We start from the raw sequence: 57,671 nt of genomic DNA on the forward strand, positions 1-57,671 counted from the left end.
CATCCCGGCCACGGCAAAGCGCGGTCTGGATGAAATAGGTATGACCCGCCGAGACTGAGGCTGGAACAGCGTCCAGGTGCTAGCGGGCTAAACGGTGTTTGAGAAGCCGCAGTCGTTTAAACTTCGGCGTCAGTTGCGCTGAAGTTCTTCAACCACAGCGGCACAAGCACGGAAGGTGTCCAACGTCCATTCTGGATTGATAAAGTCAGGCCAACTGGAAAGTTTTACGATCGCCACTTCAGCAGCCGGATCCCAATAGATACTCTGACCAAATACTCCGCGCGCCGAGTAGGTGCCCTGTTCACTGTCCAATACCCAGCACTGATTGCTGTAAGCCGCAGTCGGAAAGCTCTTGGTGTAGTAGCCGTAGAGGACTTCGAAAGCGGGTGTGGAACCACGTCCGCATGCACGCACAAACGTCTCTGGGACGATCTGCTGGCAATTGAAATGTCCACCCTGCAAATACATCTGGGCAAAACGCCCGAGATCACGCAGCGTGGCGCTCATCCCGCCATCGGCCAATGCAGTTCCAACACAATCGAGGGTGATATTCGCGTCTTGCTCTGCCCCCAGTCTTGACCAGATCTCCCGACTCAATAAAACGGGGAGCCGCTCGCCGCAGGCCCGCTCACAGACCCAGGCCAACATGTCGGTGTCCACCGAGCGATACTCAAAGAACTGACCATGCTCACGGTCTTTACTCAGCGACTTCAACAAACCATAAATGCTGTCAGGAGACTCTCGCTCTCCCCGTTCACGCCAACCCGAGGCGATATCCAACTGGATGAATTCAGCATCCGGATCGGTGTAGTCCTCCCTGAATCTCACGCCCGTGCGCATATCCAGCAGATCCTGTACCCGGGCATCGCCATAGCCGCTTGCCGAAAGCTCGGGCACATAGTGGCTGACGTGCGCTTGGGGATCGATTCTGCCCTGGCCTATCAACCTGCCGACCAGGCTGCCGACGATGGTCTTGGATACCGATTGCAACAGATGCAACGTGTGCGGCTGCATACCATTGAAATACTGCTCGGAAACCACCTTGCCCTGATGAAGCACCAAGAAACCATCGGTGTAGCTATCGGTCAGGAAGGTCGCCAGATCGGTTTGCCTGCCGTCGATCCGCTGGAAATGTACGTCGTCCAGTGAACGCTCGTTGCGCTTGAGTTCGCTGACCGGCCCGGGACCACGATGAATAGCAGCCACCGGAAACAGCTGGCTCATGTGCTGGAACGACCAGCGGTTATAGGGTGGACTGTCCCAGTTGTGCTGACGGACTTGCTTTTCCCGGGGCGGCGGATAGCCCTGCATCAGCCTTAAATCCTGATAACCAATGCCAGGAGCGGTCATGTCATTTTTATTGTACATAGGGGTTCAGCTCTCATCGTTCAGAGGGTGGTGGCAAGAAAAACGGTGGCCATGATCCTGGGTCTCGGCTGGCACCTCTCGGCGACAACGCTCACTGACCCTCGGGCAACGGGGCGCGAAGTGGCACCCGGTAGGCCGGTTCAAGGGGCTGGGGATCTCGCCGCTGAGGATTTGCAACTGATCACGACGATCAGGATCGATGGAGGGCACTGAATTGAGCAGCGCACGGGTGTAGGGATGGCGCGGTCGACCGAACACCTGCCCCACAGTCCCGGCCTCGACGATGCGCCCCAAATACATCACCAGCACCTGCTGCGCCAGGTATTCGACCGTCGCAAGATCGTGGCTGATGAACAGGTAGCTCAGGCCATTATCGGTCTGCAGCGTCTTGAGCAATTGCAGCACTTGGGCCTGGACCGACACGTCGAGCGCCGCCGTAGGCTCATCGAGGATCAGCAGTCTTGACTCGAGCGCCAGGGCCCGGGCAATAGCGATACGCTGCAACTGGCCACCGGAGAATTCATGGGGATAGCGCTCCATGTGTTCCTCGCCCATCCCCACATTTCCCAACAGCGAGAGGATGCGCGCGCGCAAGGCGCTACCGCGCAAACCAAAGGCAACCTTCAGCGGCTCGGCAACAATCGCCTTGATTGTCATTTTCGGATTCAGCGAAGCGTAGGGATTCTGGAACACCATGCTCAAGCTTCTGCCCCGCGCCCTGGCATCAGTAGGCAGCGGCCGACCTTCGACCAGAATTTGCCCACTGTCAGCTGGCAGCAGACCGAGCAAGGTCGCGGCAACCGTACTTTTGCCACAACCGGACTCCCCCACCAGCGCGACCGTCTCACCGGCCTGCACCTCCAGGTTGATGTGGTCGATGGCGGTCACCAGGCCGTCGCGGCTGGCGTAGGTCTTGTGCAACTGAGTGACGCTCAGCAGTGCGGGCTGTTTGTTGTTATTCATAGCCGTTTACCTTTCAAAGAAGCCTCACACCTTGACCAACGTGTTGTGGCAAGCCGCCCAGTGTTCCTCGCCGATCTCCACCCTCGGCGCAGCCTGGACGCATCGCCCGGTGGCGCGCTCACAACGCGGGTTGAAGGCACACCCAGGCGGGGGAGCCGCCATGTTCGGCACCTGCCCAGGGATGAAGCCCAGGGGCTGAGCCCCCTGCCCCAACTTTGGCACGGTGCCCATCAGTTTCAGGGTGTAGGGGTGTGCTGGTCGCTTGAACACTTGGCCCACCGGACCGCTCTCCACCACTTCGCCGGCGTACATCACCGCTACTCGATCACAGAGCGAAGCCACTACCCCAAGGTTGTGGGTGATAAACAGAATCGCCAGGTCCTGCTCCTTCGCCAGCTTGCGCAGCAAGGCGATGATCTGCGCCTGCACCGTGACGTCCAGCGCGGTGGTCGGCTCATCAGCGATCAGCAGTTTCGGTCGACAGGCCAACGCCATGGCAATCACCACTCGCTGCAACTGGCCGCCAGACATCTGGTGCGGATACTTGGCTAGCGCCAGAAAAGGATCGGGCATGCTCACCGCTTCCAGCGAGCTCAGCGCCTCGGCGCGGATTTGCGTCTTGCTCAGTTGCCGATGGCAGCCGATGACATCGAACATCTGCCGGCCGACCGTGAAGAACGGGTTCAGCGCCTTCATCGGATTCTGGAAGATCATCGCCGCGCCACCGCCGCGCAAATCCGCTAACTGCGATGCCGACGCACCGTTGACCTGCTGTCCGGCGACCTTGACACTGCCGCCCAGCCGAGCGGCCTCAGGCATCAATCCAAGGCAGGACATGGCCGTCATGGACTTGCCCGAGCCCGACTCCCCGACCAATCCAAGTATCTCGCCGCGCCTCACCTTGAGGTCGATGCCCCGTACGGCCTTTACGGTCTTGAACAAACCTGGGAAGGACACCGTCAGCCCTTCCACTTCCAGCACCAACTCTTGAGCTGTGTCGTTATTCGAAGCGGCGAGATGTTCGGGAGTAGACGGTTGCAAGGATTCGTTGATCATCAGCGCGTCCCCTTCTTTGGATCGAGCACATCGCGCAGCCCGTCACCCACCAGGTTGACGGCCAGTACCAGGACAAAAATCGCGACGCCGGGGAACAGCACCGTCCAGGGATTCTCGAGCAATTGCGAGCGCGAAGCCGCGGCCATCAGCCCCCATTCGACCATGGGCGGCTTGGCCCCCAGCCCGATAAAGCTCAGCGAGGCAGCGGCCAGAATGGTGTAACCAAAGTCCATGGAGCCCTGCACGATCACAGGTGTGGTGGCATTGGGCAGTACATGGCGAAGCAAGATACGGAAATGACTGACACCCATGGAGCGAGCGGCATGGATATAGGTTTCTGAACGAACCCGTACTACCGCACCGCGCATGATCCTCGCGTACCAAGGGAACCAGGAGACGGCGAGCGCTAACATGGCGTTGGCCAATCCCGACCCCAGCGCAGCGGTGATAGCGATCGGCAACAACAGCGGTGGAAAGGCCAGGAACACGTCCGAGACACGCATCAGCAGCGTATCAATTCGACCACCGAAGTAACCGGAAACAAGCCCAATCGGAATTCCGATCAGCATCGCGATCAGCGTCACGCTCACTCCGATGATCAGCGAGGTGCGTGCGCCATAAAGCACCCGTGAAAGAATGTCGCGACCAAACTCGTCGGTGCCCATCCAGTGTGCCCAGTTGGGTGCCATTAATTTTTGGGAAAAGACAATTTTGTTGGGTTCATAAGGCGCAAGCCAGGGGGCGAAGATGGCCGCCAGGATGATCAGCAGCAATAACAGCGCGCCAAATACAAACAACTTGTTATCGCAGGCAAAAGCCAGGGCCTTGATGCGCCATGATGGGGCTCGCGAGGGCATGGACAGGGATACGTCTTGGATACTCATTGGACTCGCAGCCTCGGATCAACAAGGTGATACAAGAGATCAACAATCAGGTTGATCGACAGATACGTCGTGGCCAGCACCAGGGTGGCCCCCATCACAGCGGGGAAATCATTCTGGGCAATCGAAAACACCACGAAGCCGCCCAGGCCGGGCCAATCGAAAACGAACTCAACGACTACCGCACCGCCGAGCAAATAACCGAAGGTCAGGCCCACCACTGTCAGGAGCGGAATCATTGTCGCCTTCAGGGCATAGGCGTAATGGATACGCCACTTGGGTACACCGTAAGAAACCGCCGTACGGATGTACTCCTCGGAGAGCACCTCGACCATCATGTTGCGGGTGATCCGGGTGACAGTGGCCAAGGTCACGACCACCAGGGTGAGCACGGGCAGCGTCAGGTGTTTGATGGCGCTCCACAGTGCTACGAAATTGCCGGCCAGCAGCGTGTCGATCAGGTAAAAACCGGTCACTCGCTCAAAGGGGCTATCGAGAAGAATGGAAGCATCGATACGTCCTTGCAGGGGCAACCAATTGAGCTTGCCGTAGAACAGCAACTGCAACCCCATGGCCAAGATGAAAACGGGAAATGCCGTCCCGGCGATGGACCCCGCTCGTGCCACGTTGTCGACCACTGAGTTCTGCCGGGCCGCCGAGATGACGCCGATTGGCACCCCGAGCAGCACCACCCAGAACATTGCAAGGAATGTAAGTTCAAACGTCGCGCCTACCCGCCTGATGACCTCCTCCGCCACCGGCCGCCCGGTGCGCAAACTGGTGCCAAAATCACCCTGGAGAAGATCGCCGATGTAATTGAAGTATTGGATCGGCAGAGGTTTATCCAACCCCAGTTTTTCTCGCGCGACGGCAATCTGCTCCGCCGTGGGGTGGTTCCCCAGCATCATCTCTACCGGGGATCCGGGAAGAGCTCGGCTCAGAACGAAGGTGATGGTCAACACGCCCAGAAGAATGAAGAACATCACTATCAATCGCTGGGCTATATACTTCGCCATTTATACTACCTTTTGTGGCTAATAAACTTGGCCCTGACTTCTTACGCCCAGCACAAAGCCCTCAAAAGAAAATTAGCTCTTGAGGAGTAACCGGGCGAATCAACCGACTGTCGGTCTACAAGGTAAATCAGGCCTACACCTACAACTTCATCACAAATAACTCAGCATTCAGCGATTCAAGTTGTAGTAGAGAATTGCCTCATAAGCGGGATTCAGGCTCTTTTCCATGCCCTTGATGTCTTTGCGGGAAACACGTATCTGCTGCACGTCCGCGTACCAGATCGCAGGAGCGTCCTTGGCCAGTAGCTGCTGGGCCTGCTGGTACTTTTCAGTGGACTGAGCCCGATCACTGCCTTCTAACGCCACCGCCTCCTCGATCAACTGGTCGAAGCCTGGGTTGCTGTAATGAGACAGATTGAATAGCGTGGTTTTCTCTGAATGGAACTCGCTGAAAAGCCAATCGCTGGGTGTCGGATATGTGGGCCACCAAGCCATGGATTGCAGGTTGGGAGCGGTGTCCAGCTTCTTGGCCTTATCCCAGATCACACCCCACTCGCCGGGACGTAACTCCACTTCTACGCCAACCTGAGACGCCGTCGCCTGGAACAGCTCAGCGGCGTTTGCATAGATGCCACTGATGTACTGCATCGAGACCTTCCAGTCCTGTTTGGGTACGCCAGAGGCTTCCAATAATTGGCGGGCTTTATCCAGATTGTAAGAAGCCATAGGCACGCTGGCATGCCCCCAGATACTGGTGGGTAAAGGCCCCTTGGACACACTGCCGTAGCCGTGCAAAATATCGTTGGTGACACCTTCATAGTCCCAAAGGTATTGCAGCGCCTGACGAAATGCCAAGTTATCCGTAGGGTACTTCTGGGTATTGATCAAGAACTGGAAGTTCTTCCACGAAGGCGCGGTACTGACCTTGATGGAAGGGTTCTCTCCCAATACCTTGAGCTGATCAAGGGGGATATCCCAGGCAACGCCAGCCTCGCCATTTTTTATCATCTGGGTGCGGGTGGACGCTTCGGACACGACCTTCACGATGACGCGATCAAATTGCCCTTCTTTCCAGCCTCCCCAGTAGCCATCGAAACGTTCGAGCACCACTTGCTGGCCCTGTTCGACCTGCCCAAGCTTATAGGGACCGGTACCGATAGCGTTGGGAGCCATCATCCAGTCATGCCCCTTATCCACCGCCGCCGGGGCAATGATATAAGCAGCGTATTGACCTGCCGCGATCAGATTGGCCGGAGTGGGATTCTGGAACTTGAGCACTACCGTGTCGTCAGCTACGATCTCGACGGAATCCAGGGCTTTCCATACATACGCAGCGCCTTGTTTTAGCGCTTTGACGTAGTCGATGGATTTTTTGACCGCTGCGGCGTTGAACGCCGAACCGTCATGAAACTTAACGCCGTGCCGCAGCTTGAAGGTCCAAGTCTTGCCGTTGTCGCTGCTTTCCCAGGACGTGGCGAGCCCAGGGGAAAACTCCTCGGCACTGCCCGGAGCGTTATAGACCAGAAGCGTCTCGTAGATATTGCCCAGCACCCGCACCTCTTCCGAAAACGCCGAGGCTGGATCCCAATCCTTGAAAGAGGCTCGATCAGCGACAACCAAGGTATTGTTTGCCGCACACACCAAGCCACTGGTCAACGGCGCAGTAATGGAAAGCGCCATCAACCCTGCCATCAAGGTTCTTTTGAAGTTCATCGATGTTCCTCTTATTTTTATGATGGGCGCAGCGGGTCACTTGCACGAGCAGGCGTTAATCCAGCTGGAATGAACGACGTGTTTGGCCGTTCTTGAAACTGCCTATTGAGCGGTGTGGCTCATTATTGATCTGCCGCACCGCCAGCTCAATTTCGCGAGCGCTAAGAAAAAAACGCCAGATGACGCTTGAAAGCGTCACCTGGCGTCTATTTTTAAAGCGGGGTTAGAACAACGGCGGAACGAGGTTGAACTCACCCTCGGATGGGCGAATCAGCAGCCGCGCCCTCACCTCGCTGGGTATCTCAGGGGCATCAATCGGGAAGCAGCTGCAACTGGAAAGCGCGTTACGCAGATCGATCGATTCACCGAGGTACTCAAACACAATCTGCGCACCAAAAGGACGTCGAAAATTGTCGCCCGACACGCCGAGCACCAAGCCGTTGAGAAAGCGGAAGCGACTGCGATAGGAGGGGTAAAGCGCCGACCAGATGTAGCCCCGAGACGATAGGTATTCGTGCTCGACGATGTAAATCAGATCGGATGAGGCAAAGCAGAACCCACGATATTTATTGATGCCGAAACTCTTCAGTTGGTCATCACCCAGTCTCACTCGCTCGTACGTTTTGCTCAGGATTTTGTTGCCGGAACGGGTCAAGCGGGTAATCGACTTGATCACCTCCCCTGATCCGGAGGGCGACATCAAATAGACAAAGTAGTAACCCTGGTACTTCGACAGTTCCTGCGCGGAGCTTGGAAAAAAATCGGTTGGTACAGCACTGTCCGGCTCTCGCGCCGTGCGCTGCCTGTTGAGCAAAGCGCGGAACGACTCATGGTCGGAGAATATTTCATCCTCATCCACCCCGAAAAAAGCGCATATCTTGCGAAGGGTGAACAGTGAGGGAGTCGCCTGCGCCCCCAAGTATTTGTTGAACTGCTGGCGATTGATATCGAGGGAGCGGCAGACCATCGCCACCGACTTGTAGTACCCGCAGAGAAGGCGCAAGTTTTGACTGAAGTCTTGCGCCGACCGAGGTGAATTGGAACTCAGCATTTAACAGTATTCCTAACGCCACCATTGACAACACGCTGGACTAAACGTCGCTTGGATCACGGTTTTCAGAAGCTTGGCTTCGCCGCCTCGTGATCGACGTGAGCATTAAGCCCGACCATAGCGCCTGGGTGGGGGAATGTTCAACAATACTCACGCATGCAGTGTTTCCTGGCGCTCCAGAAAATTACGTCGGTAGCAAATTTTTGGTTCGATATTCGAGAGTGCACGATAGACGAGAGACGGCTCACGCCTCAGCACATAAACTTCAGGCAAAAAAAAGCCACTCATCTGAGTGGCTTTTTTCTGAATCTTGGAGTGGGAAACGAGACTCGCATCTGGTGCCCGACTCGTTGAAATCCAAGGGGTTTCTTTTTCTTGGCGAGTTACAGAACAGTAACCAATCATGCCTTAGATCCGCGCCCCGCCTGACACTCATCCCAAACACCACGCATCAGTTCCTTCAGCATCAGCGCCTCGCCCCAGCGATCCGTTATATCGCGCCCATCACTCCCTGTGATCGCATAGGGTGGCGGGCCAAGCTCGCAGGTGAAGGACAGGCTCGCGGGTGTGTTCGGTCGCGCCAGCCAATCCTTGATTCCGTAGCGCCACCAGCCCAGGAACCGGTCCAACCAGGGACGATGCTGGGCGAAGGTCAAGGGCACCTGGACCTGCTCACTATTAGCGACCCGCCCATGAAAACCCCAACTGTGTCGTAGGATGGTGTGAATCTGTTCGTCGTCTTCGGCCGCGGCCGACTCAGGCAATTCGCGGCCCACGACGTAATGGGACAAGTCAGCCAACAACTTGAGGTCTGGCATCTGCGCGAGCAAATCGAGGGTGAACAACAGGTCACTGGTGAGACGATAGCGGTGGGTTTCCAGCAGGATCGGAAAGTCCACCTGCTCGGCCAGACGCTGCCAGCCTTCGATCAGTATGATCGCCTGTGCCAGCGTGCGCGGCCGGACGTCGGCTTGCAACGTGAGGTGGTGGCAGCCGTAGCGGGAGGCAACCTCAAGCGCTTGCGCCAAGTCACTCACGGTGCGGGGAAACAGTTGACCTTCGATTTGCAGGCCTTGCGCCTTGGCAGCGGCATGCAGGCGCTCGGCCTGTGGCGCGATCCAGAAATGGTCGGTGATCCCATCGAAGCCAGCAGCGGCAATCTTCTCCACCTGCGCCTCAAGGGAAAGATCGCATTGACCACGGTGATCTTGCATGGCCCACAGGGACTGAAATACCAGGAATTCATGCATGTCAGGGCCTTAGCAGATGTTTGAGCGACACATCGGCGTCGGCCAATGCGTCCACAGGGAGTGGGGTCAAGTTGGCAATCAGCCGTTCACACAACTTGATGTCCTTGGCAACGCTGTTGCCCTGCCCCCAACCGCAGGCGCCTTGCAAACGTTGCTCGGTGTCCAGGTAGAACAGCAGCAGACCACCGCCTGCCAGGGTGCGAACGGCCGAAGGTGGCGTCGTTGAGATCACGCCCACTGTCTGCAAGCCCCAGTCGTACTGATCAGACCAGAAGCCGGGAACACCCTCGAACGGCAACTCGCCGCCCAACAGATTCAATGCCGCGTGGCGGCCCTGGGTCTCGGCATTGCGCCAGGTTTCCTGGCGCTGGAATAACGCGTCGGCGTGCAGGCGAAACTCACACACATCGCCGGCAGCAAAGATGTCTGGCGCGCTGGTGCGCAACTGGGCATCGACTCGAATACCCTGGCCCACTTCAAGCCCCGCCGCCGCGGCCAATTCGATGTTGGGTTGCATGCCGATACCGACCACCACCCAGTCACAGGGCAGCACCTGGCCGTCCACCAGTTGCATCGCCTCAGCGCGTTCGATGCCTTGTACCCTTTCAAGCGCTACGTTCAGCCGCACATCAACGCCCTGTTGCCGATGCAATTCCAACAAGGCCTGGGACACAGCTTCAGGCAATACTCGCCCGGCCAGTCGTGGCCCGGCTTCCAGCAACGTCACCTGACAGCCCAGGGTCCGGGCCGTTGCCGCGACTTCGAGGCCGATAAAGCCACCGCCGATGATCACCAGGCGCGTGCCGGGCATCAATGCGCTGCGCAGGGCCAGGGCTTCGTCATGGGTGCGCAGGTAAAGCACGTTGGCCAGAGGTTCAGGCACCAGGGACAAGCGACGCGCTCTGCCCCCGGTCGCCAACAGTAATCGGCTGTAGGGCAACCAACGTCCGTCGGTCAATTGCAGGCGGTGGTGCTGCGGATCCAGGCTTTTTACCGGGTTGCCCGCCAGGTGCTCGATGTTCAGTCCAGTGAGCCGGCTATCCCTCCACAGACTGCAATCGTCCAGGTCCATCGTGCCCTGCAGCAAGCCCTTGGACAGCGGAGGACGCTCGTACGGCAAATGGAGTTCATCGCCGATCAGGATCAGCCGACCGGTATAACCCTGCTCGCGCAAGGTCAGCGCGGCACGGCCACCGGCATGGCCGGCGCCGACGATAATCAGTGGAGCATTCATGGCGTGCACTCCTGGCGGTCAAGCCGAAATGGCGAGCAGAACCCGTCCCGCGTCGACCCGTACCGGATAGGTCTTGAGATTGACGCACACTGGCGCCCCCAAGGCTTTGCCGGTGCGATAGTCAAAGCGCCCGTTGTGCTTGGGGCACTCGATGACATGGTCCATCACCAGGCCGTCAGCCAGGTGGATCGACTCGTGAGTACACAGGCCAGCAGTGGCAAAAAACTCGTTGTCAGCAGAGCGGTAGATGGCATAGGTATGCGGACCGTGGTCGAAGCGAATGACGTCTTCTTCATTGATTTCGCCCACGGCGCATACATCGATCCATTGATCGTTCATGGCGTTTTCTCTTGTTCGGGATACAGCCGGAAGGTGTCAGCCCAGGGTGGCTTCAGCCTGTGGATGAGCGTCGGTGGCAGGCCTTGAGCTACCGACGGGGCGTCGCACGAAATACGTCGAGTCCTTGCGCTGCTTCAAGAGGGTCGGAATGATTTCCTTGAAGGCCTCGCCTATGTTGGCGTAAGGCGGCGGGCAGTCGTGGCGGATCTCTTCATGGAGTTGCGCCAGGGCGTGGTACGGCACCATCGGGTACATGTGGTGCTCAAGGTGATAATTCATGTTCATGTACAGAAAGCGCAGTACCCGGTTCATATAGATGGTGCGGCAATTGCTACGGTGGTCCAGCACATCTTCCGCCAGGCCCACATGTTGGGTGAGGCCTAACAGGTAGGACAACCAGCCGCCATACAGGATGGGCAGGCCGATATACATCAGCGGCAACCAGCTGTGCAGGTAAAGCGCCGCGCTAAAGACAACGGCGTAAATCACCAGCCAGATACGGGCCGCCAGGAACACCTTGGACCATTCGGACTCAGGGATAAACGTCTGTTCCTCGGCACCCATTTTGCCAACCGCGTGCCGGCACACGCCTCCCATCGTCTTCAGCAGCAACGGGATCTGGAACAGGCTCAGCAGCATCATGAACAAGCTCGGTGGACGCGGTTCGACGATTTCCGGATCGCGGCCGACGACGATGGTGTCGGTATGGTGCCGGGCATGGCTCCAGCGCCACACATGGGGCTCGAACATGCACATGAAGCTCGCCACCTGGTAGAGCGCATCATTCATCCAGCGGGTCTTGAAGGCGGTGCCGTGAACGGTTTCATGCCAGCGCGGGTTGGAGGCGGTGGCGTACAGAACGCCATACGCAAGGAAAAACGGCACACAAGCCCAAGTCCCCCAGAACCAGTAGCCGCCGAGGCCGGTGATCACCAGGGTTAGCAGCCAGATTGCGGTGTCGAGCAAGGCCGGGCCGTCGCGGCGCTGCATCAGTTGCTTCATGCGTTGACGGGAGATGGGCGACTGGTACCAACGGGCCGATACAAGGCCTTTTTCAGCCGCGCGGGCGGCTTCAGGGCCGGTCAGGCGATAGTCCCGAGTAGAGGCGGTGTTGTCTTGAGACATTGTTATTGTTCTCCGCAAGCGTGAGATGTCAGGTGCTTTGCGAAAGAAAATATAGAGAGCGCGGAGGGCCCCCTCAAGGTCTTGAATACATTCCCTATCAAGCTATCATCCAGCTCCTGCGGGGCTTGATAGTTTTCTATCAAGACGCTTTGAAGGTTCATCATGAATAACAATAAACGCCCCACCATCGCCACGGTCGCCGAACACGCAGGCTTAAGTGTCGCCACCGTCGACCGTGTGCTCAACGCTCGCGCCCCGGTTAATCCAGCCACTGCCGAACAGGTGCTTCAGGCCGCCGAAGCCGTGGGCTATTTTGCCGCGCGGCTGATCGGCCAACGCATTCTCGAACGCCGCCCCACGTACCGTTTCGGCATCCTGCTGCTGGGCACCGCGCAGGCGTTCTACGCCAATCTGGCCCAAGCCATCACCGAGGCCGCGCAGCGCCACGCCGGGGCCAACCTGACCTGCCAATTCGAATACGTTTTTGATCGCACCCCCAGCGCCATCATCGCCCAGATCGAACAGTTGGCGGTGCAGTGCGACGGCCTGGCGGTGGTCAGCTTCGCCCACCCGCTGATCAACGCCGCCCTTGCCCAGATTCGCGAAGCCGGAGTGCCCGTGGTGGCATTGCTGTCGGGCATTCATGAGGCGGCGGCCGAGCCCTATGTCGGCCAGGACAATCAGGTAGTCGGGCGCACGATGGGGTGGCTGCTGGCCCGCACCTGTGGCGCGCGCAAAGGCAGCATCGGCATTCTGCTCGGTGGCCATCGCTTTCTTGGCCACCAGGAGCGGGTCGAAGGCTTGCACAGCTACTTGGCCGAACACGCACCTGGGTTGCGCCCGCTGGAGCCGCTGATCAATCTGGATAACTGCGACATCACCGAAGAAGCAACCCTCGACCTGCTGGTTCGGCATGACGATTTGCGCGGGTTGTGTGTGGTAGGCGGCGGTGGCGACGGGATTATCAACGCCTTGGCGCAACTGCCCAAGCGCCCGGCGCTGTGTTGCATTTTGCAGGAGTCCACCGAGCTGTCACGCCAAGCCCTGGCCCAGGGTCTGGTCGACGTGGTGATCGATTCTCAGCCGCGCCAGACTGCAACGGCGCTGGTGGATCTACTGGTGGAATTGCAGACTGCGCAGCAGTTCGATCCTGTGCGTCACCGGGTGCATATTCCGCTGCAAATTGTGACATCGGAGAATTCCCAAAGCTGATGGGCTGGCAGCACAACCTGTTCGGCCCTTGATGGCGCGGTTAACCGCCATTTACTACAGCTTCAGCTAGCTTCTGCACATTCAATCCCGCCCCTAGACGCTCGGTAGCACAGTGGCAAACGGGAAGATCTTCCAGGGTAATTCGCGCGATCTTTGCTGCTTATGCCTGTCGGAGCTACGTCACAGCGTTCCGTGCAAGTATTGGGGTTTGGCAATTTTGGCTACCCTACCCCGCCGCACCGCCTAATCCGCTTCCTGTTCGTCAAACCAGCATTTGGTCTCGGGCCTCCTTCAGATTCGCAGTCTCCCGCGACACCCTTGCCCCTGGCTACCCCCTCCCCTTGCCGGGTGTGTAGAGGACTTTCACAAGTTGCATAAAGCCCCCTGTGAACGAGCACCCCCTCAGAAGCGCTCTCTCAGCACAACTTTTCGTAGCAGCGCACTGGCAAATGGGCGCATTGAGCAATACCCTGCCCGTACCGCCCCAACGTTACGAGCTGAAACATGTCAGGGATTGCCATATTTGAAAGCCCACGTTGGCTACGAGATCTTCTCCGCTTCTTGCCGCTGAAGAGCCAATTCGTCCTGTCAGGCAACATCCGCGACCTGCAGGCCAGTGAAGTGGCGCCCGGCACGGTGACTGCGCAGAGCTTCAACCAAACCCTCTGTAATGCCCTGCTCGATGCTGGCTACACCCAGGTCATCGCCTGGGATCCCGTGTCCGGTTTCCGGGCAGTCGACAAACCCGGCTCCGCCCCTGAAGCCGGCCAGACGTTGCTTCAGGAACTTGGCCTGACTCCGGTAAATGGCGTAGCACCCGCAGGGATCGATCTGCTGGGCGCCACCCTGCCACGGCTGGTGGGTCGTGCTGGCGAACCTATCGCGCTGATCATCGATTTCGCCTCACGCCTAGTGGTTCGCAACGACTCCCTCAGCGCGGCGGAACATCAGCTCTTCACCCAGGCCCTGGTGCAATCCCATCAGGCTCGCAGCCGTCCGGCCACACAGCTGCGTAAACCGTTCTTCAATACCCTGCTATGGCTGGTGGAAAAAGAAGGTGATTTGCCCGACTGGTTGCTGGTCGACAACCCGCGCCTGCGCCACATTCCCGTGTCCAAACCCGATCAATTGTCACGCCGTGCATTGGCACCGGCGTTGCTCAAAGGGCTCAGTGGCAGCCAGGGCGCCAGTGAGGTGGTCATGCATCAGGCTGTGGAAGCCTTCGTCCAGAACACCGAGGGATTGCTGCTGCTCGATCTCAGCGCCATTGCGCAACTGGCGCGGGTCGAGGGTGTCGCCATGGAGCAGATTGCCGATGCGGTGCGACGCTACAAGATCGGTGTTACCGAGGACCCATGGCTGAAGATCGACCGTCAGCGTATCCGGCATGCGGACGCGCTCGTCCACCAGCGGGTCAAAGGCCAGGAGCATGCGGTGACGCACATGCTCGACATCGTCAAGCGTGCGATGACTGGCGTCGGCGCCAGTCGCAAGGGCAACCGTCCACGGGGCGTAGCCTTTCTCGCGGGACCAACCGGCGTGGGCAAGACCGAACTCGCCAAAACGATTACCAGCCTGCTGTTCGGCGACGAAAGTGCATACATCCGCTTCGACATGTCGGAGTTCAGCGCCGAGCATGCCGATCAACGCCTTATCGGCGCACCGCCCGGCTACGTCGGTTATGACGTTGGAGGTGAGCTGACCAATGCGATCCGCGAGAAACCGTTCAGCGTGGTGTTATTCGATGAAATCGAAAAAGCCCACCCACGGATTCTCGACAAGTTCCTGCAGATCCTCGACGACGGAGTGCTGACGTCAGGCCGCGGTGATCGGGTGTACTTTTCGGAGGCCCTGATCGTGTTCACTTCCAACCTGGGGATCTATCGCCAGGGCGACAATGGCGAACGCGTTGCCAACGTCCTGCCGGGCGAAGCCTTCGAACAAGTCCAGGACAAGGTGCACAGCGAGATCGATCGGTATTTCAAGCTGGTACTCAACCGGCCGGAAATCCTCAATCGAATCGGCGAGAACATCATCGTCTTCGACTTCATTCGCGAAGGCGTTGCAGTGCAGATCTTCGAACAGATGGTCAACGCCACCTTCGACGACCTGCAGGGACAGAACCTGTTTATCGAATTGGCCCCCCAGGCACGCCAGGCACTGCACAACCTCTGTCTGCAGGACCTGTCCAACGGTGGCCGGGGCATCCGCAACCAGTTAGAAGCACGCCTGCTCAATCCCCTGTCGCGGGCGCTGTTCGATCAGGACGCGCAACCGGGCGAGCACTTCACGATCACCGAGTTGGACATCACCGGGCTGAAGATGGAACGTCACTAAACATGGACCTTAGCCTGTCGCGCATGCATTTTCCGGTCACTACCCTCGGCCCGGGGCGGCGTATTGGTATCTGGTTCCAGGGCTGCAGCATCCGCTGTCCAGGCTGCATCTCTGCCGATACCTGGGGGCCCGGGCACCGACGCTTGTCGCTGGAGCGACTGCTTGAACAGATAACCCCCTGGCTGCACGAGGCCGAAGGAATCACCATTTCCGGAGGGGAACCGTTCGACCAGTTCGACGCCCTGCGATCGCTGCTCGAAGGCCTGCGTCGACTCAGCGAGCTCGACATCCTGGTCTACAGTGGCTACTCCCTGGAACAACTCGACGCGCCGTTGCTCCAGACCAAGGGCTTGATAGATGCCTTGATCAGCGATCCCTATATCGAAGCACTCAGTCAGACCATGGCCCTGCGCGGCAGTGACAATCAACGCCTAAGCCTGCTCACGCCACTGGGCCGGGCACGCCTGGGTCATTACGAACGCCTGCTCGAACCCACCGACAAGGCGCTCGACCTGATGTTTGACGAAAGTGGCAGCGTCTGGATGGCCGGCATCCCACGGCGTGACGACCTATTGCGCTTACGCGACCTGCTGCATGAACAGGGCCATCATTTACAGATCAGCGCACACGCGTCGCGACGCCGCTGATTGGAGCACACCTCTCATGATACGTTTCTGCCCCAACTGCAAAACCGAACGCGCCCTCCAGGAAATGTTCTGCGAAGGGCTCATTCAGGAACGACCCTGCGGCTGGGACCTCGCCGGCGAACCCATCCATGCCGCCGGTTGGCGGCCGCAAGCCGTCTTCACTGAGGAAACCTTCCCGCCGGTCAGTTCGATTCAGGGAAATGCCCCCGACCTGCTCTGCGAAAATGGTCACCCGATGGTCGATGGCGACCTGATGTGCCTTGAATGTGGCAGCTCACCTGCACAAGCAACGGCCGACGACTCCCAGCCAGACAGCAGCGAACCAGAGGGAGTCCACCAGACCCTGATCGATGGTTGGCGGTTGATCCGTCAGATCAGCAGCACCGACGGCGTGCGAGAACGATACCTCGCCAAGCACGAAGAAACCGCGCAACAGGCGGTCCTGACCCTGTATCGACCCGGCGCCGAACCGGACCCGGCGATCTATGATGTGATCCGCCGACTGCCACGCGAGCACGTACCCGAAATCATTGCCACCGGCCGTTGGGATGACCGTGCCTATGAGGTCATTGAAGAACTCACCGGCGGGACCCTGGCAGAACTTGGCAGTGTGATCCGCGACAGCGACAGCGTGCACCATGTGGTCAACGAACTGGGCCTGGCGCTGCATGCTTTCAACGAGGCCGGCCTGCGCCATCGTGACCTGCGCCCGGCCAGCCTGCTGGTACGTTCCCGCGAACCGCTGGACCTGGTCATCAGCGGCTTCGGCTCGGCACGCCTGTCCGAGTTCGACCTGGACATCGTATCGCCACTGGAAACCAGCCGCTACATGGCGCCCGAAGCCATCGCTGGCGGCGTTGCGGCTGCCTCGGACTGGTGGAGCCTGGGCATGATCCTGCTCGAGCAACTGACCCAGGGCGCCTGCTTCGACGGCATCAATGCCAATGCATTTCTTATTCACGTGCTGGCCAACGGAGTACCGATCCCCGACGACCTTGACCCGCGCCTGCACCTGCTGCTGCGAGGTCTGCTGGCACGCGACCGTCATCAGCGCTGGCAATGGCCGCAGGTCGAAGGCTGGCTCAACGGCGTTGCGGTCGAGGCACCGGCCTCTTCCGTCCAGCAAACGGACGAAGGTGAAGGCGCGACCCTACTGCTGGGCGAGCGCCGCTTCCACAAGCCCGGCGTATTCGCTCTGGCGGCCGCCCAGGCGGATAACTGGCAACAGGCCCTGGACCATTTGCTGCGCGGTGTGATCGTGACGTGGGCCGAACAGGTCGGTCTCGCCCCTTCGCTGGTTGCCGGCTTACGTCAGGTCGTCCAGCACGAAGGGATCGAGGATGACTTCCGTCTCATGCTGGCGCTGAGAATCCTCAATCCGGAAATCCCGTTGATTCATCGTGGCGACATCGTCACACCAGGATGGCTACTGGAGCACCCACTGGAAGGCTATCGCCTGATCAGTGGGTCGGTCCCGGACCTGCTTGAGCAATTGCAGACCGACAACTGGTTGTCGCGTCTCAAATCCCGCGCCGAAAACGTACGTCAGCGTGCCCTGCACCAACACATCGAGTTGGTCGAAGAGCAACTGCGGATATTCCTGCTATCGACCTCGCGAGCGAAGCTGTCCACGCAATGGCAAGAGCGCCAACGCCTGTTTCCAGACACCGACCATCCGGGACTGACCTCACTGTCGGAGCGCCGGGTGATCGCCGAAGAAGATCTGATCGTGCTGCTCAGCGCGGCGATCAGTCAGTTCCGTTCGGGGGCCTCGATTGTAGAGGCCGCCGCCGAGTTGGCCAGGACTGCCGATGTCGGTTGGTTCGACTCCGAAGCGGCGACCCAACTGCTATTCCATTCGCGGCTTGAGCTGTACCGCAGTGTCGATGAACGCATCCAAGGCTTTGCCCGTTGTGGCGTGCCGGCAGTGGACGAGTGGGCCGAGCAGTTCCGTCTGGAGCGACGTATGCCGTTGGCCCAGGCGCTGGTGTTGCTCGCCATTCCGTCCAGTCATTGGCTGGAACCACAGAAACAGCAGTACGTCTCACAGATCCTCGACTTCTTCGAGAAGAAGGTGGTGACCGCAGTGATGCGCGGACCACTGGTGCGTATGAGCATCGGCAAGAGCACCGCACGGATCGACGTCAACGAACTGAACAGCGAGCGCAGCCCGGCTGCGGCTTTGCTCGATCACCTGTTGCAACGTAATGCCCGGGCAGTGAACCTCGACCCGGAGAGTTTTCAGCTCAACGGCCAGCTGGAATCGCGCCTGCATGCCTTGTACCGGCAAAGCGCGCTGTACAAACGCGACACCGGCATCGACGGTCTGTACCTGGGCTTCCCGTTCCTGCTCAATCGCGACCCTCGCGGCACCACGCGTACGCGGATCATCCCGCTCCTACTGTGGCCCGTGAAACTGCTGCTGGAGCTGGGTGCTCGAGGTCACGCCGCCTTAGCGTTCGACAGTGAGCGTGAGGAAGTTCGGCTCAACCCCGCGCTGGAAAGCGTGCTCGGCGCGGAGACCTGCAAACGCTGGCGCAAGACCGCCGATGAACTGCTGGGCCGCTCGTCAATTCGTGCAGCGGATGTGATGGATGCCTTCGGCATGCTTGCCACCATTCGCTCACGCGCCCTTGGCAACCTTCCCGCCAGCACCGTGGAGATCGCGCCCTACCAAGACGAGCTGGACTGCGCGGCGGTGCTGTTTCACGTGACCTTCATGGGGCAAGCCATCGGTGAAGACCTGCGCCAACTGAAAACCCTGTCGCCCGCCGGTACCGGCCTGGAAACCGCGTTGCGCCTCAAGACTACCGCCGAAACCGCGCACGAGGCACCGCCAGGCGAGCTGCAACGTTACTTCACCGTGGCCAGCGATCCATCCCAGGAAGCGGCCGTGATCCAGGCTCGACAAAGCCCGGGACTGCTGGTCGAGGGGCCGCCCGGAACCGGCAAGAGCCAGACCATCGTCAACATGGTCGCCGACGCCATTGGCCGCCAGCGCAGCTTGCTCATCGTCTGCCAGAAGCATGCGGCGCTGGAGGTAGTGTACAAACGCCTGGTCGCCGAAGGCCTCGGCCAACGCATCGTCATGCTCAATGATGTGAACCGAGACCGCGAGCCCGTCATCCGCGGTATTCGCGAACAACTGGAAAGCCTGTTCACGAACGGCAACCAGGCACAGGGCTGGCAGCGCCAGCGCAAACAGGTCGCGGCCCGCATCGAGGCCCTGGAGGGCGAGCTCGACCGCTTCCACCAGAGTCTGCATCGCCTGGATGAAAATACCGGCCTCAGTTATCGCAGGCTGCTCGGCGAGTTGATTGAATTGGAATCCGGCCCGGCCCCGCTTGAGTTTCCGGCCCTGCGCCAACGCCTGGCCTCCCTGGACCTCGCTAGCCTGACCCGTTTGGAGGAAAGCTGCGCCCCTCTGATTCGCCTGTGGTTACCCGCACGCTACGAAGGCAGTCCATTGGCCCAGTTGCAGTCGTTCGCCGCCGACCGGGCGACCTTGCAGGCTTTCACCGACAATCTGCACAGTTTCACCCAAGCCGAACACAACCGTCAGGCCACGCTGCAAGCACACCCTGCCAGCTTCGAAATCGACGACCCGGTGCCGTACCGTAACTGGATAGCGGCCCATGTCGCAGCCCTGCTCGACCTGAAGCAAGAGCAACGTCTGCGCCTTGCGCGGTGGCTACCGCTTTTCCGCAGCCGCGAAGCGGGCCAACCTCCACGGGGAGAGTCGATTCTCGGTGAACTACAGCAACTGGATCAGCAACTCGGCCAACTGGATCAGGACCACTACGCCCCCGCCTTGTCACCGGCCCTCTGCCTGCTCGAAAACAAGGCCCTCAGGCATCTGGATCAAGACTGCACCAAGGTCATGGCAGCCCGGTCCTGGTTGGCGAACATCAACCCGATACATCTGTTGCGGCGCAACCGACTGCGCAACTTCCTTCAGGGCCAGGGGGAAAGCCGTGTTATTGAAGCACTACCAACCCTACAGGCAGCCATCCGCCTTGAAAGCCAGTGGCGACCATTGCGCGCCGAGTTGAGTACGCTGCACCAGGCGTTGGAACTGGAAGCTGTGAGTCAGCAAGCCTGCCTGGAATTGATCAGCTTCGCGAAGAGCGACATCCGCCACCTGCTGGAAATCCAGGCGCTGGCCATGGCGTTGGCGCAATCGCCTCGCGCCCGGCAGGCCGACGAGGCCGCCCTCGCCGGCGACAAACAACATCTCGAGGCGCTGCTCAGCGATCTCGATGCTTCGCTGATGCGCCATGGCGTTCGCCAATCCAGCCTCGAGCAACTCAAGATACTCGGCGACTGGCTGGGCGAAGAACTGGTGCAGCAACTGCAGCACGCCATCGAGCACAATCTGAGCAATCAACTGTCTCTTGATCGGCTGCATGAAGCGCTGCCCTTCCTGGCCGCCTACCAGGCATTCCGCGGGCGCGCCGCTCAGTTGACAGCAGCCGACCTGGAGCTGCTCGCATTGCTGCGCCAACGCCAGGAACAGTTGGACAACATTGCGCCCGAGCAGCTTGAAGCCGCGGTACGGCGCCTGCTCAACCGCGAAGCTCGACTGGGTTGGAAACACCGCGTCGAGCAAACCAATCCCGAACTGCTGTTCAGCCAGGACGAAGCCCGTGCCAAAGTCGCCAGCCTCGCGCAAGCCGATGCGCAGATGCGGCTGCTCAATCGCGAGCTGCTGGCCAAAGCCATCAACCTTGATCACCTGGGTAATCGCAAGCAATGGGAGGATGTCACTCGCCTGACTGGCAAACGCTCACGACGCCTGCGCGAATTCATTGAACTGGGCAGTAACTTAGGCCTGATGAGCCTACGCCCGGTGTGGTTGATGAACCCGGACGTCGCCAGCCGTGTGCTGCCGCTCAAGGCAGGCCTGTTCGATACCGTTATCTACGACGAAGCCTCACAGATGCCGGTTGAGTTCGCCCTGCCAACCCTGTTCCGCGGCCAGGTCACTGTTGTCAGCGGCGACGAGAAGCAAATGCCGCCGACGGCATTCTTTTCCAGTCGCATCGAAAGCGACGAAGCCGAAGTGTTTGACGGCGACGAACCTGATGAAGACGCGGATGAGGAACAGCGCGAAGCGTTCGAAGACACCTGGAACCGTCGTGAGATCAAGGATTGCCCCGACCTGCTGCAGCTGGCGCGCAACGCCCTGCCCAGCACCACATTGCAGATCCACTACCGTTCGGCCTACCGTGAACTGATCGGCTTTTCCAACGCCTCATTCTATGGCAATCGCCTAAACGTTCCGGTCCGTCACCCGCAGGCGAACATCCAGCGCATCAAGCCGCTGGAGCTGATCCAGGTCGGCGGGCTGTATCAGAACCAGAGTAACGCCCAGGAAGCCGAACGGGTCGTCGAGTACCTGAGCGAATTGTGGCAGGAGCCCTACGACCAGCGCCCCTCGGTGGGTGTCGTCACCTTCAACCGCAAGCAGGCCGACCTCATCGAGGAGCACTTGGAGCAGCGTGCAGAGCAGGATGAACTGTTCCGCGCCGCCTACGCCCAGGAGCGTGAGCGCAGCGAAGACGGCGAGGACATGTCGGTGTTCGTCAAGAACGTGGAGAACGTGCAGGGGGATGAACGCGATATCATCGTCTTCTCCTCCACCTTCGGTCGCAATAGCCAAGGCACATTCCGCCGTAGCTTCGGCGTACTGGGGCAGACGGGGGGCGAACGACGCCTGAACGTGGCGGTGACCCGCGCGCGACGCAAGGTGGTGATGATCACATCGATGCCGATCGCCGATATCTCCGACATGCTCAACACGCACCGTGCCCCCAACAGCCCGCGAGACTATCTGCAAGGCTATCTGGAATATGCTCGCGCCCTCTCCTCGGGCGAGTTCAGCAACAGCACCAAGTTGCTGGAGCGCCTGCAGACCGACCGCAGCAGCCAGCATCGTGAGCAAGGTCAGCAAAGTGATGGCTTTGTCAGGCTGGTCGGTGAATTCATTCATTCCCTGGGATGGCAGGCCGCTCCCGCCAGTGAAGGCGACGCTTTCGGTCTCGACTTCGCCATCGAGAATCCAGGCACGGGCCTGTACGCAATAGGCATCGAGTGCGATGCGCCTTGCCATAATCTGCTGGAACGTGCCCGCGCCCGGGAAATTTGGCGCCCGTCCGTGCTGCACCGCGCCATCCCGCACATCCATCGTGTGTCGTCGCAATCCTGGTATCACAGCGGCGACAGCGAACGTTCACGGCTGCGTGAAGCAATCGAACACGCCATGCAAGTCGAGCAGCCGCTGCAACCCAGCCCTACTTCAGTTGATACGGAAATCTGCCAATGAGTGGTCCCAAGGTCGTTCGCATTGTTACCCGCGAAGAAATCATCGCCATTTGTGAAGGCCACCTGCAACGGCTGGAGCGCGCCGTGGACCGCTGGCAGACACAGGCCACAAGGCTTGGCGAACTCAGTGAGCAGGAGCGCTCCGCCTCCCTGGAGCGACACGCTCGCCTTCGCGCCCTGCTGGCAGAAGACCGATTGGCGGAACTGCAGAAGGCCGTGCCAGTGGAGATCGAGCACCTGCGCCGTGACTTGGAGGACCGCGAAGAGCGCGCGATCATTCATGCCGCCGAACGACGCCAACGCGACCGACGCGTCCAGGAAAACGCAGAAACCCTGCTTGATGCTTTGCAAGCCAACCCCGAAAGCGTCGACCAGGCCTTGCTGGAATCCCTCTCACGATTGGCCAGCGGTGCCAGTCGGAAAGATGCCGAACGTCTACTGGCCGAGGGTTTCGCCCACTTGAGCAAGGCAAGCGAGAAGCCAACCCTGAGCGATACCCAACGCGCCCTGGCGCAGCAACTCAAGGTCGACGAACCCGAGGTTTCCCTGCGCCAATGGATTGCGGCCCGGGAACCGGATGCAACGCGCGACGTACGGCTGCTACGCACTGACCGCCACATCGTGGAGCTGCAACTGCTGCAAGGCACTGAGCGTGCCGCACCGTTCCTCCTGGCACTGGAAAGCGCTGAAACGGAAACCGATGCCAAGCGGCGCAACCTGCTGCTCGACAGCCTAGTACTCGACCTCGCCGCGTCCACCCGAAACTTCCGACGCCAACGCGAATGTCTCGAACAACTGCAGGATCTGGCCAGCGAAGTCAAAACCTACACAGGCATCGAACACGCAACCTTGCTCGGTCATATTGGCGCTTGTACAACCGACACCGAGCTCTCGGTAACGACCGGACTGATCGAGCAGTGCAAAACGCTTATCGCTTCCCACTTACAGGACCAGGCCGCCCTCACCCGCCGCGAAGCCGTCCTCGGCGGCTTGGCCAGCCTCGGTTACGAAGTGCGCGAAGGCATGGCGACTGCCTGGGCAGAAACCGGCAAGGTCGTGCTGCGCAAGGCCGCTACCCCCGGCTACGGAGTGGAAGTGGGTGGCAAGGCCGATAACGGCCGTCTGCAGGTTCGCGCCATAGCCCTCAGCAGTGATCGCGACAAGGCGCGGGATCGCGACATTGAAACCATCTGGTGCGGCGAATTCCAGCGGCTGCAAGCCTTATTGAAAGACAAGGGCAGCGAGTTACTCATCGAGCGTGCGCTTTCGGTAGGTGAAGTCCCACTTAAAGAAACGAATATTTCCGAGCCGAGCGTAGAAACAATCGCGGGTCAGCAAAAGACACTTCATAAATGAACCGCTAACTACATCTCACCGCAAGCTATTGCCAACATGTTCTGCAGCCTGGAACTCAGAGCCGCGACGAGCTTGCATTGGGTCTTGTATCTACCACCTTAAGGCGCTGTTGCGGCACTTGAGCCCCCGTATTCGGTAGACTTCGCGCCCATCGCACGCAGGGAATAGCGATGGTTAAGCGGTACGAAATCCCCGATATAGCCTGGGAGTTGGTTGCTGATCTTTTTGAACAGCCTCGGCGCAGAGGTCGGCCGAGGGCGATGACGCTCAATGGCTTGCTCTGGATGCTTTGCTCAGGCGCTGCGTGGGGCGACATTCCGGAACGCTTTGACCCTTGGTCAACGGTCTACCAGCGGTTCCGAGATTGGAGTATCGATCTGATGCTCAAGTGACTGCATTTCAGGCTGAACGAGCAGGGATTAAGCAATCGTTACCGGATGCAACCGGTGATCCCTCTACGATCCATGAAGCGCAAATCCAAGCCCGGCTTGCCTCGCTCGTTTTCGACCGAAATATCGGCAACGCAACATCATCGAATGTACATTCGGCGGGCTGAAGGAGAGTCTTCGCATCGTTACACACTTCGGCAAGCTCGGAAAAAAGACGCGACGATGGTCTCGTTAGCCTGTGCTATGCGATGTTTTCGACATTATTTTTCGGACAGCGCCTAGTCGATGGATGCCTAACAGCTGACAGCGCAAATATTGCACCAATGCTTGACAGGCGTTAATTAAGTGCTATCAAGAGCAACAAGGAAATACTCATGCATGGAGATATCAATCATGGGGTTATCAACTCAAATTGCGGAATCATTTTATGATTCCAAATTCAGTTTTACACCAGGAACAATGTCAGGAGTAGTATGCGTCTTTACGACAGCCTTGGGAAAGGACAACCCTTTTTTTATTAAGTCAATTACATTCAATTACGGCGCTCATATTGAACAAGAGCTCATGATAGAGCTCCATAAAAAATTTGGTGAAGGCCTTAACACCCTGCCGGCCAACTCAAAAATTATTTTCTATCAATACTGGAGCCCGTGCCGCACTTGCACCGACGCCACAATACCAGACTTTCTCCGCAGGTTTGGACTTATCGAAAAAAACATAAGGGTCAAATTCAGATTTATAGATTATTACTCAAAAGCCAACGTTCCTAACAGCACAAAGCAGGAGCTTTGGGAGACCAACGCAGAAGCACAGCAAGCATATGATATCGCCTGCATTAGCTCTGGACATGCGAAAGTTAAAACAAATCCAACAACCCCCAATCAGACGATCGAAAGCATGTACTTAGTCATTGCCCCTGTAGGTAACAATAAAACCAGCTTCCTTATGACTGTCCATCAATGATCGCAGCGTTCATCGACCGTAACCCAGCGGTTGATCTCCAGACCTTCTCGCATTAGGCACCATTGACCTTAAGCTGCAAATCGACACCTAAGGCACACCTATCGGCCAATTGCTGCTTTTTCACTATTTGCTGCTGGCGTGATCGATTCGAACAAAATTGCCACCATCTGGCGGGACACCAAACTGCCAGTCAATCTGTCGTCCCGAGACGGACTGCCCTCTCCGATGAATTGAAGCGTCTGGGCGTTAGGCGATTCAGTGCGGGCTTCAAACATCGCCGAGTTTCTGCACGGAGCCTTGAAAGCATTGGGTCCGCAGTTTCTTGAATAAAGGCCAACTCGACACTCAAACCCTGAAAGCCCATACATACGACGAATTGAAAGCTTTGATGGCGGCGAAGACTGAGCAATGCAGTCCCGCGGACGAGGCCAAACGCCAGTCTGAACGGAAAGCGTCTGGTTCTGAAATAGGAATAGAAAAAAATCTGGCAGTAGAATCGAGGCGGGCTGCGCAACGCGGTCCATGGGGGGCATACCCTAAACCTCAGTCGAGCGGCAGAGCCTTAACTCGCCCTCCAAATCGATAGTCCCCGCTCTTTTCTTTAGGTCGCTCCAAATCCCTTGCCTCCTCCCGAGTCTTGGTCAGCGTGATGAGAAGGTGACACCGCTCCTCCAGATAACGTTGTCGGCCGATTTCGGTCTGTAAGTCATAACCCAAAACTGGTGGTGAAAAATAAAGGTGCTTGGCGAGGATTGATTGTTTGCTGATGACGTCAGCCGGGTTACGCCAATCACCTCCTTCCCTGAGTTTCAATCGAGCCTGTTTCGACTGTCGATGCTGTATCAATCTCTTACGAAGATTACCGCTGATGCCAACCTTCAGGAGTTCGCCGACGTCAGTGACAATCTGATAAAGACCGGAGGTCGTAGGCACTGCTGTTTCGACATCAGAGAAGCGAATGCCAGGGGCTTGGTAGGTCATGATTTAGATCCTTCCGCAACGATAGCGACACCAGCCCGACCTGCAGATCAAGCACCGCCCCGTGGGTGCTGAATGCTCGGTCAGCCTGCGTGTGTTGGATGAAGCACACCAGAAGCGCGATCATCTAATAAAACCACAAGGCCATCCGATTCCTCTCGCGAGGAGCGCAGAACAGCCAGCCCTCACAATGCAGTCGACGTTTAGCAGGATTGATCGCCGTTGATCCACGAACGAAGCTTGCCCAACGTAGGCGCCTTGACCCCAATCGAACTCCAGCCCTTGAGGGTGTATAGCTTTATCTCAGCGATGCCCTGAGGGGTAGGCTCGACAGTGATGATCGCCAAACTGAGCCTCACGCCCTGGGCGACCATACGCTGGGTGATCTGCCCGCTACTGACCTCCGAATCGAACTCGCTTTCTGTGGTGACCGGAGTCCCCAGCGGCGAGTGCTCCAAACAAATTCGGCTGGCCTGACGGATGTTGCGATAAGCGGATTGAGCAGTAACGTTCGCCTGGATCGAGCCATCGTAACTGTCCGAATCAGACATGAGATTAGCGGGTGTATTTGTGCATCCCGCCAGCAGTATTCCAACGCTGATAGCCCATATGAATTTCAAAAACTTGGCTCCAATCTGTCGACATCATGAACATGCATGCAAGGTGATCCCGGTGTTCAGCGCTGTTTAAAATCAATGGTCTACGGCGGGATGATGCCAACCTGCCTGTACATTTTTTGAGCGCCCGTTAAAACGCTCTACCTACCTGGCATCAGCGCGGTTATCCACAGACATACTCACGGATTTCTTGGATAACTAGGTCGGAGTTGTAACATCGCTTCTGCCGTAGCGAAGCTCTGGGTTCGATGCACATGCGCCCTGCAAGCTGACCTGAACCGCACCAACACTCAGCCGTCGTTCGGATCATCGAAGCCATACTGTACGCAGCAGCTAATAGCACAGATCGCTCAAATCGAGACATTTATCAATGTTGTGCAGAACGTGATTGGTGGGGATGTGAAATCCAAGGTTGAACGGGTGAAACAGTCGCTCCCGCCCAGTCGATAGCTGTCCCATCATGCAGTGCGATCGCCCACCGGCCAATGCAGAAATTTTGCTGTCGGTCAGACAGCGGAGCTAATTTTTAAACAGAACCGGCCGATACAAGCCGGCGGTCCGCCAAAATCAGATGCCCATGGTGGCAAAGAACGTCAGACAGTTGGTCTAGACCATCCCCCAATAGCTGATGCAAGAAGGCCAATCCGTGTACCTACATCGTTGGAGCTACACCCTATTAACTTGTCTGTTGCCACAGTTGAGCCTGGCCAGCACACTGCATATAGACCCTCGTGCCGAGAGCCTTTACCAAGAAGCTGCTCCATACCTATTACAAGCGAATGACAAGCTCGAAGCAGTGACAGCTGATACCCCAACAACAAGCGAAGAGGAGAGGCAGCGCTCCCTAACTCTAGCCGAAGAAGGAGGTGCGCTACTCAAACCTGCCTTTACTTTGCTTGAACAAGCAGCGGCCCTTGATCATCCCGTCGCCCAATATCGTCTCGGATTGATTTACGCGATGCTGTCTCCGAGCGAAGTGATCAAAGAGAAAGCTTGCCCCTTGTTCGAACGAAGCCTCGCCCAAGGCTTCGCTCCGCCAGCACTTGAAATTGCCTCCTGGTGCTTGGCGTTTAGCGATACGCCCGAGTACCAAAAAGCCTTGCAGGCCATGGAAACCAGCATGCCGCTCTACGAAAAGTATTTTCCACAGCCAGTTGTCCGGCTTGAATGCAAGCCTGAGGAACCTGTGGGCTTCGCCATGCAATGGGGCAACGGTCGTGATTATCAAGCTGAAATCTACCGTCTACAGGGCGACAGCAATCGTGCGCGCCGCTTGGAGTATTACCAGAAGGCTATCGATACCAATGACTGTTACAAGGCCAAACGACGCATGGAATATCTTAAATAGTCCCCCGCCCATTACTGGCTCCAATGCATGACGGTTGCGTCAGAGACAAGGATGAGGCCCGTGGGACCTTCTGCGCTTCTTCCGCTCTCCAGGAAAGCTCGCGCCCACTGGTTGAACTGTTACCCCTGTAGACACAATGCGTGTGTTATCCAAGGAGGAGACACAATGGATAGTAAATCTGCTGTTGCGCCTACAGAAAATCACCTCAAGGAAATGCTGAGTTATTGGAAAGCATCTGGAATCCAGTCATTTTCCCTTAGCGAAGCGCTCCGCTGGTGTGCCACGCACTATCCCGACATATCCCCCCTGCGCTTCGGCGCCCTCCTCCGCGACGCGGCAGCCAATCGCAAGCGCGATAGGCAACTGGTCTCCGATCTAGTGTGGCAGCTCAACAAGGAAAACTTCATCCCCTACGATCCAGCCGTCGACCCTGCGCCGGGAAGTCGTGACGCCGCCGCCTGGGTCATTCGCCTTGCTCTGCAGGAACGTCCGGATGTCGTTCAAGGTGAGATCCTCGATCAGTACTGTGCGCTCCTGGCCACAGCCATCGAATATCAAAAGCACCCAAACAAGACATCTCAGGAAATAGCTGATGGCCTAGCAGGCCTGCTTCGCGCGGACAATATTGAGGAGTTTCTCGCGCAGATATCGGAACTGGGAGCAGCGGAGTATTTCAGGAAAATCCATCCAGAAGGGTTCGCAAACCATGTTCCGAATCCGGACTGTTCGAGCACCGGCCCGGACAAGAATTTCGACTTCACGTTCCAAGCCGAGGGCATTCGCTTCAACGTCGAAGTGAAGGCTTTCTCCAAGGCCTTCTCTACAGACGACGAAGGAGGCACGAAATACTTCTTACCAGAGCCGATCAAGCAGCAGCTATACGACGTCGGTATCGAAATGAAAGCTACCCTTGCCCCTACTATCGGTCGTTTTCTTGGAGACGCGAATTGCCAGTTGCTGCGCCGTGACAATGACATGAACGTCGTATTACTTTGCTGCAACGATCCGGATGAATACGCTGATGTCATGGAAAGTCTGCACGGGCCCTATGGCCTAATCAGAGCTTCCAGGGCTGCGGGTAACAGCCTCCAGCTACCCAACTCGGTCATCCCCAATCTATCGCTAATGACCAACATCGATGCCGTGGTGGTCTGCCTGACAGGCTTCCTTCACTCGGGCATCGTCAATACCTTGCGATTCAGCCGGGCCTACAAGCTAGATGGCTTAAGTCTCACAGATCCCGAGCACGCCTGGGATTTTCGCTTCACCTTCCCATGCGGATTCTGGCTGCACCGTCCCCCAGTGGAACAGTTACGCGAGGTTAGCCTCCACAAGGTCTTCAACTCGCACCTCTCGCTGCTACTGGCCTACTACAAACAGCACAACAAGGATTGGCAGGCCGCGATCTTCTCGCTGATCAATCAAAAACGGCCTTGATGCGAAGACGACACGTAGCGGCCAAGACAGCTTTCGGCCGAAAGCAGCTAGTCGACATGAGTGCAAACATTTCACAGGCACAAAAAAAAGCCACTCATCTGAGTGGCTTTTTTCTAAATCTTGGAGCGGGAAACGAGACTCGTATCTGGCGTCCTACTCATTGAAATATAAGGGGTTTATTTTCTTGAAGGGGCAGGAAAAGACTTGATTCTGGACTTGTTTTCGAGGTGCTTCAAGAGCGAAAACAGGGGTAATTCCAAGCAAGGCTTTTGGATGCTACCAAAAGCCAATGGGATGAACGATGATCAAGCTGGCATTGTAATTTCCATAGGTCAACAGGACATGAACTCCCCGAATAGATAATCTGCCGTCTGATCAACCTTGCACCACCTCTCGGACCTGATGCGGAGATCCCATGTCCTTCGTTCCTGCCTTTACCCATTTTCTACTGACTCATCTGCAGCAGGAAGAACGCAAACGCATCCTCAAATCAATCGTCGTCACCGTAGCGCCGGAGCTGTGGCTGAGCCTGGAGTCGGCAGCGCTGCTGGACATCCATCGCGATCGGTTCGGTCTCGGTGGCCAGTTGGATGATTGTAAGACGTTCAAGCCGGACAGCGCCCTGCCTGACCGCGTCAACGTTCCCCGTTGGTTGATCGCCGCCGAACGGCGCAAGGTGGATATCTGGATCGAGGACAGCCACGGCGAAGCACCGTCGAAAGCTATCGAGTTCAAGATCGTTCATAACAACAAGAACGCTTACAACAAAATCAAGGGTATTCGTAAAGATTTGGTCAAACCCATTCCCTTGACTAAGCCCAACGAGATCATCGAACGCTGGGGTATCGTACTGCTGGTCTACTCACGCTTTTACCAGGACCAGCAGGGTGGCTACAGCTATGGAAAATTCTCGACCTGTGAAGAGTTCCTAAACACCTTCAGCGAAAGCCTGAGCAATAGCGCTTTCCAATACGCCACGGCTATCCAGTTCGAGCTGGCTATGGCACCGACTCTGGTGACCGATCTGTGCGACGCCAACTACATCGTTCCTGGAAAAGGTGCGGGGGTTTATCTGGCACTGGTCCAACCCAAAAAGACCGCACTCGTCTCGCATGCTTTGGATGCCCCAGCCTAAAGTCAACAGTTCCTCTCGGCCCTAGGGCGTGAGCAATGGTGATTCTCCGGCGCAATTGTTATCCCGAATGTAGATCGCCATGCTAGATCAGATCCCACCCCGGAATTTTTTAACCCCCTTGCGACTAGGGCTTCCAGTCGCGCAGTCGGAACTTTATTAAGTTATGGGTTGAACCTGATCACTGGGCTTGCGACTTCAACTCTTGAAACGATCATCGGCGCCTACTTTTTCCAGGCGTAGCAGCTTTAGCGCATTGGCAATGCCCTCCGCGTTTTGATCAAGAGTTCACAGAGCCGTAACGACATTGCGATGAGCCTGACTTGAGCCACTAGCCTTGCTTCACAAGGCCAACTCCTCGATAGCAGCGGCCAGAGCGTTCTGATTCACTTGTATCGACTCCAACACGTCAGCCACTGTTTCAATTTGCTCATTATTCATCATTCTTCTCCCCAAGGCCTCTTGAGCGTGGTCCAACGCGGACGCCGTGGTATGGATCAGGACATTCAACTCACTGGAATAAAGCAGGCCTTCCGCGCAGGTTGTCTCCGACCCTGCCCGAGGCTCACCTTCCATGGATCACCATGGAAGAGCGTTGCCCAATCTCGTCAACCGGGTATCAACAGATCAGAGTGAAGGCCGCGAGACCAGGACTCTCACTCCGTCTCGACATCAGAAACCCACCACACATAACCCAAAAAGCGCTGCCCACTACTTACAAGCAACAACCCACAACTGATCCAACCTCGTCGTAAAACTCCGACTCATCATGTCCCGCCGCATCTCCCATTCCGGATTGACCGGAACGCTGGCAGAGCAAAGCGTCCCCTTACCCCATCGCCCATTGATTTGATCCAGTACCGCCATCAGTTTCGTAGCTTGCGCCGGCTGTGAGGTTGCGAACAGATCATCCATGTACTCCCCTTTCTGGCAAAGATTCATCAGCAGCACCCCCGCCTTGCTGTACTTGAACCCCGGCCTGTACACGCCTTCTCTCGACTTTGATTCGGTGATCCCAGCTGTCACCAAAGTCATGGAGGTAGTCAAATGTCTTTTTGCCGAAGCGCTTTGACCAGTGCCTTGCGAGCTTCTGGATTCACCGGCGGCCCCCAGCCATCAGGATCGGGAATCTCGTATTACTCACCTGCTATTTCTGTTCGCGAGCGATCAGCGACAAGGGGGCGCCGGGCTGGAAGAGGGCCCCGACGACTTGGCGTTTAAAGTCCAACGGACAGTTGGGACGGCGACCGGCTCGACGGGCTGGGGCAACTGTATTCGAGACGGTGTCCGCGAAAAAATGGTGTCCACTATCTTGGTCAATTTGGAGGGGGTCAGGAGAGAGTAATGGGCGGACGGTTACTGATGAACGCGCAAGAGACTCGGTTCAAGCCGACATCTTATGCCGTCGGCACGGCAAGGCAAGGCACCTTGTTGCCTCGCCTGAAAACGCAGCGCCACCAGTGAGTCGTTCTCGTGTTGGTGCATCGGGCCCATACGCTCATGCCAAATGCCGTGCCTTCGAAAGTACCTTTCCAACTGCACCGTTGTGACCGCTACGACGGTATCGGCCCCCAATGCACCCGCTTGTGCTAGCGCATGGCGAAAGAGCGCAGCCCCTGCATCAGGACTGGCCTGTTTGGCAGCAGCGAAGCGCGATACTTCCCACACATGTGGATCGGCCGGCAACGGAGCATCGCTGATCCACCCAAAAACCTCTCCCAGCAGATAAGGTTCGAGCGTCGGCAATAAACGAGCGCAGCTCACGACTTGTCCGTCCTCCAGGCCAACGATGTAGCGCGCATGAGGCGTATCGAACTGATCGGTCTCTACACGGGCTGCTTGCTGATCTAATGGCAGGCGCCAGCGCAGTTTGCGAATGAAAATCTCGTAACGAAAACGTATAAGCGATTGGTAGACACTGTCGCCCAGTTCACTCGCGCTGCCCGCCAGAATCTGCATCTGCATCACCCGAAGCTTGAAAGCGGGCAATTACCCCATGGCCGCGCGATCAACGACAACTACCTCTTCTGGTAGCGCAAGCGTTCAGATCAGATTCAATGCCACGGCGTGTGCGGCCGCGTGTGCCTTGTTGGGCGATCCAAACTTACCGACGATCTTCTTGATATGGAAATTCACCGTGTTGTCGGAGATGCACAGGATCTGCGCGATATCACTGACGCATTTGCCGTCTGCAGTCCATCTGAGGATTTCCGCTTCCCTGTCGGAAAGGGCGCAGCGTTCGACTGCCGACAGGTTCCACCGCGCCAACGCCTGGCGGCAGGTATCGCTCAGGCAACGCAGCTTCACCCCCAGCTCCAACTGCTCGATCTGACTGACCCGGCCACGGTCTCGAGCAAAAGAGATGACGTGCGTATCACCGCTGGCCGCCAAGGCACTGTAGGTCATTCCATGAACCAAGCCGAACTGGGCGGCCTCGGCGAAGAAATGTCGGTGGCAGTTGGCTTGAACATCACTCCAGTTCACGACATCCGCTTTGGCCATGCTGTGCTCGATCACAGGATCGATCGCACCATAACTTTGCTCGTCATAGCGCTCCTGCCACTGAAGCGGATAGGTGCCCATCATGAGAGTCTTGCGCCGAGTGAACGGCGTGGGCGCTTGCAAGGCCAGGCCAACATGTTCGAAGCCACACTCCATGGCCTCACGGTGCAGGATCGACACCAGGGCTTCGACCTCACGAGCCGCCGAAATCTCTCGCATGATGTCGCTATACCACTCCAACATTCTTAATCCCATTGACGACCCCTCCTGGTCATCCACCGGTCGAACAGTGTAGAGCGCTTTTGCCTGTCCCGCAGCCCCGGTCAGACCATACGTCGCGTATACGAAGAAACGCCGAGATCAATCACCTACCAATTCTTGTAATTTCTTGCATCTGGCCACTGCCCTAGCATCCCTGTTCCCGCCCGCAGCCAGAAGGCAATGCCATGCAATCCGACGAGCGTCTGACTTGCCACACCGCGAAAATCGTATGGTCCGCCGAATCTTGCAGTCCTGGCTCGACCGGTAGAACGTGGCTTGCAATAGCAGATGGCCAACACTGCGATACCCCCGATGGCTGGATGCCGATCGATGCCAACCAGATCGCAGGCAGCGCCCTCGCGGCGGGCGACACTGTGCTGGTGCCTGTAGCCGACACCGAAACCTCTGGCCGATGGCAGCTGGCGCAAAGCCAGTTCGAGTCGATTCATCGCATCATCGCCGCGCTGCTGGCGACGGGCACGCCTCTGAAGCTGTTGCTTTTCAGTCGTATCGCCAACCCCGACGCAGCTGCTGCGCACGGTTTGTTGCAATCCCTGCGCTGCGAAACCGAACAACTGGCTCACACCTGGCTGGAAAGCGATGCGAGCCTGGCACAGTCACTCACCATCTGCGGGTTGACGCAGCAGGAAGGGCTTCGACGCCTGCGAGTCGAGGGTGGCAAGCGCCTAGTGGCTCATCTTCACCAACAAGCACCGAAGGTCGCGAACGAACCCAGAAGCCAGGACGGGCCGGTGCTGATCATCGGCGGCCTGGGTGGCATCGGCCAGCACCTGCTGGAACATGTGGTCGGCCAGCAACCGGTTTTTGTCATGGGCCGCTCGTCCTTGAGCGATGAACGACGCTCGCGCTTGAAAGCGCTGGGTTGCTCAGGTTACTTCCAGGGCGATGCGACGGACACCGAGAGCCTGCGACAGACGCTTTCGACGCTCCATGAACGCTACGGTCAGGTGGATACAGTCTTTCACCTCGCCGGTCATCTGGAAGATGGCCTTTTCCAATCGAAGCCGACTTCCTCCCTGGAAAAGGTCATGAAGACCAAAATCGCGCCAGCCCTTGCCCTTGCGCATCTGCAGAACGAGATGGCGATACGCCGCGTAGTCATGTTCGGCTCGCTATCGGCAACCGTCGGCCTGGCCGGACAGACGGCCTACGCAGCGGCCAACGCCTACCTGCATGCTCTGGCTGAGCGGCAATGCCTGCAAGGCCATCCGGGCTGGTCAACCATAGGCTGGGGCATCTGGGATGTGAGCGGTATGGCGATGGGCCAGGACCGCGGACTGCTATGGCCAATGGCCCCGGATAAAGCCCTGGCGGCGATGGATGAGCTGCTTGCCGCCCGCTGCGCCGACGCCGTGATTTACGCTGGCAGGCTGCTGACTGAGGCACACTCCGGTCGACAAGCGGCGACAGCCAGTCGCGCGCCAACGCTGGATACCAAGCTGCTGGTGCGCCAGGCCATTGCCAGGTTTACTGGCCTGGAAAATCTCGCAGACGCTGAAAACGTGATGGATCACGGCGCTGACTCAGTCGCGGCGATCAGCATTGCCGCAGAGATCGAACGCCGCCTGGCCGAGGCCGGCATGGTCACTAGAATCCCCCGCTCCATCCTGTTCGAGCACCCGAGTATCTCGAGCCTGTCGGCCTACATAGAGACTCGCGCGGCCATCATTGGACTTCAGCCCGAACCCGCGGCAGCCCCCCCGTCCCCTCCCGAGTCCACCTGGCGAGCCCCCTCCCCACAGGTGCGCGCTCACACCCAGGACGAGCCGCGCTGGCGGGCGCAGGATATTGCCATCGTCGGTATGGCGGGCTCCTTTCCGGGTGCTGCCAGCATGGAAGAATTGTGGCCGCTGCTGGCAGAAGCACAACTGGCCGTGCGCCCCGTCCCATCGCCACGCTGGGATTGGCGCGCATTCTATGACAGCGATGCCAGCGCCGCTGGCCGCAGCTATGCCCGCCATGGCGGCTTCATCGACGATGTCGAGATGTTCGATCCGCTGTTCTTCCAAACCACGTTCAAAGCTGCCGAGCGCATGGACCCTGCCGAGCGCAAGCTGCTGCAGACGACTCACCATGCGCTGGAAAACTCAGGATTCTTCGCCGCGCCGACTCCAGACGTAGGGGTTTTCATAGCAGCGATGTACGGACACTACCAGCAATTGGAAACGTCCCAGCCCATCGACACCTCGTTCTCTGCCCAGGCCAACCGCCTTTCCTATCATTTCGACTTCCGTGGGCCATCGCTGACCTTGGACACCATGTGCTCAGGTTCGCTGACGGCCCTGCATCTGGCCATCGCAGCGCTGCGCCGCGGCGAGTGCCGTCAGGCAATCGTGGGCGCAGCCAATATTATGGTCAGCCCACATAAATATCGGGTGCTAAGCCAGGGCAAGTTCCTCAGCCCGACGGGCCGCTGTCATACCTTCGGTGCCCAGGCAGACGGCTATGTGCCAGGTGAAGGGCACGTGGTCTTCGTTCTCCAGCCCTTGCAGGAGGCAATCGATGCCAACGCACGCATCCATGCGGTCATCCATGGTAGCGCGGTGAACGCAGGCGGGCGCAGCAGCGGTTTCACCGTACCCTCGGCAGCAGCGCAAACCAAGGTCATCGAAGCCGCACTGCGCGATGCCGACCGCCAGGCACACGACATCACCTACATCGAGGCGCATGGAACCGGCACTCGCTTGGGAGATCCGATCGAGATCGAAGCGCTGAACGGCATCTATGGGGCACGTGATTACGGGCACTGCGCCGTAGGATCGATCAAAAGCAATATCGGTCACCTGGAGCCTGCCGCCGGTCTGGCGGGGTTGGCCAAGATCGTGTTGCAACTTCGTCACCGCTCGCTCGCCCCTACGATCGGTTGCGACATCGCCAATCCATTGATACCCGTCGGTGAGGGAACAGTTCGTCCGCAGACCGAACTTGTGCCTTGGAACACACCCGCCGGCCAGCGTCGCTACGCCGGTCTGAGTAGCTTCGGCGCTGGAGGTGCCAACGCCCATGTGATCGTGGGCGAATACGTGCCGCCGCAGGTGGATGCACCGGCACGACATGACGCCGTACCCATGGCAGTGGCCATCAGCGCGCAGAGCGAAGCGTCGTTGAATACGCTCAAGGCCGCCATCCTCGACTACCTGCTTAAGCAGCAGGGGCTGTGCTTGGCGGACGTTGCCTACACGTTGAACGTGACACGCCCGACCATGCGCTACAGGTTCTGCGCCCTGGTCACCGACCTGGACGACCTGGCAAACGCACTGGCATCGTCGACTGCGCACCAGGCCACCGTCAGCGCACAGCTTGAGCAGGCGGCCAGCCGCTTTCAGGCCGGGGAAAGCATCGACTGGCGGCACCACAACCCACCGGGCAAGATGCTCGACCTGCCGAGTTATCCTTTCGAGAAAATACCGCTGTGGGCCAACGAACTACGTGTATCACACGAACCACAAAGCTCGAATCCACCACCAGAGACCGATGATCGGCTTCTGCTCGCAGTTGCGGACTTCATGTCCAATGCGTCCGAAACAACGCGCACGTTCACCAGCCCCTTGACCTTGATTGTCGATCCGGAGCTGGATCGACAACTCCGAGGCCATGGGCATCGGACCGTCGTGCTGGACCCAGTCGACCCGGCGCCAACATCGTCCTGCGGCGCTCCCCGTACCACCACCCTCGTACAAGCCTGCAAGCGCGCACTCGACGACATCCCGCCAGAGCATCCCATCGTCATTGCCCAATGGCTTGGCACATTCGACATTGTGCTGGCGACCAACGTGATCCACGCCACCCGCGACATCCGCGAATCACTGCGCAATATTCGTCGCGCACTGCGTCCAGGCGGCGTGATCGTGCTCAACGAGGTGACGGCACTGCAGCACTATGCAACCTTGACGTTCGGCCTGACCAAGGGATGGTGGCTCAACACCGGCCCCGAGCGCATAGAAGGAAGCCCGTTGCTCGACGCAGCCACTTGGCAGCGCCTGTTGCGCGAAACCGGATTCGAACACACCGAGCACCACGGCAATCAGACCCAAGGCTGATCGTCGCCCGCGTTCCTGTATCGGCCACGGCAGCCGCGCCAGCCGAAAGGGCCCCTGCCGCCAGCGCCAGCCAAACCTCGGGCGCAGCAGCCGCGAACCTCGACGAGGCGCGCTTGAGCTCGGCGATGACGTTCGCTCGGGACGCGATCGCCTCGGTCATGCACCTGGCCCCTTCTGACCTCGATCCCACGCGAGCGCTGAAAGACTATGGGATCGACTCCCTGATTGCACTGGAGCTGGTGAAGCCGTTCAAAGACAAGGTCGGATACGTGCCAGCCACACTGTTCTTCGAATACCCCACCCTCGCCGACCTGGCCGGCTATCTGGAGCAATACCACCCAGAAGCTTTCAAGGTTGCGGACAGCAGCGTCCCTGCACCCGTTGCACGTGCCGCGCAGCCTGGTGGGGAGTGCGACACCCTGCACTTCGTGCGTGACAGCATCGCCAAGGTCATGCACATGTCCCTCGACGAACTCGACGATGACGCTGCATTCGCCAGCTACGGCATCGACTCGTTGATCAGCCTGGAGTTGATCAAGCCGTTGCAGGCTCGTTACGGCTATCTGCCCGCGACCTTGCTGTTCGAATACCCAAGCATAGCGCAACTGGCCGGTCACCTGAGCCAGCACGCCACGAGCGCGCAAGCCGAGGCAACAGCTGCGGGTCATGCACACGCCACGACCGGGCAACGACAACAGCCTGCTGACCTGCGCACCGATCAACCTGCGCAGGCGCGAGCGATCGCCATCATCGGCTACCGCGGACGTTTCCCGGGTGCAGAGGACACCGCACAGCTTTGGGAGCGACTGCAGCAGGACGTGCCTCTGAGCAGTCCGGTACCGCCCGCACGCTGGCCCCTGGAGCACATGCAAACGTCGACCTATGCCGGTATCGGTGCATTTCTCAGTGACGTCGACAGGTTCGATCATGGGTTCTTCAACATCACGCCAATGGACGCGACCTTGATGGATCCCCAGGAACGGTTGTTCCTGGAAACCGCGTACCAGACCTTCCTGCATGGTGCTCATCCGGCCTCGCGACTCAAGGGCAGCCGAACAGGGGTGTACGTCGGCGTGATGAATACCGGCTATGCCAACCTGACACCGATAGACAGCGACGGCCCCAAGCCGACATCGCTGCATTGGTCGATCGCCAATCGGGTGTCATACCACTTTGATCTGCACGGTCCGAGCATGGCGGTCGACACCGCATGCTCTGCCTCCTTGACCGCTCTGCACACTGCGGTGAATGCGTTGCGCCTGGGCGACTGCGACGTGGCCCTGGTCGGAGGCGTGAACGTGATCTCACACCCTCGACAGTACGACGACTTGTGCCGCTTGCACATGCTCTCGCTAGAGGGCGTATGCCGACCGTTCGGCGAGGGCGCCGACGGTTTCGTCGACGGCGAAGGGGTGTGCGCCATGCTGCTCAAACCGCTCGACCGGGCTCTCGCGGATGGGGATCCGTTGTGCGGGGTGATAGAAGCCTCGGCACTGAATGCCGGAGGCAAATCCAACGGCTACAACGCACCCAACCCGCAGGCGCAGTCCCGCTTGATTCGCGAGGCCCTGGACAAGGCCGGGTGGGCTCCGACACAACTGGACTACGTCGAGGCTCACGGCACCGGCACCGCGCTCGGCGATCCGATCGAGTTCAAGAGCCTGGCAGCGGTGCTTGGCGAGGGACGCACAGAGGCCTCGCGTCTGCCGATCGGCTCGATAAAAGGCCACATCGGCCATCTGGAGTCGGCAGCCGGACTGGCGGGTGCAGTGAAGATCCTGCTGCAGATGCGTCATCGCACACTGCTCCCGTCGCTGCATGCACACCCGGCCAATCCATTGCTGGAGTCTCAGGCGACCGGGCTGATGGTCAATCGTCATGTCAGGCCATGGCCTGCACGCGATAACCAACCCTATCGCGCGGCGTTGTCATCCTTTGGCGCAGGAGGTGCCAACGCACACGTGCTGCTGAGCTCTGCGATCCGGGCCTCGAGGCCGGCGAAACATCCGACATCGGCGAAACAGTTGATCGTGCTGTCGGCCCATAGCGTCCAGGCGCTGGATACCTCTCGTATCGCGCTATTGCAATGGTTGGAGCAAAACGATGTGCCTCTGCCACGCCTGGCCGCCAGCCTTGCCCACCAGCGTGATCACCTGCGCCATCGCCTGGCCGTGTGCAGCGACTCGACGCAGGATCTGCGCCGCCAGTTGGCGCTGTCTCTGGCAGACCTGCGTGGTAACGGTGAAAGCACTGCAGTGGCGGGTTGTGATGCAGGCGTGATGAACTCGATGCGCATGCCGGGCCTGCAGCAAGACATGGACCTGGACAGCGTTCGCCTGGCTTATCTGGGTGGCGCACTGCCGGATTGGCACGCCCTGTTCGCAGCCGATGAACCGCTCGAGCTGCCGGACTATTGCTTCGACGGCACGCCACTCTGGGTGCAGGCTCGGGAGTCGGGTTTCGAAAGCCTGGACACGCTGCTGGCTGACCACAACATCGACGGACAGGCCATAGTACCGGCAGGCTACTACCTGGCGCGCCTGTTGGCTGACACTTCAACGGCTGGACTGATGGATGTGCGATTCGAGGCCCGCGCCCAGTCGTTCGAATCCGTCCGCACGGAGCAGGCAGCGGGTCGGTTTGCAGTCACCATCGCCGACACTACTGTCGCCAGCGCCTCCACCCTGGAGCAGCACAGCCACGACCAGCAGCAGCCTTGGACGTTGGACTCGGGCCATTACCTGCAGCGCACAGCGATATACCAGAAGTTCGCACGCATGGGCTATCGCTACGGCGACTCACTGCGACTGCTGCGCTGGGCCTGGGTTGGAGACGACAAGGTGCAGGCGAGTGTGCTGCCCGCGCGCAGCTTCGCTCTGCCACTGTCGCCCGCGATCATCGACGCCGGTCTGCAGACCGCGCTCCTGCTCGACGACGGGGAGGCAGGTCCGGCCTGGGTACCCTGGATGGCCGAGAGGGTCGAGCGGCTGTCCCCACACGCGGCGATTGCCTACGTGCGCTGCCAGCGACGCGAAAAAACCGCCCGGAGCGTGACCCACGACTTCGAGTTTCTTGCTCAGGACATGGGTCCGGTCCTGCGTATCCAAGGCCTGGTTTCGCTGAACCCAACCAACGATGTGGCACGCAGGCAAAAGCCTGCGGCACGCCCGAAGGTGGTGCTGCATGAACTTTGAACGACCTGGCGCGCTGGCAATCGCCTTTCCTGGCCAAGGCTCGCAATTTCCCGGAATGGGGCTGGAGCTGCTGCCCAGGTTCGGCGAGATGACCGAAATCGCCGAGACACTGCTGGGCCTGCGGCTGGCCGAGCTGCTCGAAGATGCCGGCAGGCTCGCCGACACCGCCTTCACCCAGCCTGCCGTATTCGTCGTCAGCACGATGAGCTTCGAGGCGATGCGCCAGGACCGCGATATCGATCGAGCCGACCTGATGCTTGGCCACAGCCTGGGGCTGTTCGGCGCCATCCACGCCAGCGGCCGGCTCGGTTTCGCAGACACCCTGAAACTGGTGATCGAGCGTGGCCGGCTGATGAAGGCGGCCGGGGACGGGGCGATGCTCGCGGTGATGGGCATCGACGCCCAGGGCCTGGAGGCCTGTCTGCTCGAACAGGGACTGGACAGTCTCGACATTGCCAACGTGAACGGGCCGGAGCAAACCGTGCTCAGCGGTCCGAGCCAGGCCATCGAGCGCGCGGCGCACAACCTTCAACAACGCGGCCTGCGCGCGGTGCATCTGAATGTCAGCGGGGCGTTTCATTCCCGCTACATGGAAACCGCACGCGTAGCCCTGAGTCGCTATGTGGAGCGGGTCACTTTCAGCCCCGGGACCTGTCCCTTGATTTCCACCACCCATGGCGGACCGGTACCCGACACCCATCTGCTCGAAGAGATCGTTTTCCAGCTGACCAGCCCGGTGCGCTGGCTGCAGACAATCCAGGTGCTGAGGCAGCGTTATCCACTGCTCGACTTCATCGAGCCGGGCCCAGGCCAAGTACTTACGCGCCTTATCGCTGCCATAGACGCCCACCACCCATCGAAAGAGGCATCGCGATGAAACCACAACGAATCGCCATCGTTGGTGGCGGGACCGCAGGCGCGACGCTTGCCTGGCATCTCGCCGCGCTGCACCAGGTCACCCTGTTCGAGGCGGGCGAGCAGCTGGGTGGCCACGCCTTCACCCACACCCTGATACATGATGGCAAGCTAATCCATGCCGACATGGGTGTCGAATATTTTACGGAGCGGCTCGCACCCAACTTGATGGCGCATCTCAAGGCGCTCGATGTGGACACCTTCGTCGCGCCCTTGTCGTTCAGTTGCCTGGACGCCGACGCCTCCGTGCTATGGAGCAACCAGCACACCGGCAAGGCATCGAGCCCGGCGCTGCGACAGGCATTCGATCGGTTTCATCAGGACATGGTCGAGGTCAGCCTCCACCAGGAACGCTACAAGAGCTGGTCGGTGGGGGATTTCGTCAGGGAGCGGGGCTACGACTCCAGCTTTGTCCACCAGGCCTTGCTCCCGCTGCTGACCGTTTACTCCGGATGCAATGGTCCCTCACTGGACTACAGCCTGGTGTACTGCGCGGTCTCCTTCAACATGAACCTGCTGTCGTTCTTCTCGCCCGCCTACTGGCGCAAGGCCACAGGCGGGATCGATGGATACCTGAAGATCATGCATCGCGTGCTCGGCCCGCAGGTACGCCTGAATACCCCAGTGACGGCTGTCCGTCCGCACGAGCGGGGCGTGGAGGTCAGCACACTTGCAGGATCACAGGATTTCGACCAGGTGGTACTGGCGACCCACGCCGATCAGGCGCTGCGCCTGCTCGAGACGCCCACGCCCGAACAGACAACCCTGCTCGGGGCGTACGAATATGTTCCGGTCGAAGCCATCCTGCACAGTGACAGCGCAGCGGTCGCCCACGGCTCGCCCGACAGTTACTGCGTCTTCGTCAAAGCCGCGGACGCACCAGGCGAGGCGAACCATGCCTGGGGGACCCTGACCCGGGTAGTCACCTACTTCGAACCCTCGTCCACGCCGCTGTACGTGACGTTCGACCCGAAGATGGCGCTGGACCCATCCAAAGTGATCCTGCGCAAGCAGTGGAAGCTGCCCAAGCTGCGACCACTCGACCTGCATCGGCGCTCCCTGATACGGGCAATCCAGGGCCGTGAACGAATCTGGTACTGCGGAACCGACTTCTCCTATGGCGGCCATGAAGGCGCCCTGACCTCAGGTCTGGTACTGGCCCAGCGTTTCGGCGCGTCGGTGGACCAAGGCAGCAATGCCAGTGCGCGCATCCAGTTCGAGCTGGTCAAGGACCTGATGGGCGTGGAATCAGCGTCCGGGAAACTGATACGCCAACTGGACCAGCGCCTGCTGCGCATCGCCGAAAAACTGGGCGCCGTCGAGCGTCTCGCACCGCGCGTGATGCGCCATTACTTGCAATGAGGTTTGCATGACATCTTCGATCCCTTCCCGTGCCCATGGCAAAACGACCCTGATCATCAACAACATGCAAGTCGATCTGCTGCCCATGATCCAGGACGCCAGCCGCGTGCTGGAGCATTGCTGCTGGCTGGCCGAACTTGCCCAGGAAATCGAGCTGCCCGTTGCTCTGGTCTGCCATGAAAAGCTGGGCGCGCTGCCAGCACGGCTATGCAAGGCAGCGGGTGTTTGCACGACACTCTCCAAATGCCACTTCAATGTGCTCGATGAACGGGGGATCGACATCTTCCGTACCGCTCCGCCCGGCAATCACTGGATTTTCGCGGGTGTGGAAACCCACGTGTGTATCCTGCAATCGGCACTGGCGCTACGCGCACGCGGTGACCAGGTTTCGGTGGTAGTAGACGCAGTGTCGTCCCGCAGCGCCCTGGATCACGAGGTCGCGCTCTCGCGCATGTCACGCCACGGCGTGGAGCTGATCACCCGCGAGATGTTGTTCTTCGAAACCATGGCGCAGTCGGAGCGATCCGATTACCTGGCGCTGAGCCAACGCTTTCTCGATGGCCGCTACCTGAGGACCTACGGCGAATGACCCAGATTGCCGCACCTGACATCATGCCCACTCGCACCTTGTTCGCACGGAGCCAGCCATGACCGCCGCTCTCTCGCAGACACACGCCACTGCCAAGGCCACGCCCTTGATCCTGCTGCTGATCATTTTCATCGACGGCCTGGGCACGGCATTGCTGCTGCCGATGCTACCGATGCTGCTCGACCCCGGCGACCCTGCGGGGGTGGTTTTCGCCAGCACACCGACTGCCGCTCGGACCGCCTGGCTCTACGGCGTGCTGTTGGCAGGCTACGCCTTTGCGATGATGGTGGGCGCGCCTCTGCTGGGTGCGCTTTCAGACCGCATCGGGCGGCGCCCAACGCTTCTGCTTGCGGTGGCAGGGTCGGTCGCCGGGTATGCCCTGAGCACTTGGGCGGTGAGCCTGGGCAGCGTGGGCTTGCTGATCGCCGGACGCTTGCTGGGAGGCACCTTCGCCGGTAGCGTCCCGGTGGCACAGGCCATGTTGGTCCAGACCCCCGACAGCGCAATGAAACGCATTGGCTGGGTAATGTTTGCCATGACTGCGGGTTTTTTCGCCGGTCCCGCGCTCACCGGCATCCTGCTGGCAGGTCATACGCCGGGAGCAAGCCTGCTCCTGCCTTTGCAGGTCGCGCTGACCCTCAGCGTGTTGTGCCTGCTGATGGCCTTCTTGCTGCCCTCTACCCCAGCTCCGGCGGCAACAACGGGCCCATCGCTGATCAGGCAGGTCTTGAACGGTTTTACCTCGCCAGCCACGCGCAGACCATTGCTTGCACTGCTCTGGCTGCAAATTGGCTGGAACCTCTTCTACCAGTACCTGCCCTGGATGCTCGCGCGCCAGAGCCAGACCGTAGGCAGCATCAGCCTACTGCTGACAGTGGTCGGGATCGGCATGTGCATCGCCTTCATCTGGGTAGCCGGAGCCTTGCAAACCCGGTATCCAGCGCCACGGATCGCACGCGCTACCATCCCCATGCTGGTGGTAAGCTGCGCACTGCTCGCGGCCACGCTCGACAACTCGCTTGCCCTGGTTTTCGGTGCGCTTGCCGCGATCGCCTATGGGGTGGCCTACACTGCCTTGATCGGGCATGCCCTGGCATGCGAGCAGGCAAGCCTGCGTGGCACGGTACTGGGCATCGCCGCTTCACTGGCTGCCGGCGCCGCAGCCGTCACGGCGTTGCTGGGCGGAGTAATCGGCGTCTGGGGCAACCTGCTGCTGGCCTCGCTGAGCGTGGGTGCGCTGGTCCTGAGCTGGGTCATCCTGGGTTCGGGAAAAGATCGAGATGAGTAGCGACAACGCCACCTTGATCCTCAAGAACCTGACCTTGCGCCTGCCAGACGGCAGGCCGCTGTTCTCGGGGCTCAACGCAACGTTCTCCAGGCAGTTCACCGGCATCGTCGGGCCCAACGGCAGCGGCAAATCGATGTTGGCGCAGATCATGGCGGGTCGCCTAGCCGCGAGCGAAGGCAGCGTCCAGTGTGATGGCAGTGTCGGTTATTTGCCGCAATGGCTCGGGCCCATCAGCGGCACCGTTGCCGACCTGCTGGGGGTACATAGCGCTTTGCAGGCCCTGGCCGAGGTCGAGGCGGGCGCCTGCGACCCGGCGCTGTACGACCTGATCGACGACCGCTGGAACCTGCCGGGCGATATCTATGCCTGTCTGACGCGCCTGGGTCTGGCCCATCTGCCGCTTGATCGCGCGAGCGAGGCCTTGAGCGGAGGCGAGACTGTACGCCTGATGCTCGCCGGTCTGCGCCTTGGCGGAGCGCGGATATTGATACTCGACGAGCCCACCAACCATCTGGATCGCCAGGCCCGCGAGCAGTTGAGCAAAGAGCTGCGCCAGGGCAAGGAAACCCGCATTATCATCTCCCACGACCGGGCGCTGCTGGAACATGCCGATCGTATCCTCGAGCTTCGCAGCGACGCTCTGGTTCAATACAGCGGCGGCTACAGCAGCTATCGCGAGCAGCGCCAGGCCGAGCAGAACAACGCCCAGGCTGCACTGGTCAGGGCACGCGCGGCACGCGACAGAGTCGAGCAGCAGATAGCCATGGCCCGCCAGCGCGAGGTGCAAAGTGCCAGTCATGGTCGCAAGGTGGCGCGTGCCACCGGTACCCCAGCCATCGTCGCCAATGCGCAGGCAGAGCGCGCCGAACAGCACAGCGGCCATCAGCGCATCCAGCAGGCGCGCCTGAGCCAGATGGCGCGCGAGCGGGTCGACCAGGCCAGTGCGAACGTCGAGCCGGTACGCTCAAGCCAACTGCTCGCACCTACCGGCCTGGTCGCCAATGCGACCCAGATGGTCACGCTCGAACACTGCGAGCTCCCCTACGGTCCCTCCGACAGCCGCTTCATCGATCTCACCCTGCACGGCCCGATGCGAGTCGCGGTGATCGGGCCGAACGGCTGCGGAAAATCAACCCTGCTGAAGGTGATAGCCGGGCAACTGGCGCCTGCCAGCGGCATCGCCCGGCATGTCTTACGCACTCGCCTGATCGACCAGCACGCTGAAACCTTCGACCCCGAGCACAGTATCGAGCAGGTACTGCGCAATGAGTTGGGCACTGTCGAGGAGGGCCGCTTTCGCCAGGTCTTCGCCAACGCCGGGCTCGACGCTCGGCAGATGGCTACGCCATTCGGTCGGCTCAGTGGTGGCGAGCGCCTGCGCGCAGCGCTCGCCTGGCTAGCAGGCGGCCCCGAACAGACGCAACTATTGCTGCTCGACGAAGTGAACAACCATCTCGACATCGCGGCCTTGGAAGCAGTCGAGCAGTTGCTCAGACAATTCAGGGGCGCGCTCATCGTGAGTGCTCACGACCCTGATTTTCTGCAGGCCTTGGAATTGACGCACCAGATGATCTGGCAACCAACGGGTTGGCGCTACGAGCCGTGGGATGGTGGCGGGCGGTGAATAGCGGAGACTGTATTACAATTCCGGGCATCGAAAGGTAAGAGACCTCCGAATCTGCAGCCCGGCACTTCAGGCATCGTGAGCAAGGAACTATATCCTGTACCCGCTCCAGACAGCTTCGCTGTTGTTGGACTTGGCAAGCAGGGCTAGGCAGGCCACATTGATGATAAAGAATGCAGCTTGGAGCAAGCGGTTGATGCTCTGGCAGGAGCTCCTGCGACCCCGTGCATCCAGACCATCAACGCCAGTCAGATCAGCAAAAGCTTCATCGATGCTGTAAACCTCAACTGCCGGCACCATCGACTCAATGAGCGTCATGACCCGCTCACTCATATCGCCATAAAGCGCGTAGTTCGATGAGAACGGAACAATGCCGTGCTTTTTGCAGCTTGTGCTTGATCTGGAAGTACGGCTCCCCCATCTTCACGTAGGGCTTGGCATCGTAACTGCGGGCGATCACACAGCCATCGTTGTTGCTCAGCACCACGATGGGCACCCGGGCCAGGTCTGGACGAAACACACGTTCGCAACTGGCGTAGAAGCTGTTGCAATCGATCAGGGCGAACACCGACTGGGCTTTAGACATGGCTGCGCACGCTGCAGGTGATTACCCCACAAATGACCAACTCGTCTCCCTCGAGCACGTACCTCGGTGGGTACTTTGGGTTCTCCGACAGGAGAATCACCTCCTTCCCCCCGCAGGCACAGCCGCTTGCAAACAGGTTCGTTGTTCAACAGCGCCACAACGATGTGCCCGTGCACCGGCTCCAATGCCTGATCCTGCCTCAGCACACAAATATCAGGCAAAAAAAAGCCACTCATCTGAGTGGCTTTTTTTTGAATCTTGGAGCGGGAAACGAGACTCGAACTCGCGACCCCGACCTTGGCAAGGTCGTGCTCTACCAACTGAGCTATTCCCGCGTCTTGGTGTGGCGCATTCTATAGATTCAGATTACGCCGTCAACCCCTTGATTCAAAAAAGTTTTATTTAGGCTCTACATCCGTCCGCAGATGCGGCCAGGCGGCGCGCAAGTATTGGACCATCGACCACAGCGTCAGCCCAGCGGAAACCAGCAGCAGTGCGTAACCCAACAGCACCCAGAAGCTGAAATCCGAAGGGTTGGCCAGCAGGATCACCAGCGCGAGCATCTGCGCGGCGGTTTTCCATTTGCCCAGGTTCGACACGGCGACCTGGGCGCGGGCACCCAGCTCGGCCATCCACTCACGCAGCGCCGAGACGACAATTTCACGACCAATGATCACCGCCGCTGGCAAGGTGAGCCAGAGGTTGCCGTGTTCCTGTACCAGCAGCACCAAGGCCACCGCGACCATCAGCTTGTCGGCCACCGGGTCGAGGAACGCGCCGAACGGCGTGCTCTGCTCCAAGCGTCGAGCCAAGTAACCATCCAGCCAGTCCGTCGCGGCGGCGAAGGCAAAGACCGAGGCGGAGGCCATGTAGCTCCAGTGGTACGGCAAATAGAACAGCAAAATGAAGATCGGGATGAGCAGGACGCGTAGGACGGTAATCAGATTTGGGATATTCATCGGCACAACTGGCTACAAGGTTGACGGGCATTCTACTCGCTGTGCAGGTTTGCATAAATCGACTCTGCGAGCTTTTTACTGATACCGGGTGCTTTGGCTATCTCCTCGATGCTGGCACGAGACAGTTCCTGCAATCCACCAAAATGTTTCAACAAGTCGCGACGGCGCGTCGGGCCGACGCCTGCCACACCTTCCAGTGTAGACGTGCGGCGCGTTTTGCCACGGCGGGCACGGTGTCCGGTGATGGCGAAACGGTGGGCTTCGTCACGGATCTGCTGGATCAGGTGCAGCGCCGGTGAATCGCCCTTGAGGGTGAACTCATGGGCGGCGTCGTTCAGGTACAAGGTCTCGAAACCGGCCTTGCGTGTCGCACCCTTGGCCACGCCCAGCAGGATCAGGTCGGGCACCATCAGTTCATTGAGCACATCGCGGGCCATGGACAACTGCCCCTTGCCGCCGTCCACCAAGAGGATGTCCGGCAACTTGCCCTCCCCGTCCTTGAGCTTGCCGAACCGGCGCATCAGCGCCTGATGCATGGCCGCATAGTCATCGCCGGGGGTGACGCCTTCAATGTTGTACCGGCGGTAATCGGACTTGATCGGGCCTTCCGGACCGAACACCACGCAGGACGCCACCGTTGCCTCGCCGCTGGAATGGCTGATGTCGTAGCACTCCAGCCGCTGCGGCGGCTCGTCCAGGTTAAGGACATCGGCCAGGGCATCGAACCGCGCTGCGACGTGTTGACGGTTGGCCAGGCGCGCGCCCAGTGCCTGTTCGGCGTTGGTCACGGCCAGTTGCTGCCAACGGGCACGGGTGCCACGAACGCGGTGGCTGATGGTCAGTTCACGACCGCGAAGCTTGTCGATGGCTTCGATCAGGGCCGGGAAATCCTCGTGGACCACGTTGACGATCAACTCGGCAGGCAAGTCGCGTTCCGGGCTGCTGATGTAGTACTGGCCCAGAAACGCCGCCATGACCTCGGCCACGTCTTCCTCGATGCCCACTTGGGGAAAGAAATTCTTGCTGCCCAGCACGCGACCGCCGCGCACGCTGATCAAATGCACGCAAGCGCCGCCCGGGTTGATGAACGCGGCGATCACATCGACGTCACCGCTGCCACCTTCCATGCTTTGCTGGTCCTGCACGCGGCGCAGCAGGCCAATCTGGTCACGCAGCTCGGCGGCCCGTTCGAACTCAAGGTTGACCGCCGCGTCTTCCATGGCTGCCGACAGTTCATCGGTCAGCGCATTGCTGCGGCCCTCCAGGAACATCACCGAGTGACGCACGTCCTCGGCGTAGACCTGCGGCTCGACAAACCCCACGCAAGGCGCTTTGCAGCGCTTGATCTGGTATTGCAGGCAGGGCCGAGTGCGGTTCTTGTAGTAGCTGTCTTCACACTGGCGAACGAAGAAGGTCTTCTGCAGCAGGCTGAGGCTTTCACGAATCGCCCCGGCGCTGGGGTAAGGACCGAAATACCGACCCTTGGCCTTTTTGGCGCCCCGATGAATGCTCAGGCGCGGAAACGCCCCGTCGGACAGAAACACGTAGGGGTAGGATTTGTCGTCGCGCAACAGAATGTTGTACGGCGGGCGCCATTCCTTGATCAGCGTCTGCTCAAGCAGCAGCGCCTCGGTTTCATTGGCGGTGATCGTCGTTTCGATTTGCGCGATGCGCCCCACCAGGGCGGCGGTCTTCGGGGCGAGGCCGGTCTTGCGAAAGTAACTGGCCAGGCGCTTCTTGAGGTTCTTGGCCTTGCCGACATACAGCAGGCGTGCGTCGCCGTCGAACATGCGGTACACGCCAGGGCGACCGCTGCAAGTGGACAGGAACGCGCTTGGATCAAACAAATCAGTCATTTTCAGGCGCTGGCATCGACCATGCCGTGGCGCACCGCCAACAGTGTCAATTCGACATCACTGCTGATCGAAAGCTTCTCGAAGATACGATAGCGGTAGGTGTTGACGGTTTTTGGCGACAGGCACAGCTTGTCGGAGATGATCTGCACCTTCTGGCAACCGACAATCATCAGCGCAATCTGGATTTCCCGCTCCGACAGTGCGTCGAAGGGAGAATCGTTGGTTGGCTGGAACGACTTGATCGCCAATTGCTGGGCGATTTGCGGGCTGATGTAGCGTTGCCCGGCAAAAACCAGACGAATGGCCTGGACCATCTCGTTCAAGCCAGCACCCTTGGTGAGGTAGCCCGCCGCGCCCGCCTGCAACAGCCGGGTGGGAAACGGATCCTCTTCGCACACGGTCACCGCGACCACCTTGATGTCCGGGTGACTGCGCAGCAGTTTGCGCGTGGCCTCAAGGCCGCCGATGCCAGGCATCTTGACGTCCATCAACACCACGTCGGGCTTCAATTCACGCGCCTTGATCAGGGATTCTTCCCCGGATTCAGCCTGGCCAACTACCTGCAGGCCGTCGATGTCAGCCAGCATTCGTGTAATGCCCGTACGGACGAGATCATGGTCATCGACCACTAACACCCTAATCAAGCAGACACCTCACGATTTGGTCTTATTTGGATTGCACAACACCTTAGCAAAAAAGCATCCCGCAGACCTAGCGCAAAGGGACAGATAAAAGTTACAACACATCTTTATCAACACGACATCCGAGGCGTCAAGCACCGGCGTCTCGCTGCATCCTCAGGAAACATTCATCCTCGCCCACGACACGCAGGCCCATGCGTTCGTACAACGCCCTGGCCGGATTATCCTTGAACACCGTCAGGCGCAGCGCCGGGCGACGCTCCAGGCCCACCAGGTCCCAAACCTGTCCGATCGCCCAGGTCCCGGCGCCCTGCCCGCGAAACACCTCGTCGATCTGCAGCTCCCGGATATACAACGCCCGGGCGTCACGACTGAGACTGACAAAGCCCAGTGCCTGGCCGGCACGACTGATTATCCAGTTCTGGCGAATGATCCAGGCCAAGTCGAACGCTTCGTCCTGCCAGAGCAAATCATGCTTGAGGTAATAAGCAAGCATGTTGTCGCAGGTCAGCTGCCGGGCGAAGTCGATGTCCCCTGCCGTTGCCGCACGCCACTCGAAGCTCATGAACACCTCATCCAAGCACTGCCACCGGCACGACTTGCCCTACCCAACCGTTGACGTCGCGGCGGGCGATCACCAACAGCTCGCCCGTGCCAGGCGCTGCCGCGAGCAGCGAACCGCCGGGCCCCCAGATGGCACTGCGACCAGCCGATTCCCAGCCTCCGGTGGCGCCGCCATGATTGGCCATCAGCACGGTCATGGCATGCTGCCGGGCATAGCCTTGTAGCAAGGTCGTATCGGGCACGTAGCCACCTTCGGTGATCAACACCCCCGCCGCATATAGCGTAGCGCCCTGCCCGGCTGCCGCGGCAGCATGGCTGGCGTGGGAGAAATCGGCACACACCGCCAGCGCGATGCGATCCTGCCCCATCGTCAGCATCAAGCCGCCATGGCCCGGGGCGAAGGCGACTTCTTCCCCCGGATGCAGATGCTGCTTGCTGTACACCCCGAGGGAGCCATCGGCACCAAGGACCAACGCGCCGATCAACACCGGAGCGTCGGCCGACAGTCGAATGGGCATGCCCACCACGGCGGTCACGCCGAGTTCTTGCGCCAAGTCGCGCAGCGGTTGTAATACGGCATCCTCCGGCAGGATGGCCAGATCCGCCGCCAGGCCGCGTTCGTAGCCGGTGAGTGACAACTCAGGAAACACTAGCAACTGCACGCCCTGCTCAGCGGCCGCCTGCATGAAATGCTGATGACGCAGGAGGTTGGCGCGAACGTCCCCCGCGATGGAGATCGACTGGGCGGCGGCGAAGGCTGGAGCGGTCATGGGTCATCCTTGGGAGGCGCTGCAAACCTGAAGTTTGTCATAAAGCCCAGCGGACTCAAGCCGGGGTAAACAATTGCATGCCCTCGATAGAATTTTCTGATTGAACCGGTGCCCCGCCCTCTAGTAAGCTCAGGGCCATTCATCGGAGACAGACCATGTTCAACGCCCTCTCACCGCTTCAAACCGCCAGCGCCCCGCGCTCGGTTGCGGCTGCCCGGGCGAATAGTGTTCAAACTCCGGTCAGCTTTTATTTTGGGTATTGGTTTAGCCACTGGCGCGCCTGATACCCAACCGGCGCCCACTTTAAACGGGTCGCCTTCCAGAGTTTTCCAAACCCCCGGTCGGCCTCCCGACCGGGGGTTTTGTTTTTTCAGGCCCCATACATTTGCAGCACCAGACAACTTGAGGATTGAGCCATGAACTACGCCACTTATTACCGTTACGACAGTTTTTCCGCCTGGCGATTTACCAGCCACCGCTCGGGACAGCCTGCCGCCTCCGATCGGTCACCTACCGGTGGCAAGCCTCAATTGCGGGCCAATCCGGCCAATTGTCGAACACCCCACTAGGACCGGCGCGCGGGAATGAACCCGCTGCCCGTCCAGGAAGCCAGATCATGAATTCGTCCGTCTCCGCTTTGCCGCTGTCCACGCTCAACCCAGCCAACGAAGCCCTGACCCTGCGTCTGCCGAGCTCGTTGCAACTCAAGCACCAATTACCGCTCAGCACCGCGTTGAGCCATCAAGTGAGCACCCATCGCCAAGCCATCCGCGCGATCCTCGACGGTGAGGACTCCCGCCTGCTGGTCATCGTCGGCCCCTGCTCGATCCACGACCCGAAATCCGCCCTCGAATACGCCGCCAACCTGGCTCGCGTGGCCCACGAAGTGAGCGACAGCATGCTGCTGGTCATGCGAGCCTACGTGGAAAAGCCCCGCACGACCGTTGGCTGGAAAGGCCTGGCCTACGACCCTGGCCTGGATGGCAGCGATGACATGGCGGCCGGGCTGACTTTGTCCCGGGAACTGATGCGCGAAATGTTGCAACTGGGCTTGCCCGTCGCCACCGAACTGCTGCAACCCATGGCCGCCAGTTACTTCGACGACCTGCTCAGTTGGGTCGCCATCGGTGCGCGCACCACCGAATCGCAAATCCATCGGGAAATGGCCAGCGGCCTGGGCATGCCCGTGGGGTTCAAGAACGGCACGGACGGCGGGGTCGGCATCGCCTGCGATGCCATGCGCTCTGCCGCCCACCCCCATCGGCATTTCGGCGTGGACAGCCAGGGGCATCCGGCGATCATTCAGACGCCGGGCAACCCCGACACCCACCTGGTGCTGCGCGGCGGCCATCGCGGGCCGAACTACGACCAGCAGAGCGTCACGCAGATACACCACGACCTGACCCGCCTCAAGATACCGGCCCGGATCATGGTGGACTGCAGCCACGCCAACAGCGGCAAAGACCCGTTGCGCCAACCGCAGGTGTTCAATGACGTGCTGGAACAACGGCTGCAAGGAAACCGTTCCCTGGTCGGCATAATGCTCGAAAGCCATCTGTTCGAAGGCTGCCAGCCGCTGGGCCCGTCGATGCGCTACGGCGTCTCGGTCACCGACGGTTGCCTGGGCTGGGAGTCCACCGAGCTGCTGCTGCGCGAAGCCCATCGCAAGCTGCAATTGCCAGCCTGAGGTCCGAATGCGCCCTCTTCTGGGATAAATACTGTGGCTTGTCTGGATCATTGTGGTGAGCACTTGCTCCCGTTGGGCTGCGCTGTAGGAGCTGTCGAGTGAAACGAGGCTGCGATCTTTCCATTGCCAATTGAGTCTGGAGCGAAAGATCAAAAGATCGCAGCCTCGCTTCGCTCGACAGCTCCTACAGAGCCCAGCGGGAGCAGGCTCCCTCGCCACAGATCTATCGCCCCTCCCAAGTGAACAGCATTATCTTCTCTGGGAGCGCCTCGTTCAGCCTGGCGCACTGGAACGAACCTGGACCGTCACCCACTCGGAACGCTGGCTGACGTCATCCAGGCGCTCGACCTGATAGAACACGGCCACCGACCTGTCGCCTTGATCCTGCCAATACACCGCAGGAATCACAAAAGCGAGCGGTTGGCCTGCCGTGGCCTCGGTGACTTCGCGTTCAAGGACATAAGACGAGTTTCCGTTGCACTGCAACCAGACCAGCTCGCCCGCCTCAAGCCCGGGATCATCGATGACAATCGTCACCCCCTCTTGCAAATCGTCGACATCCAGCCACCCGTCGTTCATCTCCCGAATCCTGGGTGCCTTCAACGCAGGACGCAGCAGAGGACCGATGTGCAACGACAAGGGTTCGGCGCGGCGCACCGAATGTCCGCGCCTGACGACATAGGCCAAGGCCAGGTTGTGTCCTACATGGGGAGCGATCAGCGAATGATCGACCCAGAGCGACACCTCACGACCAACCGCATGGGCTTCTATCTCCAGCACATCGCGCCAAAGCGCGTTGGAGTCCTTGCTGGCCGCCAGGATCAACCGATCGCCGACCGCCATCCTGGCGTAGGGCCGAATCGTCACCCACGTTCCATCAGGTACCCGACTCGGATCAAGGCTGCCACCGACCGCATCGTTGGCAATGGCAGGCAGCAGTTGCGGTGATACATCGCCGATGTCCAGTTGCAGGTGTTGCGAAACCAGGATGGCCGGCAACTGTTTGCCCGTCACCTGGTAGGAGAGCTCCAGCGAGCCACCGTCCAACTCGGCGATATGCGGTTCGCGCACGACAAACACGACGTCTCGCCCTACTTGCCGCTCCGTGACGAACCCGGCCACTTCATGTTGGTAAGGCTCTCCCTCGTTGTTGAGCCCATGCCAACGCAGCAGCACCTCATCCCCGCACGCCATCATTGGATAAGGCTTGACGGTAACGACGGCCTTGCGCCAAGCGGGGTCGATCACCCCGTCCCTGGCTGCTGCCAGGACCGGTGGCGGCAGCCTTGTTCCTGAGGTTGAACGGGATCGTTGAAGAGAAGGATAAGTGATCATGTGCAGGCTCCAGTCCTTGGATGAAGGCACCGTTTGCATAACGGCGCTCGATGGACCCATTAAAACCCGCTCGCACCAAACCCACAGCCAGACAAGACGACAACGGCGGTGGTCCCTGGCGTTCAAAGCTGTAGCTGCAAACGACTCGGGTTATAGGAGACCTCCTACACCTTTAGCCAGCGCCGGGCTATTTCCCATTCTTCCCACTTTTTCTATTCCGGTTTCCCCGGTTCAGCGCGGTTTCTTCCTACACCGCCCATTACGGGCCTGGATTAGAGTGAAGTCGCAAATTCATCGTGAACCTCTTCGAAAAAGGTACGAACATGCAACGGAATGCAACCACTCAATTTCCCATCCTGTTGGTCCATGGGTTGTTCGGGTTTGACAGGATCGGCGGTTTCGAACTTTTCCATGGCATCAAACAAGCCCTACGCGCAGGCGGTGCCCGGGTGTTCATCCCGTACCTGTCGGCCACCCATTGCAACGAGGCCAGAGGCGAACAACTACTGGCGCAAATCGATCGGGTCCTGGTCGGCACCGGTGCCGCCCGGGTCAACCTGATCGGCCACAGCCAGGGTGCGCTGTCCGCCCGGTATGCCGCCGCGCTGGCACCCGACAAAGTGGCCTCGGTCACGTCGGTCAGCGGTCCCAACCATGGTTCCGAACTGGCCGACTTCCTGCGCAAGGCCCTTATCCCCGGACGCTTGCCAGGGCATGTGGCAAGAGGCGTCGCCACACTGTTCGCCGATTTCATCTCGCTGCTTGACGGGCAGGCGCAGCTATCGCCCGCCGCCGTCGCGGCGCTGGCGACGTTGACCACTGAGGGCGTGGGCGCCTTCAACGACAAATACCCCCAAGGCCTGCCAAAGAGCTGGGGTGGGAACGGCCCGGACCGGGTCAATGGCGTGCGCTACTACTCATGGAGCGGTACGTTGCGCGAGGCTACGGGGCAAGCATCGGAGCCTTTGCAGGGTTTCTGCCGGGCCTTTTCCGACTACTTCATCACCGAAGCCGAGCAGAACGACGGTCTGGTCGGGCGCTTCAGTTCGCACCTGGGCAAGGTCATTCGCTCCGACTATCCAATGGACCATATGGAGGCCATCAGCCCAGGAGCCGGCACATCACGCAAGGGTACAGACCCCACAGAGCTTTACCTGCGCCACGCCGAGCGCCTGCGCAAAGCCGGCCTTTGATCGCCGGGCCCATGGTTTTGACGCAATTTTGACAACAACCCGTCAATGAATCCGGTAGGCTCAGCACCTTTAAATACAGCGAAAGGAATTTCCCCCATGGCCAAAGCCACTGCCCGCCACATCCTGGTTTCCAGCGAAGACAAGTGCAACGAACTCAAGGCCCAGATCGAAGCTGGCGCCGATTTCGCCGAAGTTGCCAAGGCCAACTCCTCCTGCCCGTCCAGCCGTCAGGGCGGCGACCTGGGTTCGTTCGGCCCGGGCCAGATGGTCAAGGAATTCGACACCGTGGTATTCAGCGCACCGATCAATGTGGTCCAGGGCCCGGTCAAGACTCAGTTCGGCTACCACCTGCTGGAAGTCACCAGCCGCCAGGACTGATCCCGGTACAGATACCCTTCACTCAAGGGTGATGTGATTCATTATGGCGAGGGGATTTATCCCCGCTGTGGGAGCAAGGCTTGCCCGCGATGAACGATAACGCGGCTTAGCTGTTGGACCGTGGCGCGGCCATCGCGGGCAAGCCTTGCTCCCACAGGTCTTGCTCCCACAGATAAATCCCTTCTCCATAAGGGCTGGCGATCCAGGCGCCGCTCGCGTACAAATCGTGTCATCGATCACCCGGCTTTAAGGCTGACAATGCGACTGGCGTTCCCTTCCCTGCTATTGACTGCCGTGGTCCTGCTGACAGGCGCCGTCGGCGTCGATGCAGCACCGCAACATGCCCTGACCGTCTATGGCGAACCGGCCAAATACGCCGAAGGCTTCGGCCACTTCGCCTACACCAATCCCCAGGCCCCCAAAGGCGGGACCCTGCGCCGCTCGGCCGTCGAGATCGGCCACTTCGACCACATCCTGCCCTACATCGACAAAGGCATCGGCGTCAGCCAGATCGACGGGATGCTGTATTCGCCACTGGCCCAGCGCTCGCTGGATGAGCCCTATACCGTCTACGGCCTGGTGGCGCAGAAGATGGAGCGGGCCGACGATGGCCTGTCGCTGCGCTTCTACCTGAACCCGAAGGCGCGCTTCGCCGATGGCAAACCCATTACCGCCCAGGACGTGCGCTACAGCTTCGAGCTGTTGATGACCCAGGGCAGCCTGCGCTATCGCACCCAATTCGCGGCGGTCAAGGACGTCGTGGTCGAGGACGAGCGCACCGTGCGCTTCAACTTCAAGAACAACGAAAGCCGCACCCTGCCCCTGGACATCGCTACCTTGCCGGTCTTTCCCGAACATTGGTGGAAGACCCGCGACTTCGCTAACGGCGGCGGCTACGAGGCCCCGCTGGGCAGTGGCCCCTACCGGGTAAGCAAAGTCGATTCCGGGCGTAGCATTACCTTCGAACGTAATGCCGATTGGTGGGGCAAGGACCTGCCGGTCAGCCGTGGTCTCTACAATTTCGACCATTTCAGCATCGAGTATTTTGGCGACACCGATGTGGCCCGCCAGGTGCTGCGCGGCGGCGCCTATGACTACAATCGCGAGTTCTCCGCCACCGGCTATGCCATCGGCTATGACAGCCCGGCCCTGCACGACGGTCGCCTGCAA

Annotated in this window: 43 protein-coding genes, 1 tRNA gene and 5 pseudogenes (1 of these 49 cut by a window edge); 22 read left to right on the plus strand and 27 right to left on the minus strand. The window is 59.5% G+C overall.

What is annotated here, in order from left to right:
- Window positions 1–129: 129 nt before the first annotated feature.
- The 12 genes from AB4Z20_RS05715 to AB4Z20_RS05770 form a co-directional block, all read right to left on the minus strand.
- On the minus strand, window positions 130–1,368 hold the full coding sequence (locus AB4Z20_RS05715) for a serine hydrolase domain-containing protein (RefSeq protein WP_253473532.1): 1,239 nt from the start codon (window positions 1,366–1,368) through the stop codon (window positions 130–132).
- A 6-nt stretch (window positions 1,369–1,374) separates the two neighbouring features.
- Window positions 1,375–2,331, minus strand: a complete 957-nt coding sequence (locus AB4Z20_RS05720; RefSeq protein WP_253473529.1) for an ABC transporter ATP-binding protein — start codon at window positions 2,329–2,331, stop codon at window positions 1,375–1,377.
- 24 nt (window positions 2,332–2,355) lie between these two features.
- Entirely contained in the window at window positions 2,356–3,387 is a 1,032-nt protein-coding gene (locus AB4Z20_RS05725) for an ABC transporter ATP-binding protein (protein ID WP_214509193.1), read from the minus strand.
- The gene (locus tag AB4Z20_RS05730; RefSeq protein ID WP_024616670.1) at window positions 3,387–4,271 is read right to left on the minus strand and encodes an ABC transporter permease; all 885 of its coding nucleotides are present in this window, start codon (window positions 4,269–4,271) and stop codon (window positions 3,387–3,389) included. The genes AB4Z20_RS05725 and AB4Z20_RS05730 overlap by 1 nt, the downstream gene beginning before the upstream one ends.
- A complete protein-coding gene (locus tag AB4Z20_RS05735) occupies window positions 4,268–5,284 on the minus strand; it encodes an ABC transporter permease (RefSeq protein ID WP_046061801.1) in 1,017 nt (338 codons plus the stop codon). The genes AB4Z20_RS05730 and AB4Z20_RS05735 overlap by 4 nt, the downstream gene beginning before the upstream one ends.
- Before the next feature lie 168 nt (window positions 5,285–5,452).
- Complete coding sequence (locus AB4Z20_RS05740; RefSeq protein ID WP_442089497.1) at window positions 5,453–6,997, minus strand: ABC transporter substrate-binding protein; 1,545 nt, start codon at window positions 6,995–6,997, stop codon at window positions 5,453–5,455.
- Between the two features lie 223 nt (window positions 6,998–7,220).
- Entirely contained in the window at window positions 7,221–8,048 is an 828-nt protein-coding gene (locus tag AB4Z20_RS05745; RefSeq protein ID WP_214509191.1) for a helix-turn-helix domain-containing protein, read from the minus strand.
- 150 nt (window positions 8,049–8,198) lie between these two features.
- A complete protein-coding gene (locus AB4Z20_RS05750) occupies window positions 8,199–8,453 on the minus strand; it encodes a hypothetical protein (protein WP_442089498.1) in 255 nt (84 codons plus the stop codon).
- On the minus strand, window positions 8,450–9,298 hold the full coding sequence (locus AB4Z20_RS05755; protein WP_442089499.1) for a sugar phosphate isomerase/epimerase family protein: 849 nt from the start codon (window positions 9,296–9,298) through the stop codon (window positions 8,450–8,452). The genes AB4Z20_RS05750 and AB4Z20_RS05755 overlap by 4 nt, the downstream gene beginning before the upstream one ends.
- 1 nt (window position 9,299) lies before the next feature.
- Complete coding sequence (locus AB4Z20_RS05760) at window positions 9,300–10,532, minus strand: NAD(P)/FAD-dependent oxidoreductase (RefSeq protein WP_253473516.1); 1,233 nt, start codon at window positions 10,530–10,532, stop codon at window positions 9,300–9,302.
- 18 nt (window positions 10,533–10,550) lie between these two features.
- The gene (locus AB4Z20_RS05765) at window positions 10,551–10,871 is read right to left on the minus strand and encodes a MocE family 2Fe-2S type ferredoxin (RefSeq protein WP_018608132.1); all 321 of its coding nucleotides are present in this window, start codon (window positions 10,869–10,871) and stop codon (window positions 10,551–10,553) included.
- A gap of 36 nt (window positions 10,872–10,907) precedes the next feature.
- Window positions 10,908–11,996 (minus strand): fatty acid desaturase family protein, encoded by a 1,089-nt coding sequence (locus tag AB4Z20_RS05770; RefSeq protein WP_253473513.1) that lies wholly within the window; start codon window positions 11,994–11,996, stop codon window positions 10,908–10,910.
- A 162-nt stretch (window positions 11,997–12,158) separates the two neighbouring features.
- Here AB4Z20_RS05770 and AB4Z20_RS05775 point away from each other — a divergent pair, with 162 nt between their 5' ends.
- The 8 genes and pseudogenes from AB4Z20_RS05775 to AB4Z20_RS05810 all read left to right on the plus strand — a co-directional run.
- Entirely contained in the window at window positions 12,159–13,208 is a 1,050-nt protein-coding gene (locus tag AB4Z20_RS05775; RefSeq protein ID WP_442089500.1) for a LacI family DNA-binding transcriptional regulator, read from the plus strand.
- 504 nt (window positions 13,209–13,712) lie between these two features.
- The gene (locus AB4Z20_RS05780; protein WP_253473507.1) at window positions 13,713–15,545 is read left to right on the plus strand and encodes an AAA family ATPase; all 1,833 of its coding nucleotides are present in this window, start codon (window positions 13,713–13,715) and stop codon (window positions 15,543–15,545) included.
- 2 nt (window positions 15,546–15,547) lie between these two features.
- On the plus strand, window positions 15,548–16,192 hold the full coding sequence (locus AB4Z20_RS05785) for a 4Fe-4S single cluster domain-containing protein (protein WP_253473504.1): 645 nt from the start codon (window positions 15,548–15,550) through the stop codon (window positions 16,190–16,192).
- Between the two features lie 16 nt (window positions 16,193–16,208).
- Window positions 16,209–22,517: an AAA domain-containing protein gene (locus tag AB4Z20_RS05790; RefSeq protein WP_442089501.1), complete on the plus strand. Its 6,309-nt coding sequence runs from the start codon at window positions 16,209–16,211 to the stop codon at window positions 22,515–22,517.
- Window positions 22,514–23,872: a hypothetical protein gene (locus AB4Z20_RS05795; protein WP_442089502.1), complete on the plus strand. Its 1,359-nt coding sequence runs from the start codon at window positions 22,514–22,516 to the stop codon at window positions 23,870–23,872. Before AB4Z20_RS05790 ends, AB4Z20_RS05795 begins: the two co-directional genes overlap by 4 nt.
- Window positions 23,873–24,042: 170 nt before the next feature.
- Window positions 24,043–24,543 (plus strand): annotated as a pseudogene (locus AB4Z20_RS05800) (transposase).
- Window positions 24,544–24,639: 96 nt separating this feature from the next.
- A complete protein-coding gene (locus AB4Z20_RS05805; protein WP_258690870.1) occupies window positions 24,640–25,224 on the plus strand; it encodes a hypothetical protein in 585 nt (194 codons plus the stop codon).
- Window positions 25,225–25,338: 114 nt separating this feature from the next.
- Window positions 25,339–25,630 (plus strand): annotated as a pseudogene (locus AB4Z20_RS05810) (isocitrate lyase/PEP mutase family protein); the annotation flags it as partial.
- A gap of 137 nt (window positions 25,631–25,767) precedes the next feature.
- Here AB4Z20_RS05810 and AB4Z20_RS05815 read toward each other — a convergent pair.
- Window positions 25,768–26,205, minus strand: coding sequence for a hypothetical protein (locus AB4Z20_RS05815; RefSeq protein ID WP_442089503.1), 438 nt, complete (start codon window positions 26,203–26,205; stop codon window positions 25,768–25,770).
- 200 nt (window positions 26,206–26,405) lie between these two features.
- Entirely contained in the window at window positions 26,406–26,753 is a 348-nt protein-coding gene (locus tag AB4Z20_RS05820) for a hypothetical protein (RefSeq protein WP_442089504.1), read from the minus strand.
- Between the two features lie 712 nt (window positions 26,754–27,465).
- Between AB4Z20_RS05820 and AB4Z20_RS05825 the strand changes: the two genes are divergently transcribed.
- The 3 genes from AB4Z20_RS05825 to AB4Z20_RS05835 all read left to right on the plus strand — a co-directional run bounded on the left by AB4Z20_RS05825 (window position 27,466) and on the right by AB4Z20_RS05835 (window position 30,739).
- The gene (locus AB4Z20_RS05825; RefSeq protein WP_442089505.1) at window positions 27,466–28,167 is read left to right on the plus strand and encodes a hypothetical protein; all 702 of its coding nucleotides are present in this window, start codon (window positions 27,466–27,468) and stop codon (window positions 28,165–28,167) included.
- Window positions 28,168–28,332: 165 nt separating this feature from the next.
- A complete protein-coding gene (locus AB4Z20_RS05830; protein ID WP_258690868.1) occupies window positions 28,333–29,604 on the plus strand; it encodes a hypothetical protein in 1,272 nt (423 codons plus the stop codon).
- A gap of 415 nt (window positions 29,605–30,019) precedes the next feature.
- On the plus strand, window positions 30,020–30,739 hold the full coding sequence (locus AB4Z20_RS05835) for a hypothetical protein (protein WP_442089506.1): 720 nt from the start codon (window positions 30,020–30,022) through the stop codon (window positions 30,737–30,739).
- A 708-nt stretch (window positions 30,740–31,447) separates the two neighbouring features.
- Here AB4Z20_RS05835 and AB4Z20_RS05840 read toward each other — a convergent pair.
- The 4 genes and pseudogenes from AB4Z20_RS05840 to AB4Z20_RS05855 form a co-directional block, all read right to left on the minus strand.
- Window positions 31,448–31,723, minus strand: a pseudogene (locus AB4Z20_RS05840) (DUF4113 domain-containing protein); the annotation flags it as partial.
- Window positions 31,644–31,832, minus strand: coding sequence for an IS1096 element passenger TnpR family protein (locus AB4Z20_RS05845; protein ID WP_442089578.1), 189 nt, complete (start codon window positions 31,830–31,832; stop codon window positions 31,644–31,646). The pseudogene AB4Z20_RS05840 and the gene AB4Z20_RS05845, both read right to left, overlap by 80 nt.
- A gap of 260 nt (window positions 31,833–32,092) precedes the next feature.
- Window positions 32,093–32,695, minus strand: a complete 603-nt coding sequence (locus AB4Z20_RS05850; RefSeq protein WP_442089507.1) for an acyl-homoserine-lactone synthase — start codon at window positions 32,693–32,695, stop codon at window positions 32,093–32,095.
- A gap of 84 nt (window positions 32,696–32,779) precedes the next feature.
- Window positions 32,780–33,493 carry an autoinducer binding domain-containing protein gene (locus AB4Z20_RS05855; RefSeq protein ID WP_442089508.1) on the minus strand — a complete coding sequence of 238 codons (714 nt, stop codon included), beginning with the start codon at window positions 33,491–33,493 and terminating at the stop codon, window positions 32,780–32,782.
- 326 nt (window positions 33,494–33,819) lie between these two features.
- Here AB4Z20_RS05855 and AB4Z20_RS05860 point away from each other — a divergent pair, with 326 nt between their 5' ends.
- The 7 genes from AB4Z20_RS05860 (at window position 33,820) to AB4Z20_RS05890 (ending at window position 46,532) form a co-directional block, all read left to right on the plus strand.
- A complete protein-coding gene (locus AB4Z20_RS05860; protein WP_442089509.1) occupies window positions 33,820–37,560 on the plus strand; it encodes an SDR family NAD(P)-dependent oxidoreductase in 3,741 nt (1,246 codons plus the stop codon).
- A 125-nt stretch (window positions 37,561–37,685) separates the two neighbouring features.
- The gene (locus tag AB4Z20_RS05865) at window positions 37,686–40,754 is read left to right on the plus strand and encodes a beta-ketoacyl synthase N-terminal-like domain-containing protein (protein ID WP_442089510.1); all 3,069 of its coding nucleotides are present in this window, start codon (window positions 37,686–37,688) and stop codon (window positions 40,752–40,754) included.
- Window positions 40,744–41,631: an ACP S-malonyltransferase gene (locus AB4Z20_RS05870; RefSeq protein WP_442089511.1), complete on the plus strand. Its 888-nt coding sequence runs from the start codon at window positions 40,744–40,746 to the stop codon at window positions 41,629–41,631. Before AB4Z20_RS05865 ends, AB4Z20_RS05870 begins: the two co-directional genes overlap by 11 nt.
- Window positions 41,628–43,031, plus strand: a complete 1,404-nt coding sequence (locus AB4Z20_RS05875; RefSeq protein ID WP_442089512.1) for an FAD-dependent oxidoreductase — start codon at window positions 41,628–41,630, stop codon at window positions 43,029–43,031. The genes AB4Z20_RS05870 and AB4Z20_RS05875 overlap by 4 nt, the downstream gene beginning before the upstream one ends.
- Before the next feature lie 7 nt (window positions 43,032–43,038).
- Window positions 43,039–43,620 carry an isochorismatase family protein gene (locus AB4Z20_RS05880; RefSeq protein WP_442089513.1) on the plus strand — a complete coding sequence of 194 codons (582 nt, stop codon included), beginning with the start codon at window positions 43,039–43,041 and terminating at the stop codon, window positions 43,618–43,620.
- 58 nt (window positions 43,621–43,678) lie between these two features.
- Window positions 43,679–44,908 (plus strand): MFS transporter, encoded by a 1,230-nt coding sequence (locus tag AB4Z20_RS05885; protein WP_442089514.1) that lies wholly within the window; start codon window positions 43,679–43,681, stop codon window positions 44,906–44,908.
- Window positions 44,901–46,532: an ATP-binding cassette domain-containing protein gene (locus AB4Z20_RS05890; protein ID WP_442089515.1), complete on the plus strand. Its 1,632-nt coding sequence runs from the start codon at window positions 44,901–44,903 to the stop codon at window positions 46,530–46,532. Before AB4Z20_RS05885 ends, AB4Z20_RS05890 begins: the two co-directional genes overlap by 8 nt.
- A 201-nt stretch (window positions 46,533–46,733) precedes the next feature.
- Here the strand turns inward: AB4Z20_RS05890 and AB4Z20_RS05895 are convergent.
- The 8 genes and pseudogenes from AB4Z20_RS05895 to AB4Z20_RS05930 form a co-directional block, all read right to left on the minus strand.
- Window positions 46,734–47,118 (minus strand): annotated as a pseudogene (locus AB4Z20_RS05895) (Y-family DNA polymerase); the annotation flags it as partial.
- Window positions 47,111–47,375, minus strand: a pseudogene (locus tag AB4Z20_RS05900) (LexA family protein); the annotation flags it as partial. The pseudogenes AB4Z20_RS05900 and AB4Z20_RS05895, both read right to left, overlap by 8 nt.
- A 2-nt stretch (window positions 47,376–47,377) precedes the next feature.
- Window positions 47,378–47,453: transfer RNA gene (locus AB4Z20_RS05905), tRNA-Gly, on the minus strand.
- Window positions 47,454–47,516: 63 nt separating this feature from the next.
- Window positions 47,517–48,077, minus strand: a complete 561-nt coding sequence (pgsA, locus tag AB4Z20_RS05910) for a CDP-diacylglycerol--glycerol-3-phosphate 3-phosphatidyltransferase (protein ID WP_003200282.1) — start codon at window positions 48,075–48,077, stop codon at window positions 47,517–47,519.
- A 32-nt stretch (window positions 48,078–48,109) separates the two neighbouring features.
- A complete protein-coding gene (gene uvrC, locus AB4Z20_RS05915) occupies window positions 48,110–49,933 on the minus strand; it encodes an excinuclease ABC subunit UvrC (protein WP_018608068.1) in 1,824 nt (607 codons plus the stop codon).
- 2 nt (window positions 49,934–49,935) lie between these two features.
- Window positions 49,936–50,577: a response regulator transcription factor GacA gene (gene gacA, locus AB4Z20_RS05920; RefSeq protein WP_003200277.1), complete on the minus strand. Its 642-nt coding sequence runs from the start codon at window positions 50,575–50,577 to the stop codon at window positions 49,936–49,938.
- Window positions 50,578–50,704: 127 nt separating this feature from the next.
- Complete coding sequence (locus tag AB4Z20_RS05925) at window positions 50,705–51,139, minus strand: GNAT family N-acetyltransferase (RefSeq protein ID WP_253473480.1); 435 nt, start codon at window positions 51,137–51,139, stop codon at window positions 50,705–50,707.
- A gap of 7 nt (window positions 51,140–51,146) precedes the next feature.
- Window positions 51,147–51,908: a carbon-nitrogen hydrolase family protein gene (locus tag AB4Z20_RS05930; RefSeq protein ID WP_442089516.1), complete on the minus strand. Its 762-nt coding sequence runs from the start codon at window positions 51,906–51,908 to the stop codon at window positions 51,147–51,149.
- Between the two features lie 616 nt (window positions 51,909–52,524).
- On the opposite strand from AB4Z20_RS05930, the gene AB4Z20_RS05935 reads away from it, so the two are divergent.
- A complete protein-coding gene (locus AB4Z20_RS05935; RefSeq protein WP_442089517.1) occupies window positions 52,525–53,595 on the plus strand; it encodes a 3-deoxy-7-phosphoheptulonate synthase in 1,071 nt (356 codons plus the stop codon).
- A gap of 273 nt (window positions 53,596–53,868) precedes the next feature.
- On the opposite strand, the gene AB4Z20_RS05940 is transcribed toward AB4Z20_RS05935, so the two are convergent.
- The gene (locus AB4Z20_RS05940; protein WP_442089518.1) at window positions 53,869–54,843 is read right to left on the minus strand and encodes a hypothetical protein; all 975 of its coding nucleotides are present in this window, start codon (window positions 54,841–54,843) and stop codon (window positions 53,869–53,871) included.
- A 410-nt stretch (window positions 54,844–55,253) separates the two neighbouring features.
- Between AB4Z20_RS05940 and AB4Z20_RS05945 the strand changes: the two genes are divergently transcribed.
- From AB4Z20_RS05945 to AB4Z20_RS05955, 3 genes are all read left to right on the plus strand, one after another.
- Window positions 55,254–56,123, plus strand: coding sequence for an esterase/lipase family protein (locus tag AB4Z20_RS05945; protein ID WP_442089519.1), 870 nt, complete (start codon window positions 55,254–55,256; stop codon window positions 56,121–56,123).
- A 96-nt stretch (window positions 56,124–56,219) separates the two neighbouring features.
- Window positions 56,220–56,501 carry a peptidylprolyl isomerase gene (locus AB4Z20_RS05950; protein WP_016774509.1) on the plus strand — a complete coding sequence of 94 codons (282 nt, stop codon included), beginning with the start codon at window positions 56,220–56,222 and terminating at the stop codon, window positions 56,499–56,501.
- Between the two features lie 258 nt (window positions 56,502–56,759).
- Window positions 56,760–57,671, plus strand: partial view of an extracellular solute-binding protein gene (locus AB4Z20_RS05955; RefSeq protein WP_253473468.1) — the start only. Its footprint extends 957 nt past the window's final position; 912 of the gene's 1,869 nt are visible here — the first part of the coding sequence; it begins with the start codon at window positions 56,760–56,762; the stop codon falls past the right edge of the window.

The sequence above is a fragment of the Pseudomonas sp. KB_12 genome (assembly GCF_052114545.1).
Classification (GTDB): domain Bacteria; phylum Pseudomonadota; class Gammaproteobacteria; order Pseudomonadales; family Pseudomonadaceae; genus Aquipseudomonas; species Aquipseudomonas brassicacearum.

Bases quoted from the DNA above. Each gene is read 5' to 3' on its own strand.
- AB4Z20_RS05780 (WP_253473507.1), top strand. From the start codon at position 13,713: ATGTCAGGGATTGCCATATTTGAAAGCCCACGTTGGCTACGAGATCTT.
- AB4Z20_RS05765 (WP_018608132.1), bottom strand. From the start codon at position 10,871: ATGAACGATCAATGGATCGATGTATGCGCCGTGGGCGAAATCAATGAA.
- AB4Z20_RS05820 (WP_442089504.1), bottom strand. From the start codon at position 26,753: ATGTCTGATTCGGACAGTTACGATGGCTCGATCCAGGCGAACGTTACT.
- AB4Z20_RS05935 (WP_442089517.1), top strand. From the start codon at position 52,525: ATGAATTCGTCCGTCTCCGCTTTGCCGCTGTCCACGCTCAACCCAGCC.
- AB4Z20_RS05805 (WP_258690870.1), top strand. From the start codon at position 24,640: ATGGAGATATCAATCATGGGGTTATCAACTCAAATTGCGGAATCATTT.
- AB4Z20_RS05855 (WP_442089508.1), bottom strand. From the start codon at position 33,493: ATGGGATTAAGAATGTTGGAGTGGTATAGCGACATCATGCGAGAGATT.
- AB4Z20_RS05760 (WP_253473516.1), bottom strand. From the start codon at position 10,532: ATGAATGCTCCACTGATTATCGTCGGCGCCGGCCATGCCGGTGGCCGT.
- uvrC (WP_018608068.1), bottom strand. From the start codon at position 49,933: ATGACTGATTTGTTTGATCCAAGCGCGTTCCTGTCCACTTGCAGCGGT.
- pgsA (WP_003200282.1), bottom strand. From the start codon at position 48,077: ATGAATATCCCAAATCTGATTACCGTCCTACGCGTCCTGCTCATCCCG.
- AB4Z20_RS05860 (WP_442089509.1), top strand. From the start codon at position 33,820: ATGCCGATCGATGCCAACCAGATCGCAGGCAGCGCCCTCGCGGCGGGC.
- AB4Z20_RS05750 (WP_442089498.1), bottom strand. From the start codon at position 8,453: ATGATTGGTTACTGTTCTGTAACTCGCCAAGAAAAAGAAACCCCTTGG.
- AB4Z20_RS05850 (WP_442089507.1), bottom strand. From the start codon at position 32,695: ATGCAGATTCTGGCGGGCAGCGCGAGTGAACTGGGCGACAGTGTCTAC.
- AB4Z20_RS05930 (WP_442089516.1), bottom strand. From the start codon at position 51,908: ATGACCGCTCCAGCCTTCGCCGCCGCCCAGTCGATCTCCATCGCGGGG.
- AB4Z20_RS05950 (WP_016774509.1), top strand. From the start codon at position 56,220: ATGGCCAAAGCCACTGCCCGCCACATCCTGGTTTCCAGCGAAGACAAG.
- AB4Z20_RS05865 (WP_442089510.1), top strand. From the start codon at position 37,686: ATGACGTTCGCTCGGGACGCGATCGCCTCGGTCATGCACCTGGCCCCT.
- AB4Z20_RS05890 (WP_442089515.1), top strand. From the start codon at position 44,901: ATGAGTAGCGACAACGCCACCTTGATCCTCAAGAACCTGACCTTGCGC.
- AB4Z20_RS05725 (WP_214509193.1), bottom strand. From the start codon at position 3,387: ATGATCAACGAATCCTTGCAACCGTCTACTCCCGAACATCTCGCCGCT.
- AB4Z20_RS05775 (WP_442089500.1), top strand. From the start codon at position 12,159: ATGAATAACAATAAACGCCCCACCATCGCCACGGTCGCCGAACACGCA.
- AB4Z20_RS05740 (WP_442089497.1), bottom strand. From the start codon at position 6,997: ATGAACTTCAAAAGAACCTTGATGGCAGGGTTGATGGCGCTTTCCATT.
- AB4Z20_RS05835 (WP_442089506.1), top strand. From the start codon at position 30,020: ATGTCCTTCGTTCCTGCCTTTACCCATTTTCTACTGACTCATCTGCAG.
- AB4Z20_RS05785 (WP_253473504.1), top strand. From the start codon at position 15,548: ATGGACCTTAGCCTGTCGCGCATGCATTTTCCGGTCACTACCCTCGGC.
- AB4Z20_RS05875 (WP_442089512.1), top strand. From the start codon at position 41,628: ATGAAACCACAACGAATCGCCATCGTTGGTGGCGGGACCGCAGGCGCG.
- AB4Z20_RS05815 (WP_442089503.1), bottom strand. From the start codon at position 26,205: ATGACCTACCAAGCCCCTGGCATTCGCTTCTCTGATGTCGAAACAGCA.
- AB4Z20_RS05925 (WP_253473480.1), bottom strand. From the start codon at position 51,139: ATGAGCTTCGAGTGGCGTGCGGCAACGGCAGGGGACATCGACTTCGCC.
- AB4Z20_RS05790 (WP_442089501.1), top strand. From the start codon at position 16,209: ATGATACGTTTCTGCCCCAACTGCAAAACCGAACGCGCCCTCCAGGAA.
- AB4Z20_RS05770 (WP_253473513.1), bottom strand. From the start codon at position 11,996: ATGTCTCAAGACAACACCGCCTCTACTCGGGACTATCGCCTGACCGGC.
- AB4Z20_RS05745 (WP_214509191.1), bottom strand. From the start codon at position 8,048: ATGCTGAGTTCCAATTCACCTCGGTCGGCGCAAGACTTCAGTCAAAAC.
- AB4Z20_RS05870 (WP_442089511.1), top strand. From the start codon at position 40,744: ATGAACTTTGAACGACCTGGCGCGCTGGCAATCGCCTTTCCTGGCCAA.
- AB4Z20_RS05720 (WP_253473529.1), bottom strand. From the start codon at position 2,331: ATGAATAACAACAAACAGCCCGCACTGCTGAGCGTCACTCAGTTGCAC.
- AB4Z20_RS05735 (WP_046061801.1), bottom strand. From the start codon at position 5,284: ATGGCGAAGTATATAGCCCAGCGATTGATAGTGATGTTCTTCATTCTT.
- AB4Z20_RS05715 (WP_253473532.1), bottom strand. From the start codon at position 1,368: ATGTACAATAAAAATGACATGACCGCTCCTGGCATTGGTTATCAGGAT.
- AB4Z20_RS05880 (WP_442089513.1), top strand. From the start codon at position 43,039: ATGACATCTTCGATCCCTTCCCGTGCCCATGGCAAAACGACCCTGATC.
- AB4Z20_RS05830 (WP_258690868.1), top strand. From the start codon at position 28,333: ATGGATAGTAAATCTGCTGTTGCGCCTACAGAAAATCACCTCAAGGAA.
- AB4Z20_RS05795 (WP_442089502.1), top strand. From the start codon at position 22,514: ATGAGTGGTCCCAAGGTCGTTCGCATTGTTACCCGCGAAGAAATCATC.
- AB4Z20_RS05885 (WP_442089514.1), top strand. From the start codon at position 43,679: ATGACCGCCGCTCTCTCGCAGACACACGCCACTGCCAAGGCCACGCCC.
- AB4Z20_RS05945 (WP_442089519.1), top strand. From the start codon at position 55,254: ATGCAACGGAATGCAACCACTCAATTTCCCATCCTGTTGGTCCATGGG.
- AB4Z20_RS05755 (WP_442089499.1), bottom strand. From the start codon at position 9,298: ATGCATGAATTCCTGGTATTTCAGTCCCTGTGGGCCATGCAAGATCAC.
- AB4Z20_RS05730 (WP_024616670.1), bottom strand. From the start codon at position 4,271: ATGAGTATCCAAGACGTATCCCTGTCCATGCCCTCGCGAGCCCCATCA.